General features: G+C 46.7%; 55 protein-coding genes (2 of these 55 cut by a window edge). 34 read left to right on the top strand and 21 right to left on the bottom strand.

The features are described from left to right. The 6 genes from I8J31_RS13235 to I8J31_RS13210 all read left to right on the top strand — a co-directional run. On the top strand, nt 1-2116 hold the 3' portion of the coding sequence (locus tag I8J31_RS13235; protein ID WP_199469052.1) for an efflux RND transporter permease subunit. 287 nt of this gene lie to the left of the window's left edge; 2116 of the gene's 2403 nt are visible here — the last part of the coding sequence; its start codon lies off the left edge, out of view; its stop codon occupies nt 2114-2116. Then, entirely contained in the window at nt 2113-2475 is a 363-nt protein-coding gene (locus I8J31_RS13230) for a Rieske (2Fe-2S) protein (RefSeq protein WP_233402765.1), read from the top strand. The genes I8J31_RS13235 and I8J31_RS13230 overlap by 4 nt, the downstream gene beginning before the upstream one ends. A 69-nt stretch (nt 2476-2544) precedes the next feature. Next, nucleotides 2545-3675, top strand: coding sequence for an FAD-dependent oxidoreductase (locus I8J31_RS13225; RefSeq protein ID WP_199469051.1), 1131 nt, complete (start codon nt 2545-2547; stop codon nt 3673-3675). 141 nt (nt 3676-3816) lie between these two features. Next, nucleotides 3817-4392, top strand: a complete 576-nt coding sequence (locus I8J31_RS13220) for a cupin domain-containing protein (RefSeq protein ID WP_199469050.1) — start codon at nt 3817-3819, stop codon at nt 4390-4392. 27 nt (nt 4393-4419) lie between these two features. Continuing rightward, the gene (locus tag I8J31_RS13215; protein ID WP_199469049.1) at nt 4420-5400 is read left to right on the top strand and encodes a fumarylacetoacetate hydrolase family protein; all 981 of its coding nucleotides are present in this window, start codon (nt 4420-4422) and stop codon (nt 5398-5400) included. A 16-nt stretch (nt 5401-5416) separates the two neighbouring features. Then, nucleotides 5417-6397 carry an NAD-dependent epimerase/dehydratase family protein gene (locus tag I8J31_RS13210; RefSeq protein WP_199469048.1) on the top strand — a complete coding sequence of 327 codons (981 nt, stop codon included), beginning with the start codon at nt 5417-5419 and terminating at the stop codon, nt 6395-6397. On the opposite strand, the gene I8J31_RS13205 is transcribed toward I8J31_RS13210, so the two are convergent. Next, nucleotides 6394-7302, bottom strand: a complete 909-nt coding sequence (locus I8J31_RS13205; protein WP_199469047.1) for a LysR family transcriptional regulator — start codon at nt 7300-7302, stop codon at nt 6394-6396. The two genes, I8J31_RS13210 and I8J31_RS13205, sit on opposite strands and share 4 nt — an antisense overlap. Nucleotides 7303-7523: 221 nt before the next feature. On the opposite strand from I8J31_RS13205, the gene I8J31_RS13200 reads away from it, so the two are divergent. From I8J31_RS13200 to I8J31_RS13185, 4 genes are all read left to right on the top strand, one after another. Beyond that, nucleotides 7524-8573 (top strand): amidohydrolase family protein, encoded by a 1050-nt coding sequence (locus tag I8J31_RS13200; RefSeq protein ID WP_199469046.1) that lies wholly within the window; start codon nt 7524-7526, stop codon nt 8571-8573. Nucleotides 8574-8775: 202 nt separating this feature from the next. After that, nucleotides 8776-9714 (top strand): VOC family protein, encoded by a 939-nt coding sequence (locus I8J31_RS13195; protein WP_199469045.1) that lies wholly within the window; start codon nt 8776-8778, stop codon nt 9712-9714. A gap of 39 nt (nt 9715-9753) precedes the next feature. Further along, nucleotides 9754-10827 carry a fumarylacetoacetate hydrolase family protein gene (locus I8J31_RS13190; RefSeq protein WP_199469044.1) on the top strand — a complete coding sequence of 358 codons (1074 nt, stop codon included), beginning with the start codon at nt 9754-9756 and terminating at the stop codon, nt 10825-10827. A gap of 197 nt (nt 10828-11024) precedes the next feature. Further along, nucleotides 11025-11777, top strand: coding sequence for an SDR family NAD(P)-dependent oxidoreductase (locus tag I8J31_RS13185; RefSeq protein WP_199469043.1), 753 nt, complete (start codon nt 11025-11027; stop codon nt 11775-11777). Between the two features lie 115 nt (nt 11778-11892). Here I8J31_RS13185 and I8J31_RS13180 read toward each other — a convergent pair whose 3' ends face one another. From I8J31_RS13180 to I8J31_RS13165, 4 genes are all read right to left on the bottom strand, one after another. Continuing rightward, nucleotides 11893-12678: a cyclase family protein gene (locus I8J31_RS13180; RefSeq protein ID WP_199469042.1), complete on the bottom strand. Its 786-nt coding sequence runs from the start codon at nt 12676-12678 to the stop codon at nt 11893-11895. Nucleotides 12679-12924: 246 nt separating this feature from the next. Beyond that, nucleotides 12925-13881 (bottom strand): PDR/VanB family oxidoreductase, encoded by a 957-nt coding sequence (locus I8J31_RS13175; protein WP_199469041.1) that lies wholly within the window; start codon nt 13879-13881, stop codon nt 12925-12927. Between the two features lie 8 nt (nt 13882-13889). Then, nucleotides 13890-14303, bottom strand: a complete 414-nt coding sequence (locus tag I8J31_RS13170; protein WP_199469040.1) for a DoxX family protein — start codon at nt 14301-14303, stop codon at nt 13890-13892. 148 nt (nt 14304-14451) lie between these two features. Continuing rightward, entirely contained in the window at nt 14452-15525 is a 1074-nt protein-coding gene (locus I8J31_RS13165; RefSeq protein WP_199469039.1) for a Rieske 2Fe-2S domain-containing protein, read from the bottom strand. 364 nt (nt 15526-15889) lie between these two features. Here I8J31_RS13165 and I8J31_RS13160 point away from each other — a divergent pair, with 364 nt between their 5' ends. Then, the gene (locus tag I8J31_RS13160; RefSeq protein ID WP_199469038.1) at nt 15890-16789 is read left to right on the top strand and encodes a LysR substrate-binding domain-containing protein; all 900 of its coding nucleotides are present in this window, start codon (nt 15890-15892) and stop codon (nt 16787-16789) included. A gap of 190 nt (nt 16790-16979) precedes the next feature. Continuing rightward, a complete protein-coding gene (locus tag I8J31_RS13155) occupies nt 16980-17132 on the top strand; it encodes a hypothetical protein (RefSeq protein WP_199469037.1) in 153 nt (50 codons plus the stop codon). Between the two features lie 60 nt (nt 17133-17192). Here I8J31_RS13155 and I8J31_RS13150 read toward each other — a convergent pair whose 3' ends face one another. From I8J31_RS13150 to fic, 6 genes are all read right to left on the bottom strand, one after another. Continuing rightward, on the bottom strand, nt 17193-17921 hold the full coding sequence (locus I8J31_RS13150; RefSeq protein ID WP_199469036.1) for a M48 family metallopeptidase: 729 nt from the start codon (nt 17919-17921) through the stop codon (nt 17193-17195). Continuing rightward, the gene (locus I8J31_RS13145) at nt 17921-21067 is read right to left on the bottom strand and encodes a type I restriction endonuclease subunit R (RefSeq protein WP_199469035.1); all 3147 of its coding nucleotides are present in this window, start codon (nt 21065-21067) and stop codon (nt 17921-17923) included. Before I8J31_RS13145 ends, I8J31_RS13150 begins: the two co-directional genes overlap by 1 nt. Nucleotides 21068-21200: 133 nt before the next feature. Then, nucleotides 21201-22670 carry an ATP-binding protein gene (locus I8J31_RS13140; RefSeq protein ID WP_199469034.1) on the bottom strand — a complete coding sequence of 490 codons (1470 nt, stop codon included), beginning with the start codon at nt 22668-22670 and terminating at the stop codon, nt 21201-21203. Beyond that, nucleotides 22660-23976: a restriction endonuclease subunit S gene (locus I8J31_RS13135; RefSeq protein WP_199469033.1), complete on the bottom strand. Its 1317-nt coding sequence runs from the start codon at nt 23974-23976 to the stop codon at nt 22660-22662. The genes I8J31_RS13140 and I8J31_RS13135 overlap by 11 nt, the downstream gene beginning before the upstream one ends. Then, a complete protein-coding gene (locus I8J31_RS13130; RefSeq protein ID WP_199469032.1) occupies nt 23973-26456 on the bottom strand; it encodes a type I restriction-modification system subunit M in 2484 nt (827 codons plus the stop codon). The genes I8J31_RS13135 and I8J31_RS13130 overlap by 4 nt, the downstream gene beginning before the upstream one ends. A gap of 91 nt (nt 26457-26547) precedes the next feature. Then, complete coding sequence (gene fic, locus I8J31_RS13125) at nt 26548-27168, bottom strand: protein adenylyltransferase Fic (protein WP_199469031.1); 621 nt, start codon at nt 27166-27168, stop codon at nt 26548-26550. Nucleotides 27169-27614: 446 nt separating this feature from the next. On the opposite strand from fic, the gene I8J31_RS13120 reads away from it, so the two are divergent. Then, nucleotides 27615-28262: an antA/AntB antirepressor family protein gene (locus tag I8J31_RS13120; protein WP_199469030.1), complete on the top strand. Its 648-nt coding sequence runs from the start codon at nt 27615-27617 to the stop codon at nt 28260-28262. A 457-nt stretch (nt 28263-28719) separates the two neighbouring features. Here I8J31_RS13120 and I8J31_RS13115 read toward each other — a convergent pair whose 3' ends face one another. Further along, nucleotides 28720-30237, bottom strand: coding sequence for an MFS transporter (locus tag I8J31_RS13115; protein WP_199469029.1), 1518 nt, complete (start codon nt 30235-30237; stop codon nt 28720-28722). Between the two features lie 37 nt (nt 30238-30274). Continuing rightward, nucleotides 30275-31483 (bottom strand): aspartate transaminase, encoded by a 1209-nt coding sequence (locus I8J31_RS13110; protein ID WP_199469028.1) that lies wholly within the window; start codon nt 31481-31483, stop codon nt 30275-30277. Between the two features lie 341 nt (nt 31484-31824). On the opposite strand from I8J31_RS13110, the gene nac reads away from it, so the two are divergent. The 12 genes from nac to I8J31_RS13050 all read left to right on the top strand — a co-directional run bounded on the left by nac (nt 31825) and on the right by I8J31_RS13050 (nt 41857). Further along, nucleotides 31825-32766, top strand: coding sequence for a nitrogen assimilation transcriptional regulator NAC (gene nac / locus I8J31_RS13105; protein WP_233402764.1), 942 nt, complete (start codon nt 31825-31827; stop codon nt 32764-32766). 173 nt (nt 32767-32939) lie between these two features. Then, complete coding sequence (locus I8J31_RS13100) at nt 32940-33464, top strand: acetyl-CoA carboxylase biotin carboxyl carrier protein (RefSeq protein WP_199469026.1); 525 nt, start codon at nt 32940-32942, stop codon at nt 33462-33464. 4 nt (nt 33465-33468) lie between these two features. Continuing rightward, nucleotides 33469-34833 carry an acetyl-CoA carboxylase biotin carboxylase subunit gene (gene accC / locus I8J31_RS13095; RefSeq protein WP_199469025.1) on the top strand — a complete coding sequence of 455 codons (1365 nt, stop codon included), beginning with the start codon at nt 33469-33471 and terminating at the stop codon, nt 34831-34833. After that, entirely contained in the window at nt 34830-35498 is a 669-nt protein-coding gene (pxpB, locus tag I8J31_RS13090; protein WP_199469024.1) for a 5-oxoprolinase subunit PxpB, read from the top strand. Before accC ends, pxpB begins: the two co-directional genes overlap by 4 nt. Beyond that, nucleotides 35495-36460: a 5-oxoprolinase subunit C family protein gene (locus I8J31_RS13085; protein ID WP_199469023.1), complete on the top strand. Its 966-nt coding sequence runs from the start codon at nt 35495-35497 to the stop codon at nt 36458-36460. The genes pxpB and I8J31_RS13085 overlap by 4 nt, the downstream gene beginning before the upstream one ends. Then, on the top strand, nt 36457-36900 hold the full coding sequence (locus I8J31_RS13080; RefSeq protein WP_199469022.1) for a hypothetical protein: 444 nt from the start codon (nt 36457-36459) through the stop codon (nt 36898-36900). Before I8J31_RS13085 ends, I8J31_RS13080 begins: the two co-directional genes overlap by 4 nt. Nucleotides 36901-36913: 13 nt before the next feature. After that, nucleotides 36914-37681, top strand: coding sequence for a LamB/YcsF family protein (locus I8J31_RS13075; protein WP_199469021.1), 768 nt, complete (start codon nt 36914-36916; stop codon nt 37679-37681). Nucleotides 37682-37844: 163 nt separating this feature from the next. Continuing rightward, on the top strand, nt 37845-38591 hold the full coding sequence (locus tag I8J31_RS13070) for an SDR family oxidoreductase (protein ID WP_199469020.1): 747 nt from the start codon (nt 37845-37847) through the stop codon (nt 38589-38591). Between the two features lie 129 nt (nt 38592-38720). After that, on the top strand, nt 38721-39425 hold the full coding sequence (locus tag I8J31_RS13065; RefSeq protein WP_199469019.1) for an amino acid ABC transporter permease: 705 nt from the start codon (nt 38721-38723) through the stop codon (nt 39423-39425). A 6-nt stretch (nt 39426-39431) separates the two neighbouring features. After that, nucleotides 39432-40148, top strand: a complete 717-nt coding sequence (locus I8J31_RS13060) for an amino acid ABC transporter permease (protein WP_199469018.1) — start codon at nt 39432-39434, stop codon at nt 40146-40148. Between the two features lie 80 nt (nt 40149-40228). After that, complete coding sequence (locus I8J31_RS13055; protein ID WP_199469017.1) at nt 40229-40954, top strand: amino acid ABC transporter ATP-binding protein; 726 nt, start codon at nt 40229-40231, stop codon at nt 40952-40954. A gap of 69 nt (nt 40955-41023) precedes the next feature. After that, nucleotides 41024-41857, top strand: coding sequence for an ABC transporter substrate-binding protein (locus tag I8J31_RS13050; protein WP_199469016.1), 834 nt, complete (start codon nt 41024-41026; stop codon nt 41855-41857). Nucleotides 41858-42054: 197 nt separating this feature from the next. Here I8J31_RS13050 and I8J31_RS13045 read toward each other — a convergent pair whose 3' ends face one another. Next, complete coding sequence (locus tag I8J31_RS13045; RefSeq protein WP_199469015.1) at nt 42055-42936, bottom strand: LysR family transcriptional regulator; 882 nt, start codon at nt 42934-42936, stop codon at nt 42055-42057. 107 nt (nt 42937-43043) lie between these two features. On the opposite strand from I8J31_RS13045, the gene I8J31_RS13040 reads away from it, so the two are divergent. Genes I8J31_RS13040 through I8J31_RS13030 form a run of 3 tightly spaced genes read left to right on the top strand, consistent with a single transcriptional unit; the run spans nt 43044 to nt 45622 of the window. Further along, nucleotides 43044-43745 carry a CoA transferase subunit A gene (locus I8J31_RS13040; protein WP_199469014.1) on the top strand — a complete coding sequence of 234 codons (702 nt, stop codon included), beginning with the start codon at nt 43044-43046 and terminating at the stop codon, nt 43743-43745. A 23-nt stretch (nt 43746-43768) separates the two neighbouring features. Next, nucleotides 43769-44431, top strand: a complete 663-nt coding sequence (locus I8J31_RS13035) for a CoA transferase subunit B (protein ID WP_199469013.1) — start codon at nt 43769-43771, stop codon at nt 44429-44431. A 15-nt stretch (nt 44432-44446) separates the two neighbouring features. Further along, nucleotides 44447-45622 (top strand): acetyl-CoA C-acetyltransferase, encoded by a 1176-nt coding sequence (locus I8J31_RS13030; protein ID WP_199469012.1) that lies wholly within the window; start codon nt 44447-44449, stop codon nt 45620-45622. Between the two features lie 110 nt (nt 45623-45732). Here I8J31_RS13030 and I8J31_RS13025 read toward each other — a convergent pair whose 3' ends face one another. The 3 genes from I8J31_RS13025 to I8J31_RS13015 all read right to left on the bottom strand — a co-directional run bounded on the left by I8J31_RS13025 (nt 45733) and on the right by I8J31_RS13015 (nt 48346). Then, nucleotides 45733-46584 (bottom strand): mechanosensitive ion channel family protein, encoded by an 852-nt coding sequence (locus I8J31_RS13025; protein WP_199469011.1) that lies wholly within the window; start codon nt 46582-46584, stop codon nt 45733-45735. A 281-nt stretch (nt 46585-46865) separates the two neighbouring features. Continuing rightward, on the bottom strand, nt 46866-47486 hold the full coding sequence (locus I8J31_RS13020; RefSeq protein WP_199469010.1) for a DsbA family protein: 621 nt from the start codon (nt 47484-47486) through the stop codon (nt 46866-46868). After that, nucleotides 47480-48346, bottom strand: coding sequence for an MBL fold metallo-hydrolase (locus I8J31_RS13015; RefSeq protein WP_199469009.1), 867 nt, complete (start codon nt 48344-48346; stop codon nt 47480-47482). The genes I8J31_RS13020 and I8J31_RS13015 overlap by 7 nt, the downstream gene beginning before the upstream one ends. Nucleotides 48347-48497: 151 nt before the next feature. Between I8J31_RS13015 and I8J31_RS13010 the strand changes: the two genes are divergently transcribed. Next, nucleotides 48498-49397: a LysR family transcriptional regulator gene (locus I8J31_RS13010; protein ID WP_199469008.1), complete on the top strand. Its 900-nt coding sequence runs from the start codon at nt 48498-48500 to the stop codon at nt 49395-49397. A 269-nt stretch (nt 49398-49666) separates the two neighbouring features. Next, entirely contained in the window at nt 49667-51127 is a 1461-nt protein-coding gene (locus tag I8J31_RS13005) for a mannan-binding lectin (RefSeq protein WP_199469007.1), read from the top strand. Between the two features lie 48 nt (nt 51128-51175). Here the strand turns inward: I8J31_RS13005 and I8J31_RS13000 are convergent, their stop codons facing one another. Then, entirely contained in the window at nt 51176-52123 is a 948-nt protein-coding gene (locus tag I8J31_RS13000) for an AraC family transcriptional regulator (RefSeq protein ID WP_199469006.1), read from the bottom strand. Nucleotides 52124-52242: 119 nt separating this feature from the next. On the opposite strand from I8J31_RS13000, the gene I8J31_RS12995 reads away from it, so the two are divergent. Beyond that, nucleotides 52243-53277, top strand: a complete 1035-nt coding sequence (locus tag I8J31_RS12995; RefSeq protein WP_199469005.1) for a Rieske 2Fe-2S domain-containing protein — start codon at nt 52243-52245, stop codon at nt 53275-53277. A 79-nt stretch (nt 53278-53356) separates the two neighbouring features. Here the strand turns inward: I8J31_RS12995 and I8J31_RS12990 are convergent, their stop codons facing one another. From I8J31_RS12990 to I8J31_RS12980, 3 genes are read right to left on the bottom strand one after another with little or no spacing between them, the layout of a single operon-like run. Then, complete coding sequence (locus tag I8J31_RS12990) at nt 53357-53665, bottom strand: nucleotidyltransferase family protein (RefSeq protein WP_199469004.1); 309 nt, start codon at nt 53663-53665, stop codon at nt 53357-53359. After that, nucleotides 53662-54072: a nucleotidyltransferase substrate binding protein gene (locus I8J31_RS12985; protein ID WP_199469003.1), complete on the bottom strand. Its 411-nt coding sequence runs from the start codon at nt 54070-54072 to the stop codon at nt 53662-53664. The genes I8J31_RS12990 and I8J31_RS12985 overlap by 4 nt, the downstream gene beginning before the upstream one ends. A gap of 58 nt (nt 54073-54130) precedes the next feature. Next, complete coding sequence (locus tag I8J31_RS12980) at nt 54131-54997, bottom strand: inositol monophosphatase family protein (protein ID WP_199469002.1); 867 nt, start codon at nt 54995-54997, stop codon at nt 54131-54133. A 135-nt stretch (nt 54998-55132) separates the two neighbouring features. Here I8J31_RS12980 and I8J31_RS12975 point away from each other — a divergent pair, with 135 nt between their 5' ends. Further along, nucleotides 55133-56770, top strand: a complete 1638-nt coding sequence (locus tag I8J31_RS12975) for a phosphotransferase (RefSeq protein ID WP_199469001.1) — start codon at nt 55133-55135, stop codon at nt 56768-56770. Next, nucleotides 56763-57671 (top strand): GAK system ATP-grasp enzyme, encoded by a 909-nt coding sequence (locus tag I8J31_RS12970; protein ID WP_199469000.1) that lies wholly within the window; start codon nt 56763-56765, stop codon nt 57669-57671. Before I8J31_RS12975 ends, I8J31_RS12970 begins: the two co-directional genes overlap by 8 nt. Further along, on the top strand, nt 57668-57671 hold the beginning of the coding sequence (locus I8J31_RS12965) for an HprK-related kinase B (RefSeq protein WP_199468999.1). The gene runs 1091 nt beyond the window's last position; the window shows 4 of its 1095 coding nt (coding positions 1-4); its start codon is at nt 57668-57670; its stop codon lies off the right edge, out of view. Before I8J31_RS12970 ends, I8J31_RS12965 begins: the two co-directional genes overlap by 4 nt.

Here is a 57671-nt window from a genome sequence, read left to right as displayed (position 1 = left end):
TATTTATGACGCCGACTATTTAGAGTTATTACGCCAATTAAGCGATGAAGTGTTTCTTTTGCCCGGTGTAGACCGAGTGCAAATGAAATCACTATGGACGCCTTCAACCCGCTGGATAGGTGTTACGGAAGAAGGCCTTGATGGCGGCCCTGTCATTCCTGAAGATTACGATGGTTCAGCGGAGAGTTTGCAACAGCTCAAAGCCAATGTGGCGCGCTCTGGGCAAATTGGTCAATTGATTGCTGCGGATGAAGAATCAACCATCATCTATATGCCTCTATTAAGCCAAGACGCAGAAGGTGACGCGCTGGATTACGCCAAGTACTCCGACGCTCTTGAAGACTTGCGAGCTAAGTATCAAGCGAAAGGCTTAGACATTCACATTACCGGCTTTACCAAGGTCATGGGCGACCTGATTGAAGGGGTACAGGCGGTTTTATGGTTCTTTGCCCTAGCGGTAGTGATCGCTACCATCATGGTGTACTGGTATACCCGTTGTGTGCGTTCCACCTTGCTGGTGGTGTTTGCTTCTATCTTAGCGGTGGTTTGGCAGCTTGGTATCTTGCCTACCTTGGGCTATGTGTTAGACCCTTATTCTATCTTGGTGCCGTTTTTGGTGTTTGCTATCGGTATGAGCCATGGCGCACAAAAAATGAATGGCATCATGCAAGATGTGGGGCGTGGCTTTGATAAATTAGTCGCAGCACGTTTTACTTTTAGACGTTTGTTTCTCGCTGGATTGACTGCCTTGTTAGCCGATGCCGTCGGCTTTGCTGTCTTGCTGGTCATTGATATTAAGGTGATTCAAGAATTGGCTATTGCCGCCTCTATTGGTGTGGCCGTGCTTATTTTTACTAACCTGATTTTGCTGCCTATTATGCTGTCCTATGTAGGGGTGGGCAAAAAAGCCGCACAGCGGAGTGTGATCAATGACATTAATGATGACAATGGTAAAAAAGTGCCTGCCTTATGGGTGTTTTTAGATAAGTTCACCCAGCGCAAATGGGCGACTTGGGCCTTGATTGGTGGCTTTATATTGGCCATTGGCGCTTTGGCATTAAGTACCCAGTTAAAAATTGGTGATTTAGATCAGGGCGCCCCAGAGTTACGTCAAGACAGCCGTTATAACCAAGATGTTGCTTTCATGAATCAGCACTATGGTGCTTCTAGCGACGTGATGGCGATCATGGTGAAAACGCCAAAAAATGAATGTTCTCAGTACGATACCTTGAATAAGGTTGATGCACTTGAATGGCAGTTACGTCAGTTACCCGGTGTGGAAACGACTAACTCACTGGCGCTATTGTCACGTCGTGTCCTGTCTGGTTTAAACGAAGGTAACCCTAAGTGGTACGAGTTTTTACCGAATCAAAGCATGCTTAACTACATCACCGCTGGTGCACCACGTGGCTTGTACAACAACAGCTGTGACCTGTTGACGGTTTACGTGTATTTGCAAGATCACAAAGCCGATACCCTAACGAATATCGTCAATCATGTGGAAAACTTTGCCAAAGACAATGACACAGACGATGTGCAGTTCCTCTTAGCGGCTGGCAGTGCAGGTATTCAAGCGGCGACCAACATCTCTGTGAAAGCGGCATGGTATCAAATGCTGTTCCTTGTTTACGGTGCAGTGGCGTTGTTGTCCTTGATTACTTTCCGTTCCTTTAAAGCCGTTATTGTGGCGATTCTTCCGCTTATGCTGACTTCCATCATGGTGGAAGCCTTGATGGTGCAATTGGGCATGGGGGTGAAGGTGGCGACCTTACCTGTTATCGCTTTAGGGGTGGGCATTGGTATTGATTACGCCTTATATATCTTATCCATTACCTTGGTGGGATTGCGAGATGGTACTAGCCTGTCTAAGTCGTATTTAAGAGCGCTTAACTTTACCGGAAAAGTGGTGATGTTGACGGGTGTGACCCTTTCCGTTGGGGTCATTACCTGGGTGGCTAGCCCAATCAAATTCCAAGCCGATATGGGCTTATTGCTGGCCTTTATGTTCATTTGGAACATGCTAGGCGCATTGATTCTACTGCCAGCCCTCGCGCATTTCTTGCTTAAACCGAAATACGCAGGCAGTGAAGAAAGCAAGGATGAGCCTGCGGCATGAGTCAGATGACTGGGACAAAAGTTCTTTGCCATGTTGATGACCTTGAAGAGGGGGCGTCAAAGGGCTTTCTGGAAAACGATGCAGGGCATGATTTGTTCTTCGTGGTGAAAAAAGAAGGCGAACTATACGCGTGGCGCAATGCTTGTCCACATGTTGATGGTGCCCCCATGGCATGGCGTAGAGACGCTTATATGGATGCGAAGAAAATCCATGTGACCTGTCATGCCCATGGGGCCTTGTTTGAGGCAAAAACAGGTTTGTGTATTCAGGGGCCATGCCTTGGTCAGAGTTTAGAAAAAGTCCCTGTGCAGATAAGTGAGACGGGCGAAGTGTCCGTGTCATTAGCGGATATTAATTAACAAGAGAGCTTGGCGTGCAGTATCGAACGAAGGTCTCAATAACATTTACGATAAAATAAGGAGTAGCAGATGGCTGCAGTAAACAAAGTATTAGTCATTGGTGGTGGTTTCTCTGGTATGTCCGCTGCGATCAAGATGCGTTCTCACGGTATTGAGGTTGATCTTGTTGAGATTGACCCGGAATGGTGTGAATTGGGGGCGGGCATCACCATTGGTGGCGCAACATTGCGTGCCTTGGATGATCTAGGTTTGTATGAAGAAGTCACTAAGCAAGGGTGTGTTACAGATGGCCTTGCTGTGCATCTAGCGCATGGTCCTTTGTTGATGGAAATCCCTACACCAAGCCCGATGGGCTCAAGCGTAGCGGGCAGCGGTGGTATTTTTCGGCCGACACTGGCGCGTATTATGTCTAGTGCCACCCTTGAAGCTGGCGTGAATGTTCGTTTGGGTTGTACCTATACCGATATTCAGCAATCGGAAACGGGTGCGAGTGTGACCTTTACTGACGGCACGACGCAAAGCTATGACCTCGTCGTGGGGGCAGATGGTGTGCACTCAACAATACGCAAAGAATTCTTCCCTGAAGTGCCTGATCCAGAATACATAGGACAGGGTGTATGGCGTGCCATTATGCCACGTCCAGCCGAGATTGATCGTGTTCATATGTGGTTGGGTAAGCACCTTAAGTTGGGCGTGAACCCAGTGTCTGATACGCATATGTATATGTTTATTACCGAAGACCGTCCGACCAAGGAACACATAGATAAGACTACTTGGCCACAGGTCTTTGCAGGCTTAATGGAAGAATTTCCAAACCCAACGGTGAAAGCACTGATTCCTCATGCTTTGGCTGAGGGAGCAAATATAGATTATCGCCCGCTGGCTAACCTGTTAGTGAAAGCGCCTTGGAACCGTGGTCGTTTGATCATGATTGGCGATACAGTTGCCGCGACTACACCACATCTCGCATCGGGTGCGGGTATCGGTATTGAGAGCGGCATCGTATTGGCAGATGAACTGGCCGGCAATGATGATCTTAATGTGGCTTTGGATAAATTCCATGAACGCCGTTGGGAGCGTTGCCGCATGGTAGTCGAAAATTCGGCTCGCTTGTGTCATATCGAAATCAATGGGGGTGATAAAAACGAGCACTCAAAAATTATGGGCCAGTCCATGATGACATTGAGTCAACCGATTTAGGTTTACATTTAACTCCCTTAGGCAGTGTGATGGTGTCTGCAACCGATCACTGCCTTTTTTTAATTATCAGAAACCTTTACGCCATGTCGGGTAAAGATTTCTATAAGTGTTTTAACTACCTCCAGCATTAAAGGAGCCGCCATGAGCTTTCCCGATATTTATCGAGTTGTTACTGGGCATGATGAAAATGGCAAATCCATTATTGTCGAAAATGGTCCACTCAAAACCGTCATGGATCTAGAAGCCGTTCCCGGAACCAAGTTCCATGAAGTGTGGAGCACCAGCCATACACCAGCGCCTATCTCCCATACTCAAACGGATCCAACACTGGGGCCTGTGGTGTTACCTCCTGCTTCAACCGGTACTCGTATTCGCTATGTAGACATACCGCCAGACAGTGAAGAGTTCTTGAATCAAGGGCATGGCAAGATGAAAGACATGTTCTCTAAAGTCGGCGACGAAGGCGCGTCAACGGTGAAAGAAGACTCACCGCATCCGCTTATGCACCGTACCGAATCCATCGATTACGGCATTGTCATCGAAGGAGAGCTAACCCTCATTGTCGACCAAGACGAAGCCATTTTAACGCCCGGTAGTGTCGTAGTGCAGCGTGGTACCAATCATGCGTGGGCCAATCGATCAGGAAAAATGTGCCGTATTTTGTTCATCCTAGTGGGTGGCGAATATGATGATGAGTTGGCTCAAGCCCTAGCTTGAAAAAATACAGCTTAACAAGGAGAAAATATGAAATTTGCTACTTTGCCTAATGGCACGTTAGACGGCCGTTTAATTCTCGTATCAAAAGATTTAACCAAGGCGGTAGATGCCACTGCGATTGCACCAAACTTATTGTCCGTCGTACAAAATTGGCAAGCGAAAGAAGCCGATTTACAAGCCCTCTATAATAAACTGAACACAGAGACACTAGACGCGGCCTTTGATTTTGATCCATCCGCTTGTCTTGCCCCCTTGCCAAGAAGTCCGCAGTGGCTAGATGCTTCAGCCTTTCTGAATCATGGCAAACTGATGGAAGAAGCTTTTAATACCGCTCCTATTGCTGACTTCGACACCATTCCTGTGATGTACCAAGGTGCCAGTGATGATTTCCAAGGCCCAACGGTAGACATTCCTATGCCGAGCGAAGCCGATGGCATCGACTTTGAAGGGGAATTTGGTGTTGTCATGGCCGAAGTGCCTATGTCCGCAACACCGGAAGAGGCCGCCAAATCGATACGCTTGATAGTGCAAATTAACGACTGGAGCTTACGTGCCCTTGGGCCACGTGAAATGAACTCTGGTTTTGGCTTCTTACAAGCCAAACCTTCTTCTAGTTTTGCGGCTGTGGCGGTCACACCTGATGAACTAGGCGATGCATGGGCCAATGGCCGAGTCAACATGCCATTACATGTAACTTGGAATGGCGAACGCTTTGGCGAACCCCATGGTAGCGAAATGAACTTCTCCTTCCCGCAACTTATGGCGCACGCTGCTCGTAGCCGTAAACTGACGGCTGGCTGTATCTTAGGTTCTGGCACCGTATCAAATAGTGCTCGCGCAGCAGGATCGGCCTGTATTTCTGAGCGTCGAGTGATCGAAAAAATCGACCTTGGAGAAATCAAAACTGCGTTTATGAAATTCGGCGACACAGTACGTATGCAGGCTAAATTTGACGATGGAACCGATGGCCCATTCGGCGTGATTGAACAAAAAGTGGTTTCTAACTAGTCAGAAGGGTTATGCGATGCATGTAGTGATTACGGGTGCGAATGGATTTGTCGGCCAAGGGTTAATAAAACGATTACTTGAGAACGGCCAAATAGGGCAGCAAACCATCACCCGTTTGACCTTACTTGATCGACAGTTTGACGAGGCACTTTCTAAAGAAGCGCCTGTAGCTGAAACCGGTGCTATCACAGTGGAAAAATACCCGGGTGACCTGGCCGATAGCGCTTGGTTATGGGACACCCTGAGCGGCTCCACCATAGACGTGGTTTTTCACTTAGCCAGCATTCCCGGTGGTATGGCTGAACAAAACGAGAGCTTGGCCCGTCACGTCAATATTGACGCCACCATGACCTTGTTGGACATCGCTAAAGCACAAACAAAAAATGGGCAAGGTAAGCCTGTTTTCGTTTTTGCCAGCAGTATTGCCGTATTTGGCAAGATGCCGGATTTGGTCAGCGACGATACACCGCTAAAACCTCAGCTCAGCTATGGTGCCCATAAAATAGTCGGTGAAGTAATGATCAACGATTTTAGCCGTCGCGGTTGGGTCGATGGTCGTTCCTTACGTCTAGCAGGGGTACTGGCACGTCCTCCGGCAGAAACCGGTCAGTTATCGGCCTTCTTGAGTGACATCATTCGCGAACTATCCCAAGGCCATGATTTTGTGTGCCCCATGTCGCCGCAAGCGAAAACTTGGGCGTCTTCCTTGGCGAATATCATCGATAACCTCATTCATGGTGCCGTGGTGGAAGAAAGCAAGATACAAGACCAGCGAACACTGACCTTGCCGACACTTTGCTTCAGCATGGCGGAATTAGTGGAGGCGATTGGCTCGGTTTATCAACAACCTACGGATGAACGGATTCGTTATGAAGTGAATCCGATGATTGAAGAATTGTTCGGTCGTTTTCCAGCATTAGAAACGCCAGCGGCGGATGCTGCTGGTTTTAAACACGATGGGGAATTGAAGAACCTAGTAAAGCGAGCGTTATGTTAAGAGTGTTTGAGCTCTTTAGCCGCCTCGGTTAACAGGCCTGTTAACCACTGCAACCCCGGATCCGCATCCCTCACGTTATGCCATTGCATGCCTTCGATAATATGCGGAAAGGGTTCCCAAGTTTTATGAAGCTTAATGGGGTAAAGCTTAGCGAAGTGCTGGGCGTAGCGACGATGCATAGTGGCAAGTCGTTTGGTGCCCACTACGGCTTGGCAGAGCGCACCGAATTCTGGGAGTTGGACCTCCACATGCCGCTTCCATCCATTACTGATGATATGACTGTCTGCAATCGAGGGTCTGCGTTCAAGCCCAAAGGTCGCAACGGCATGGCCGGAGGCAAAAAAGGTTTCTTTATCAATCTTATCGAAGCCGGCTCCTGTCCAACTGATAACGACTTCTTCATCCTGCCAAAGCTCGATAAAGTTATGATTTGGCAATGAGAGTTTTTTGACAATGATCAGCAGGTCGATTTCTGCTCTATCGAAGCATTCATTGGTTTGCTCATTAAGAGGAATAATTTCGAAGGTAACGGCAGGGGCTAAGGTAGCCGCTTTAGCAATGACCTTGGCTAACAAGGTGGTGTAAGCGTAATCTGAAGCGGATACCACAAAGTGGCGTGCTGTTGTCGCCGGGTCAAAACTCCCTGCTCGGGTAATTTCCCCTCTGATTTGTAGCAATGCTCTGTGTACCGGTTCGGCTAAGGACTCTGCCTTTGGCGTTAGAAACATACGGCGACCACGTTGCACAAGAAGTTCATCATTGAAATATTCTCGCAAACGCTTCAGGGCGCCTGTAACGGCCGGTTGACTTAAATGTATGCGTCTAGCGGCCGCCGAGACGTGTCGCTCTTCAATTAACGCCTCAAGGGCCACCAGTAAGTTTAAATCTAATCCGTCGAATCTCATCGGTTAAATCTATCAGCCATACTTATTGCTTGCAAGCATAATTCTGATTGGACGCTTATAGCTATTAAATGAAAGAGTAGGCCTATTCTCACCACTGGTGGGCCTTTGTACCCGTCTAAATGAGAGCATTACAGGTTTTTATTTTCATTTGAAATACAACAGTGAATGGCGTGTCTTAATGGGTGCGCTATCTGTTTTATAAAAATAATTAGGTTGAGTTTATGAGTACTGATTGCTGTTCGAATAATAATGTCATTTTGGTGAATCAAAAAGGCAAGCATTTGGTAGTGGACATCCACTGCCATTTAAATGTGCCAGCCGCCGATAAAATTGTACAGGCAAAATATCCTGGTCCACCACCCGGTCTCCATGAGTTTTCTAGCGAAAAAACCAACGAAGTCAATAAAGCGCAGTTTTGTACCATAGGGGCAACTTTAAACAATATTGATTTGCGTCTTGCGGATATGGACAAACAGGGAATTGATGTCCAAGTTATCTCTCCCAACCCGGGTCAATATTTTTACTATACCGACGCAGAAACGGGCTTAAAGGCGGCGCAAGCGATTAATAATGGTATTGCAGAAGCCATTGCGACGAACCCAGAACGGTTTGTCGGTATGGGAACCTTGCCGATGCAAGACATTGATAGGGCGATCATCGAAATGACGCGCTGTGCCAAAGAGCTTAATTTACGTGGTATTGAAATAAACACCAATGTGAATGGTAAAGACTTGCATGATGAAGAATTAGGGCGATTTTTTGCCGCGGCCGAAGCACTTGGCATCTTGCTTTTTATCCATCCACTCGGCTTTACCCATGCCACTCGCATGAAAGAATATTATTTCAATAACCTGATTGGTAACCCATTGGAATCGACACTGGCTGTGGGTCACTTAATTTTTGGTGGGGTCTTAGATCGTTACCCCGGACTCAAAATCTGTGTGGCCCATGGTGGCGGCTACATTCCCGGTTATTGGGGACGTATGGATCATGGTTGGCGTGCCCGCGCTGATTGCAGTGAACATTGCAAAGAACTGCCATCCAGTTACCTGCGTAAATTGTGGTTCGACACCTTAGTTTTCGACAAGGAACAACTGGCTTCTCTCGTCCGTACCCACGGCGCGGATCGTTTGTGTCTAGGGACGGATTATCCTTTTGATATGGCCGAACCTGATCCGCTAGGATTCCATGATCAACTAGATGACGAAGACAAGGCTAAGATACTCGGATTAAACGCCGCAGATCTACTTGGATTAAGTGTTAAACCCTAATCGAGCGTCAAGAGTCGGTACGGTTTTGCTTTAACCTATAAGTATCACCAATAGTAAAACTATTATAATTATATTGGACGCTGATAGGTTTGGGCATTATATTCTTCACAAGGTTGGCGTGAATAGCTGTTTAGGAGGGCAAACCTATTTGTGCGTACCGATGACTTGCTCAGTAAAAAATAAATATAAACAGGAGAACAATATGCGTATTAAAAGTCCTCATCATGTGAGGTTTCAGGTGCCAGACCTGAACAAAACAGAAGCGTTTGCCCAAGACTTTGGTTTGCTGACAGTAGAGCGTACTGAGCAACGCTTGGTGATGCGTACTGGTGGTGGCGATGCCTTTGCTTATAGCGCTGAAAAAGGCGCTGAAAACAAATTCTTAGGCCTTGCTTTTGAAGTAGAAAGCAAAAGTGATTTAGAAAGCGCGATTAGTGAACACGGTGCGAGCCCAATTCGCGAGCTCACCACTCCGGGCGGGGGGATTGCCGTTACCTTACTGGATCCTAATGGTTTTGAAATTGATCTCGTTTATGGCATTGAACGGGTTAATCCAGAAGAAGCTTACAAGCACTTAGAAATGAACGCCCCAGGTCAATATACCCGTGAAGGTCGTTTTTATCCTAAGCGCCCTATGGGGCCAGCAAAACTCTTTCGTTTAGGGCATGTGGGTTTGTTTATCCCAAGTTTTGCCGAAACACTCCCTTTTTATAAAGAGGTCTTAGGGCTAATACCAAGTGATATTTATCATGTTCCAGGTATGCCCCATGTCCAAATAGTGGGCTTCTGTCGCCTTGATCGTGGTGAAGAGCTGGTGGATCACCATGTTATTGCTCTGATGCAAAGTCAAACAGGGGAAACCGCTTGTCACCACATTAGTTTTGAAGCACAAGACTTTGAAGCGCAGTTTATGACCCATCGTTATTTAGAATCTAAAGACTATGAATTGGTATGGGGTGTGGGACGCCATCCTCATGGCAGTCATATCTTTGATGTATGGCGCGACCCAGATCGCAACCGTTTTGAAACTTTCTCAGACACTGATCGTATGAAAGCCAGTGACGGTACACAAGTACACAACATAGCAGAAGTAGATATGGATGCATGGCGTTCAGATCCACCAGATCGCTATTTTGAGTAATGTCCGTTCAATAATAAATTTAATATAGGAATAGAAATTATGACTGAATTTATGATGCATAAGGTAAAACCTGCCGTTGAACCTGAAAATATTAACCCTGCTACTGGGTTAGTTGAAGGCACATTTGGTGTTGGTACTTATCAATTCAAAGAGGAAGCGGCTTTCCCAGGCTTGGTTTTACCAAATGGCGACGTTTTAAACCTGTCTGATCGTTATGCCGATACCCACGCTATCTTTAACGACTGGGATAATGCTTTGGTGTGGTTAAAAGAAGTCGCAGCAAAACCAGACCGTCCTGCCAAATCGTTAACTGACTTGAACATTTTGCCTGTTTTAGCGCATCCAAACTTTATTTGTGCCGCGTCTAACTATCGTCAGCACGTTGCTGAGATGATGACCTTTAACAAATTCAACCAAGACAAGCGTTTACCGGGTGAAGATGATGAAGCCTTCTTCAATCGTAACTACGAAGAAGTAGACCGTCGTGGCCGTGAAGGCACGCCTTTCTTCTTTACTGGCTTGCATTCCTCTTTATGTGGTGCAAATGATGATGTGCCATTGCCGTTAATTGGCGAACAGCCGGATTGGGAACTAGAGCTTGGTTTTATCCTTGGCAAAGGCGAGCGTTATGTTAAACCTGAAAATGCTGAAGATATGATCGCCGCCTACGTTATCGTGAACGATATCGGTACGGTGGATGAATTTAAACGTGCTGACATCAAATTCAACTTTGACTGGTGCAGTAAGTTCCAACCTAACTTCAAACCTTTTGGGCCTTTTGCTGTGCCTAAAGAGTTTGTTGATCGCAAGAAAATGCAAATCAGGCTCAATGTGAACGGAGAAAAGCGCCAAGACTGGCCAGCAGAAGACATGATCTTCGGCCCATCACAAGTGCTTTCCCATGCCTCTGAGAGACTTAAATTAATGCCCGGCGACCTTTTCATCATGGGTTCTCCTCCAGGAAATGGAGCAAACTTTGGCGGAGCATGGCTGAAAGAAGGGGATGTCATGGATTCTGAAATCACCTACCTTGGCCGCCAACGTAACAAGATCGTGATAGAAGAGACCGAAGGTAAGTCTGTGACTTACGGTGCTTTCAAAACAGAATGGTAGGCGACTCATCTTACTATTTGAGTAAGTTGTCACCTTAGTCAGTTACCATTTTAGTAAGCCGCCATCATAGATGGCTTAAAGCCCCCCATCATTGAAAAATAATGGGGGGCTTTTTTCTGCTAGAGACCTTTGCGCGCAGCCAGCGAGCAAAGGTCTCTGTTAATATTGCTGTTCCACTTGATAAGAGAGAACCAAAAATGGAGGTTAACACACTGTTTTCTTTGCAGAATAAAGTGATTCTTGTGACTGGATCATCTGGCGGATTAGGTTCTGCGATAGTCTCTGCCATGCAGGCCCATGGCGCTAAGGTCATAGCTTCTGATCTTAATAACCACAATAAGCCCCAAAGCGGTGTGGATTTTATTCCCTGTGATCTGAGCCGCAATGAAGACATAGACCAGCTTGTAGAGCGGGCGAAAGCCCTTCATGGCCGCATTGATGTTTTGGTGTCAAATGCAGGAATACAAGGTCCTGCTGGCCCGATAGGCGGTGCCACGGACGATGATTGGGATGCTGTGATGTCGATCAACTTAAAAAGCGCGCTACGGCTTTGCTCCGCCTTGCTTCCTGACATGGCGGAACGCGGGCAGGGCTCGGTGATTTTAATGTCGAGTATCGCGGGGGTAAGGGGCAACAAAGCCATCGGGCTTTACGGTTTATCTAAAGCCGGATTGGCTCAATTAGCGCGTAACTTGGCGGTGGAGTGGGGGCCGAAAGGGATTCGAGTAAACTGTATTTCCCCCGGCTTGATTCGCACACCTTTAGCCACAGAATTACTTGAAAACGCCCCCTTTATGGAACGTAGATTATCCCTAACACCGCTGCGTCGAGTAGGCGAACCAGAAGAGATCGCCGGCGTTGCCGTGATGCTCGCCAGCAAGGCGGGTGGCTTTATTTCTGGGCAAAATATTGTCGTGGATGGTGGTACCACCATCAGCGATGGCAGCTAATACCAAAGCGCCTTGCCTATAAAAAACATGAAAAAAGGTTCTGCCTTCCGGGAGAACCTTTTTTCATACTAGGCAGTTATCTTGTTGCCACTTAAAAACGATGGCTCAAAAATGACTAGTCAAAAATCGCTACAGCGCGAATAAAGCCCGCCGAGCCATTTTTGATCTTATAAGGAAAACAAGACACCATGAAGCCATCCGCAGGCAAGCTTTCTAGGTTAGACAACTTTTCCATTTGCCCATAACCGATATCACGCCCCGCCTTATGGCCTTCCCAGATGATGGAAGCGTCACCGGATTCGATAAATCTTTCTCTGGTGTACATAAAAGGCGCGTCCCAACTCCATGCGTCGGTGCCAACCACACGAACGCCACGTTCGAGTAAATACATGGTGGCTTCACGGCCCATACCAACCCCAGCGGCTAAATACCCCGGTTCGCCGTAAATGGCACCGGCACGGGTGTTGACCAACACAATGTCTAAAGGTTGTAGCTCGTGATTAATGCGTTTTAGCTCCGCTTCGACTTCGGCGGCGGTAATGATATGGCCGTCTGGGAAGTCGCGGAAATCCAATTTCACACCCGGTTGCAAGCACCAGTCTAATGGCAGCTCATCGATACCATAAGCAGGCTTACCGCCATCTGTGGTAGAAGCATAGTGCCAAGGGGAATCCATGTGAGTGCCGTTGTGGGCGCTCATCACCATTTTTTCCACCGCCCATGCCTCGTCACCCGGCATGTCTTCTTTTTTCAGGCCGGGAAACATGCCTGCCATTTCTGGCCAACCTTCTTGGTGGTCGGTGTAATCTATTTTAGGAAGCAATGGTGGTGGGTCAGTATAAGGGTTGTTGTCTAAGGTGACAGACAGATCGACAATACGTCGAGTGGTGGATGGTTTCATTACATTATCCCTCTTTTTATTATTGAGAGACCCTTGCAAGCATGTGGTGCAACGGTCTCATTGTGCTATTGGCTTATAACATGCCGACAATAATAAAGAAAAAGCATCATTTCATTAAGTTGATAATAATCAACCAACCTGTTGATCATATCAACTTGACTTTTATTACAGAGGCTAACTTTACCGCGCAGCACAAGATTGGGAAGAGCGGCCTGTTAAGGCATGGCTCAGCCGTTATCGCTTGTCCTATAAATCCAAGGTTAAGGTATCGCTCAGCGCTCTTGAACAACAAGGGGTGAATTGATCGTTTTGTGCCTTTTCAGCATCCGATAAAAAATCGTCCCTGTGGTCGGGAATGCCATCCGTCACCTTAGTTAAACAAGCACCACAAATACCCATTTCACAAGACACATCCACGGTAACGCCAGCCGCGTCAATGGCTTCCAGTGCCGTCTGATCCGCCGCGACCTCTAATTCCAAGCCAGAACGACTAAGAATAAGTTTAAAGGCCCCATCACCGGACTCAGATACCTTTGGCTCGGCTTTAAAAATCTCTTTATGAAGGTTGGCTTCTGGCCATGAATTTGCTCTAGCGCTGTCAAACACATAATCCATATAAGCCACCGGGCCACAGGTGTACAAATGGGCATTGTCGGCAAAAGCACTTAAGGCACTATTGATGGCAGCGTCGTTTTTTTCACGTTCACCCGAAAAATGAAAGAAAACCTTAGCAGCAAATGAAGCGTTTTTAAGCTGTTCATAAAACGCTGCTTCAGTTTTTGATTTGGCGTGGTAATGCAGTTCAAAATCAATGCCAAGACTATCCAGTTCTATCGCCATCGACATAATGGGCGTAATACCGATACCACCCGCAAAGAGCATGACCTTGTCGCTGTTGATATCAAGCGGAAAAAGATTACGCGGCTCAGAAATGGTGAGGGTATCGCCAATCTGAACATGGTTATGCAAAGCGACAGAGCCGCCCCTTGATTGCGCGTCATTCAACACAGCAATCTTATAAAATTCATCAGACTGATCATGGTTAATCAAGGAATATTGGCGGATCAAACCATCAGCAATATGCACATCAATATGGCTGCCAGTGGTAAAAGCGGGCATTTTTTCATTATTTGCATGCGCCAGTTCAAAACTGGCGATGCTAGGTGTTTCTAGGGTTTTATGACGAACAACAACATCAAACATAATTTACCTCAATCGCTTTTAGAGCGATTTAGACGGTTCTTAATCACTTCATCAATTGACCAAGCACCTGAGCCTGCGAAGATGAAGTAAAAAAAGACAAAACAGAACATAATAGTGAGCTCCCCGCCATTCACCACGGGGAAAAAGGCTTTGGCGGGATAAAACATAAAATACGCCACCGCCATTTGACCGGATAGAACAAACGCCACACTGCGAGTGCAAAAGCCTACTAGCAGGCACAAACCACCAAAAAATTCTAAAACGCCAGCCACACCCACTAAGCTAAATAACTCTAATGGACCTTGGTTATGGCCACCGGGTGGGTAATGGAAAAGTTTTTGTGCACCATGTTGCATAAACAAAAATGCGCTAATGACTCGTAGAGCGGCACGGCTGTATATTTCATATTTAGATAACATCATAGACGATTTCCTTTTTTATTTTTTTGAGTAGGGAAGATGTGAATAAGTTTTTTTGACTAAGCCTTAGCAGACTTATTCGCACCTTGTTTTAAACTTGAAAGCGTGACAGAGACGCTGATTAAGGCTCTCTGTCACGGCGGCTTAACGGTTATGCTTCTTCTAATGGAATCTTCTCTTCCGCTAGCATCGCTTCAATTTTCCGGCGTACTTGCACGGCCGGTTTGTCTGCGATGACTAACAACTCTCGTTGTTGTGTGACGGCAAAATCTAAGCGTTTCTCAACCGCATTGATGGCAACAACGTCTTGTCCGCGAATTTTTTTATCAGCAGCCAGTTGGAAGTTATCTAACGATTCATCACCGAGTCTGAAGTTACGGGTAGAAAAACCAAAATAATGCGTCGTGTGGTCGGTTTCTGGGGTGATGCCATGCAGAATCATTAACGCGCCTAATTCTTTTGGCACTTCTGCTTTGCCGGGCACCTTAGTAATAATAGGTAGGCTGGTTGAAATGAATTCAGGACCGTAGAAATCACTTCGAATTGAGAAGTCACAAAGACCATCGAATTGCGCTTCAGGGCCAAATACCAGTTTGAAATAATCATTCCAAGGCGCTTTACCATGTCTTAAAACACGGTAACTTTTTTCATGCTCTTCGGTGACCAATGGAATTTTTGCCATCGCATCTTTGCCATCAACATGATGATGAACGTAGGGTAAATGAGTCAAATCCATTAAATTGTCGACCAATAATTGAGAACGGCCATCAAGGTGGAAATAGTTTTCTGAGTGGAAATCCCAGTCTGGTTGATCCAAACCAAAATCTTCATAAGGCGGGATTAAATCCGTATCGCACTTGTCTTCATCGCCCATCCAAATCCAGCAGAGTGGGCCACGTTCAACCAGCTTATAGACTGGCTGACACATCTTGCCAGTCACCTTGTCTTGTGAAGGAATATCAATACAGTCGCCGTTATCGGCAAACTTAAAACCGTGATAACCACAGACAATGGCATCACCCTCTACTCGTCCTTCCACCAAAGGCAAATAGCGATGCGGACAAAGGCCATACATGGCCACAGGTGTGCCATCTTCTTTACGGTACATAACAACTGGCTTGTTAAGCATCGTACGTTCCATTGGCTCACGGGTAATCTCGGTAGAGAAAGCCGCCATGTACCAACGGTTTTTGACGATAGAGCTTTTGTATTTGAATGGATACATAATGATAATTTTCCTATCTTTATTTTTATAATATAGGCGACCACTTCCTGCCCGGAATGGCCTGATCAAGAAAACCTCACATACGAAACATCGCTTCCCTAGGCGTAGCGGTAAAACGATAACCTTACTATTTCTAATGCCACATGTGATTTTTCAGCAATATAGCAATGCAAACCTCGATGCACCAATCCTTAACAGCGCTAGCTGGTATCGCTAATTTCAATAGTAAAGGGAGAGCCTAAGTACCGTGCTTGTTGATTTAGTTAAGGTCGCCTTTAAAAAATCCTATTTATTGACGAAAAGGCATCTTTAAAATAGATTAGTAAGACTCCTATATAACGATAAAAATGATGGTGAAACCCTTATGCGATTTAAAGGCCTAGATTTAAATCTGTTGGTCGCATTAGACGCGCTGATTGCTGAGCGCAACATAACGCGAGCAGGCGAGCGTATACACCTGAGTCAGTCCGGCATGAGCTCGGCCGTCTCTCGGTTACGTGAATACTTTGATGACGAGTTATTTGTACAAGTCGGCAGAGAACTGATTCCTACTTCCTTAGCGGAGACACTAGCAAAGCCGGTACGTCGGATCCTTGTCGAGATGGAAAACACCATCATTAACCAGCCGAAATTTGACCCAACAACCGATGATCGTTGTTATAAAATTGTCGCCTCGGAACTCACCACCATGGTGCTAATGACTAGCGTTATTAGCCGCTTGGCTCAAGAAGCGCCCAATATACGCTTAGAGCTATCATCCACCAGTGATATTGAATTAATCGACAAGGGCAGTGTTGACCTGATGTTTCTCCCTCGTCAATTTGTCTTAGAAGACCACCCCTACGATGAACTCTATCAAGAAGGCTATAAATGCATTTGCTGGGAAGGCAATACCTCGATTGGTGACAAAATCACCTTTGAGGATTATCAAACAGCAGGTCATGTTGCCGTAAGCTATGGTAAAAACCATTCCCCCGCCTTTGATGGGTGGTTTATGAGCAACTATGGCATCAGTCGCAGGGTCGAAATTACCACCACCAACCTGCTTGCGCCGCCGGCACTGATTATTGGTACCCAGCGTATCGCCACCGTCCATAGTCGGCTAGCCAGCATAGTGCGCAAATCTCTGCCTATAAAAATTTTAGAGCCACCCATGAACATCCCCATGCTAACGCAAACCATGCAGTACAACCGTAACCGCGAAAACGATGCCGGCTTGACTTGGCTACGACAACTCATCGTAGACGTCGCCAAGACCATTTGATGGGGTTTGCTGGGAGGGTGCGAGTATGACGCTCTCAAGCTTGATGGTGAGGCCTTTCCACTTGATTCCCTAGAAAGGCCTTAAGAAAGACAGCAAGAAAGTGCGCATACAAAGCAGCTCTGTGACCTTTATTAAAGATGAATAAAAATGGACGTTCCTCCTTGGTGTGCTTAACCCAAGACCACGAAAAATGCACGACAAAATACGGCGCGTCGCCCTAGAACGGGAAGCCCTACTACTAGGCGGCCTAGCACCAGAAGAACTCGACACCTTGGTCGTGGTACTGCAAAAACTTAATGCCAGAGTAGGGCTGGTTAACGCCTATGAACCGAGTGAGGGCTAGAGGCTAGGGTTAAATCTCTTATGTTAGAGATTCTTAGCGGTGAGTGATCAGCTAATAGGGCTAATAACGCCAATCTTCATAAGCCAGCGGCAAACTGTTTAAGAGTTTTCTGCGCTCTCGCCAATCCTGCATATGTTTGTCCATGAGGGAGCGAAAACGGTCATTGTGGTGGCGTTCGATAAGGTGAACAAGCTCGTGTACCAAAATATATTCCAAGCACTCATGGGGCTTTTTAGCGAGCTCTAAATTAAGCCAAAGCCGTTTAGCCTGAATATTGCAGCTTCCCCATTTTGTTTTCATTCTTTTGATACCAACGCTGTGAGCTTCTACACCAAGTTTTGCTTGCCAATAGGGCAGTCGTTTCTCCAACTCGTCTTGGATGGCTTTGCGATAAAACTGGTTGAGTAACTTAAGCCTATTGTCTGTTGTGGTATTTGGGGAAACCCTTAACTCTAACTTGTTTGCGCCTTTTACGTTTACAAGGTGCTTACCTGTTTGTTCAACAATATCTAGGCGGTGGTGTCTACCCCAAAGGTAATGGCTTTCGCCACTGACCATTTCTCGGCTCAATTGGCGCGGCTGGGCAGCAAAATCGGCTTGCTGCTTTTTTATCCAAGCGAGTTTATTGATAATAGCCAACCGTACCGACTGCTCACTGGTACGTTTAGGAACGGATAAGCGTACTTGCCCATTTGGTGGCAGCACATTCAAATGAATGTTTTTAATGGCCCTACGATTAATCTGAACCTCAATACCCGCAATGGTCTGGCTGGAAAGAGAAGAAGCCATTAATGGTATTCCTTCTGCTTTCTAAGCAGGTCCATGACATCATCTATATTCAGCGCATAATCGGCTATTTTTTCACTTATAGCCTTCTTGATTTCTTTTTCTTTAAAGTGATCACCAAGCCAATCTGCTTTCTTTGTATTGAACATAGTGGTGTCTATATTAGTGGCGAGTACTTCATCCTGCCCAAGGTTGTCATACAGTGCTTGCTTGGCCTTTGTGTTAATAGTATTAGGGTAGTTTGATTGGTTATTTGTCGTTGGGTTAACCACTTTTTTGGTCAGTTCGCGCACTTTTTCTAGGTATGTTTGGTAATTAATGGCCTTTTCTCGACGTTGTACGATCAGTTCATCCAGTAATGACGACATCTGGTCAAAGTACCTTGGGTTTACTGGGTTTTCATCAATGATGGTTTTGCGTACGTTGTTTTCGATGGCTTCAGCCATGGCGTCTTCGTTATCGCGTAGATTTTTAGGAATCGAGTTGGAGTTGAGCCCTTCACCATGGTTATTAACAATAAGGTCAATCAGCCCTAACTCTTCGAAGTCAATAAGTTGTGTACTGTCATCGGCACGAATATACATATCAAGCAGCCGACGCATGGCAGGTTCATACAGCTTCATTTCAAGTGCATCACCGCTGGCGACTTTTACTTCGTTCCTAACTTGCTCGTAGAAGATGACTTCCTGTCTTATGTTATCAGCTTGTTCTTTAGAATAGCCGGCTTGTTCCATCTCGTTAGCAATGTTGGCGTAGGCGCGTAGTAACTTAGCGGCAGCGTGATACAGAGCTAACCTAAGCATTTCTTTTTCGCTTCTCTGATCGCTGTCCAGCGAGTCAACTCCCGATTCTCCGCAAAAATAATGTTGGAAGTTTATGGTGTCACGGGGTGCCTTAACGGGTTCACACAGGGCTCTAACGGCTTCTAATGCATTGGTAATATCCGATTTAGCTTCGACTAAACGATCTTTTAACAGCCCTGCTACATCCTCACGGTCGTAACCATCAAAAGCTTCCGTTGTGTAGTCTTTTATGGTCTTATCAAGTGATGTAAAAAGATCTTTATAATCAACGATATAACCGTATTCTTTTTCATCCCCATCGAGTCGGTTGACTCGGCAAATTGCTTGGAACAAGCTGTGGTCATGCATACTTTTATCAATGTAAAGATAGGTGGCAGAAGGGGCGTCAAAGCCCGTTAATAACTTGTCTACTACAATCAGCAAACGCATTTTCCCCGGTTCTTCTTGAAAACGCGTTTTCACGGATCGTTCAAATTCGTCAAGGCGTTTAACCGCTTCGTCTTCACTTTGTTCAAAATACTCAGCCAGCATTTTTCGGTAGGTGTGATATTTGAACAGCTTTTCTGTTTGTCCTTCTCCAGAATCTTCATTTTTAATGGAGCTGATAAGAGGTTTATAACTGGTCACAATGGCGCATTTATCGGCAAAGTCTGTGTCGCTAAATAACTCGTAAATGACGCAGGCCTGATGAACACTAGCGCACACTAGCATGGCGTTGCCTCGGCCATTGATTAACGGCGCTTTCGTTTCCATATCCATGAGGATATCGTTAACAATTTGCTCCAAACGGGATTTACTGGAAAGCACTTTTTGCATGGTGCCCCATTTTTGCTTAAGCCTGCTTTTAGCAAGGTGAGAAATGTTTCTTGTTTTTGCCTCAAACCATAGATCGACTTTCTTTTGCGAAGTTAAATGCTGATCTATGTCCCGTGCTTCATAGCGTAAATCTAATACCACACCATCGCTTACGGCTTCATTAAACTTATAGGTGTGTATGTAAGGGCCAAAGACTTCTAAGGACTTTTTCTTGTCTGCCTTCATCAAGGGAGTGCCCGTAAAACCGATAAACATAGCCTTAGGCAAAATTTCTGTCATGGCGGCATGCAGCTTGCCAGATTGTGTTCTATGACATTCATCTACAAACACAAAGAGATTCCCCTTGGGGGAAAAGTTACGAGACAGGGATTTTTTGAGCTCGTCAATATAAGCACTGGTGGCTTCTTCGTCTTCTTTCTCTGTTAAGCCATCACCATGACGACCAAACTTTTGCACCAAAGAGCACACCAGCCATGGGTTAGGGTGGTGTAAAGTGCGAATTAACTCCGCGCCGGATGTCGCGCGAAAAATGCTTTCATCTACCCCTGTAAAGACCTTTTCAATTTGCTGGTCGAGCTCCTTGCGGTCTGTGACAATAAGCACACGAGCATCTTTTACGTGTTCACGTATCCACTTGGCAAGCCATACCATGGTCAAACTTTTTCCCGACCCTTGGGTGTGCCAAATAATACCGTCTTGCCTGTTTTCAATGTGCTTTTTAGCGGCTTGTACGCCAAAGAACTGATTATGTCGGCAAGTCTTTTTAATACCTGCATCAAACACAATAAAATCATGAATAATGTCTAAAAAACGTGCCTTATCACAAAGCTGAGCCAGATGGATATCCAGCACGCTGTCGGTTTGAATATGGGGCAATGGAAGGGCGTTAGCGCCCTGTGGTTCTTTCCACGTTAAGAAATATTTTTCCTTGGTTCCAAGGGTGCCGTAACGTATGCCTTGGGTGTCGTTGCCAGCCATAACCAGCTGCATGGTGGTAAAGAAGTGCGGAATAAACTCTTTTTTCTGGCTTTCAATATTTTGTTTAATCGCGTCAGATACGGAAACAGATGCGCGTTTTAGTTCAATCACCCCCAGCGCAATACCATTCACATACAGCACAATATCGGGGCGCTTATTGTTCGCACCAACAACCGTTACTTCTTCTGCAATAGCAAAATGATTGTTCTGTGGGTGCTGCCAGTCAATCAGCCAAACCGTTTGGTTTTGTTCTCCTGCGCCTTCTTTATCGGTTACTCCATAGCGCAGCAAACGATAAACCTCTTTATTGGCATCAAACAGTTTTTTCCCTTCGCCCAGTGACGCCGCTATTTCCAGTTTGCGTAATACACGGGTGATTAACGTATCGGACACACCACGTAACATAAGCCACTGCTTTAACGTAGCCGTATCGATATTGCGGTTATTGTCGCGGTGTTCCCAGTTGCCGAAATATTTGTAGCCCAGCTGTTCCGTGAAAAAACGAACCACTCGGTTTTGGGTAGCGCGTTCCTTTTGACCTACTTTACTCATGGTTCATCCTTTATATTTTTATCGATCAAGCAAAGCTGAACTTAAAAAATCATTAAATAACAATAGATTAATCCTATCGTACCCGTGTCACACGGTTAAATTACATGGCTCAGTCAAGCAAGGGTCAAGCAAATTAACACCAGTGTGGAACATAGCGCATGGCCTTGGTGCCTGCTTCGGCATCGTAGGCTCTAATGAGCTTGGCATTAACTGTGTCTTTTATCACCCGGCTGACCATAGCGCTGTTTTTTCCTTCAATACCAAAGCGTTCTCTTAGTGACGCATTGTTCATATGTTCACGATTCACATAACGCAGGCAACAGTGCTGATAGCAAGCGCGCATTCTGTCTTCCTTGTCCATATCGGCAAACACCCTATGACCAAACAAAACCGTACGAGTATGCCTGTCGGTGACTTCAAAAAGAGGGGCGGGAAGCTGATAAAGTTCTGTCTGAGAAATGACCTTATCGATCCCTGTCCCCCGTTCTTCACAAATATTAATGCGACGCATAAACGAGGCCAGCATTTCATTGCGACTTTGCGGGGGCGAATCAATAAAACGATCTGCATCCACCAGCGGAGTTCCGGGATTGGTGATTTCCATCCGGCTATCAAACAGCTCAATCATTGGCCCTGTGCCAGAAAGGGAAAAATCCTGATGAATAATGGCATTGGCCACCAGTTCACGAATGGCCAGTTCTGGGTACATAGGCACTTCTTTTCGGAAGGCTTTGCCTATCTCCTCGTTAGCGGGTAACAAGGTTTTAATATAATCGATGAGTCCTTCAAACCCGACGGCATAGCCTTTGTGGTCTTCTAGCTCGCGTATGGTTTCGACTCGGCTACTACCTCGGTATAAAATAAGGCGCACGGCTTTACGGTTAAGATGCTGAAAATTTTGCAGTTTTTTAGCGAATAAAATGGCCCCTAAATTGGAGATCTGCCAAAGCCCGCTAACGGTTTTACTGATCAGTTTATCGGCTTGTAATGCGGCTAAAATGCCATCACGACCTTCTGGGAGCGGTTGCTGGGTTAAATCAAAATACGCGGGATAATCGAGCAACTGTAATACGTGTTCTACGCTAGTGTTTTCTGTCGCGGCTTGCTGCTCAAACGGGGTTTTATCAAAGACTCGCCATAAAGCACGTTCTTTTTCCGCAAATTCGCGCAGTTTCTTTTTGTAGGAACCGACACGAATGTATTCCACGCCGTCGAATTGTACCGGCGTATGGCTTGCCGCTTGCACTTCTAAAACGACCACAGGCATTTGGTTGGTGCTGTTAAAGGCATAAAACTGGAAATGAATTTTCGGTGTGGTTTTTTGCAATAGCCAACTTTCTAACTCTTGCTGTTTATAGCGTGTTGTCGCTGGGGTAAATGTTGTGCCTATGACCTCCTGAGTGCCATCATCGACGCCCCATACTAAATAGCCAGATTGCTTACCCAACAAGGCCGCCGAATTGGCTAGCGCTGAGATGTATTCACCAATCATGGGAGCATCGTCATTATTATGTTTAAACTCGACCCATTCGGTTTCACTGGGTAAGCGGCATAACTCACGCAATAGCGCCTGTAACTGTTCAAGGCTTTGCTCAATCGGCATGGGCTTCTCCTTGTTGTTTGGTTTGATCAAAGGGTAAACGGGTTTTGCCCGTGAGCAATTCCTGCATCATGCCTTGTTTGATCTGGCGGGTTTTGTGTAAACGTTGCTCTAAGGCTTGGATTTCGTCATCCATATCTGAAAGGATAGTGGCGATGGCGGTTTGTTCTTCTTGTTTGGGGTAAACAACTTTTAAACTTTTTAATTGTGAGCCTGTAATTAGAGGCTGCCCTGAACCAAATACAAGAGAATTCAAATTTTTTCGAATAAGCAGATATTTATAGAAGGAAATATCTTCGTCTTTCTGTAATTTAATAATTATGGTGTTATCGGATACACCATAGTTTCCACTAACAAAATTAAGAGTGCCTGCATTCGCACCAACCCTAGCAATAAGCAATGAATCACCTTTGTAGTCCCTGTTTTTACATGTGCCTATTTGACCAGTGGAACCGTAAAGCGGGAAGTCGCCTTTTTCTTTTGTTGAAGTTTTGCCTGAACCAACAAAAATTGTTTTGTCACCAAGCTCGATTACTTCCCAATCCTCTGGTATCTCGCCTAATTCACTGGTTTTCATGACTTTGGGCTGGCCTTTCTTCTTACCTTCAGGTGTGTCTTCGGTGTAAGTCGCAAACTCAGGTAGGCGGGTTTTGCCTGTCAGCAATTGCTGCATGGCGGCGGTTTTAATGGCTTGTTTTTTAGCGATAAGCTTTTCTAATTCACTGAGTAAGGCATCCATATCCGACAAGGCATTGGCAATGGCGGTTTGTTCTGTAAAGCTTGGAGATGGGAATGTAATGGATAATAAAGAGCCTTTAGAAATATTCTTCATACTATTGCTAGTACCAGTTGCCGATTCTTTAATTTTTTTTGAGATTGGCTTAGAGCTTAAAACATATGCTAACCATCTAGTATTAGTTTTTATATTTGAACGAAATTGCATCTGCCAAAGTCGATCGGGTAGAAATAAGTTTGGGAAACTATTTCCCACAAACCCAAGCTCTCCGACTAAGTCAGGAGTATTCATTCTACTTATAATAATAGAACCATTTTGAGGAGTTGTTTTAGCTCTAGTAATATCAATTGGCACTATTGATTTTGCTTCATTTGGGTAAAAATAGCCTTTAGATACGCATGAGGTTTTGAGTATGTGTTTTTCATGGGAAAAAGCGCTAATTTCATTTACTGAGTTTACGCTGATTCCTGCCTCTAAAGATTGAACGAAAGTACCAAGTGTAGGTATATCCCAATCCTCAGGTATCACGCCCACCTCTGTCTGTTTATACCCTGATTTTATAGTTTGGCTCATACCGTCCACTCCAAGCCCATGGCTTTTAGGTGATCTGCCACTTTACCGCTTAAGTCATCAACGGATTGAGTCAGTGTGGGTAATGGTGCGCTGTAACGTTCTTCCAGTTCTTTTACCCGGTTGGCCATTTGTTGGGTAACGCGCTCGATTTCCGCAATGATGTTGGCTTGCAAGGTGGCTAACCATTTGTCTTGCACGATCAAGCTTTTCACGTCGTCCAAGCTTAATGTTGGGTAGTGGTTCAGTACCTTAAGATCGAGCTTTTCCGTGGCGCCTTTCACCGCTTTTTTGCAGGCGGCATCGGCATTAAATAACTTGGTTACTTGTTTTAGGGCGGTTATTTCGTCTGCATTTGTGGTCAGTTTTAAACGGGCCGCTACGCTGGCTTTGGTGATCTTGTCTTTGTCGTTTAACGCATCGGCTAATAAGCCTTCTTCGGTACTGCCAGAGCCTGATGAGGTGTGTTCTTCAAGGTAATTGTCTAAGGCTTGGGTGGCGGCATCTTGTTGGGCTTGCAGCTGGTTAATGGCTGCTTGTTCGCTAGCAAAATAGCGGGCGATGATTAGGTTTGGGGGAATAAGCTCCGCTTTGTATTTTTGCTTATTGATAGTGAAGTCGGGTGTTTCTTTCAGTTTTTCTCCCTTAGCCACCACCAGTTCACGCACGGTATTGCCCGCTTGCCAACCGTCTTGGGTCAGCACATACACATCGTCTTGTAGGGTATCGGCCCAGTAATCCATGAGGATCTGGTAAATGTCGTATTTGCTCAATAATTCGCTATGGGTGTAACGGCTAAGCAATTGTTCAGAAATACGCTGGATAAGCTCTTTTGGCTTGTCGCCAAGGGCGATGTCGCTTAACGCTGCATCGTGAACCCAGGCTTTGAAAGGCAATAAACTGCGTGAGGCAAAGTCTTTAAATTCTGGGTGTGCCAGAATAGTGTTTTTTACCTTGCTGGCTTCGATTAATGCATGGCTGTAGCCTTCCCGTGCAGCTTGCCCTTTATTTTCAGTAAATAACGTCGCACGAATGTTTGGGAAAACCTGCCAAAAGTTTTCTAGGGCATCGATGTCACGGTTAGGAATGCCACCTTGTAAGTGAGCACTTAAATCGTGTAAATCTTCAGGTTCACTGGAATCAATATAACGGGGAATGTTGAGGTTGTAATCGTTCTTAGCGATTTCTTCAATGCTGATTAAGCGGCTAAAACGCTCAACTTCTAAGCCTTTGTTAAACACATCGACCACTTTGTGAATGTCTTGGCTGCGCAGGCGGTTTTTGTTGCCATCTTTGATAAAACCCTTGCTGGCGTCGATCATAAAGATAGAGCGGCCTTTCATCTTACCATCGTCAGAGAGGGCCGATTTTTGTGCGTGTTCTTTATCAATCACAATAATGCAGGCTGGAATGCCAGTGCCGTAAAACAGGTTGGCAGGTAAGCCGATAATGCCTTTTATATAACCCTGTTGGATCAAGTTCTGGCGGATGTTGGCTTCGGCATTGCCACGGAACAACACGCCGTGGGGCAAGATGACCGCGCCTTTGCCGGTGCTTTTTAAGCTGGTAATGATGTGCAGTAAAAAGGTGTAATCGCCGTTTTTCTCCGGTGGTACGCCCCAAGCAAAACGCTTGTATAGGTCGGATTTTGGGTCTAAACCACTGGTCCAGTTTTTGTTAGAAAAGGGCGGGTTGGCTACGGCAAAATCAAAGGTTTTTAACTTGTTTGGCGCGTCTTTCCATTCGGGAGAAGACAGGGTGTTGCCTTGCACTATCTTGGCGGTGATATTGTTGTGCAAGATCATGTTCATGCGGCCCAAGGCGCTGGTGGCATTGTCCATCTCTTGCCCATAGATGGATAAACCTCGTGGCGCTTCATTACTGGCTTTTAATAGCAGCGAGCCAGAACCGCAGGTTGGGTCGTAAACCGTGGCATCTTGTGGTGTATCGTGTTCGATGCCGACGACTTTGGCCAGAATCTGAGACACTTCGGATGGTGTATAAAACTGCCCTTTAGATTTACCCGATTCAGTGGCAAAGTGACGCATTAAATATTCATAGGCGTCCCCCAGTAGGTCGTCTCCTTCGGCACGGTTGTCCGATAAATCCAAGCCTTGGAAGATGCCCACCAATTTGGTGAGTCGGTCTACCTTTTCTTTGTCCTTGCCTAGTTTATCTTCATCGTTAAAGTCGGCAACATCGATCACGCCTTTCAATTTGTTTTCTTCCGCCAAGGCCGCAATGATTTTGTTTATTTCATCGCCAATGGCTTTATGATTTTTTAAGGCCACCATGTCATCAAAGCTGGCTCCGGTTGGTATGGTGATCATACCATATGGGTCGCCTTTGTATTTGTCGGACACGTATTTCATAAACAACATGGTGAGTACGTAATCTTTGTATTGGCTGGCATCCATACCGCCGCGTAATTCGTCACAACTTGCCCAAAGAGAGGAGTAGAGTTCGGTTTTTTTAATGGCCATGTGAAGGAGTCTCTTTTATTTCAAAAAAAGGGTCAGAACCCTTTAAAATATTATGATGTTGTATTGCCACTTGCGTGGATGTTTAAGGCTTTTACAGCTCTTCGGTTTTAAATTCGCTGTAGCCTTCGTAGTAGTAGCTTACGTCTATGCCTTTCATAAAGACCGCACGGTCGTGGATTTTATCGGTTAGCGCTTCTTTGAGCAGTACTTTAATTTCGATGTCTTTGACGACGCTGCGTTGCATGGCTGAGAGGTAGTCGTCTTTATCGACTGCATTCCAGTCTATAACCTGTTTGACTTGGTTTTTGAGTATCAGGTCAAGCCAGATTCGTGTGGCGCGGCCATTGCCTTCGCGGAATGGGTGGGCGATGTTCATTTCGACGTATTTTTCGATGATCTCGTCCACAGTACCTTGGGGCATGGCGTCTATATGTTTGAGCGAAGGATCTAGATACATAAACGGGGCAAAGCGGCTTACCTTTTCAGAATCAGCCCCCTTAGCGATGTTGACCTCACGAATTTTGCCAGCAAAGTGATAAACATCGTCAAACAAATAGGCGTGGATATAAGCTAACCCTTTAAAGGTACCGACCTCGGCTTTTTCTATGTCATTGGAGTCAAACAGTTGTTTGGCTTTTTGCTTGCTGAGTTTTTCTTCTGCTTTCGCCAGTTCTATTTGGTCAGTGAGATTGAGCTTATTGTCCAATAGCATGTTGAATCCCCAGTTTGCGCATTTTTACTATTTGTTTTTCATTTTTAAGCCGCTGTTAATGGTGAACTATTTTACCTTAAAAGCGAGAAAAGAGCTCAAGACCCTTAAAAATAATGCCATCACCGCAAACTCATTTTCTTCGGTTAGCGAATAAGCCCATTACCACTTTTCCTTGATTGACCCTTTCCCTGTTTTGCTCTAGCATTTGCCTTGCACTGGCAAAATCCAGTGTCGGGTATACCACCCCGTCTTTCCACAGCGGCCTAAAACACGCACCGCGTGTTTTTTTATGGCCGGAGTCTCACCTGTTATGGTGGGTCTTTGCTCGGGCTAGTTTCGGCTAGGCTGTTCCTGTGGACGGTAGTGGTATCCTGACTTAGACCCACCACCCTTTTGAGCATACCACCTCAAAGGATGGTCAAAACTCAGACCACAGGAGGCCTAGTATGGCTAATCAATGGATTCCACTTTATACCTGTCTGTTAAATGGACAACCCGCCGACACGGTGAGCGCCCGTGACCTTTATACCTTTCTGCAATTAGACCAAGACTTTTTCCACTGGGTAGACTCTAGCCGTATCAAGCTGAGCTTCACCATAGGGGAAGATTTTATCTTGGTGAAGAATCTGATCCGCCCGACGCCAGAAACCCAAAATGCCGTGCAGCCAACGGTGGATTATTTCATTCGTTTGGACATGGCCTATGAAATGGCAATGGAAGAAGAGGGTTACCTCGCCCAGCAAGCGGGTGACTACCTTCGCGGCTGCGACACACCACAAAATCGCCCGATTCCGGTGAAAGGCCATTGCCTACCCGAAGTGAGGCAGGTGTTTCATCAAACGACTCCTGTGCCTGTGGCACCGCGTGTTAAACCTACTGATGTGGAAGAATACCGCCACGCCAGCAAAGCGCTGAAAACCATGGGGCTCAACGAAAATGGCATGGCACTGCCCATGCACGAAGTGAGTAAAATCATCGAGACCATGCGCCTGTACCAAGACAACATAGAGGCCCTAAAGGCGTTATCGAGTTGGTTTGAGCAGCACATCGCCAACTTAAAAACCTACGCCAATAGCCAGTTTATGGATGGTTAGGCGTTATCGAGCTGCTTTCCTATCAAGCTGGTTTGAGCAGCACATTGCCCTATTAAAGTAAGATAAAAGCCTACGCCAACAGCCAGTTTATGGAGGATTAGGCAGCGGTTTTCGTGATGGGACAAAAGTGCGGAAATGGCCTTTCTCAGTGAAGGCCATTTTTTGATCCTATCTTAATTCGCTGAATATTTCAGGGTGTTGTTCTGCTATGCGTAATAAGGCGATGGTGGCCCGTTCAGGTTTTTTCTAATAAGCCGACTCTCATCCTCTTATGAAGGTAAAAACGCGGGTAGAAATGCGGGTAGAAATGAAGGTAAAAACGCGGGTAGAAAGAAGGCAAGCTTGACTATATTGGCTCCAAAAAGAAGGGGGCTTGGCGAGTTTTAAAAGACTAGGGAAGGTGTGAAGCCAGTTCGAAAAAAACACAGAAAAAAGGGGGGGTTAATCGAAAAGGCTCTTATTTGAATAAAATAATGGGTTTGACTCTCCACAGTACACAAAGGGCGATGAGGGAGATAACGGCGAGGGCTAGCCAGCCTAGGTTTAAGGCATCTAAAAGGGCTTGTTGCGCTGTTTCTAGGGGCAGTTTGCTGGGGGCCAGTTGCTTGGCTTGTAGCAGTATGTTGGGGTCGCTTAACTCGGTTAAATAGGCCCGTTCACCTGTGTTGATGAGGGCTTTTTCTAGCGTTTGGTGGTAGAGGAAGTGGATAAAAGACCCTGTGATGGCGGTGCCTAACATGCCGCCGACCAGCCGTAGGGATTGCAGTAAGGCAGTGGCGATGCCTAGGTGGTTTTTCTCGACCGAGTTTTGTGTAAAAAGTGTGAGATTGATCAGGGTGAAACCTAACCCACAACCGGCTAACAGCATGAAAAATAGCAGCAGGTAAAAGCCAGTGTTCAAATCGCTAAAGGCAAGGCCAAAGCAGGCGATGGCGAGCAGTAAGAAACCGCCTCTAGGTAACCAGTTTGGGTTGTGTAAATGGCGAATTACCTTGCTGTTGATAATGGCCCCTAGGGTAATGCTGAGCACCATAGGGGTGATGAGTATGCCAGCTTGTTGTGACGAATAGCCCAACGCCCCTTGGAACATCAGCGGCGTATAGTAGAGCAAGGAAAACATCACCGAGCCTGCCAACATAGACAAGACAAAAAGAGTGCGGACGCTTCCCGCTACAAACAGGGCCGGGGGCAGCAATGGGTGGGGAATGCGGCGCTCTCGATAGACCAAGCACACAGTGGCCGTGAGCAGCACACAGGCCAATAAGATAACCAAGGGGCTCAAGCCACTTTTTGGCACTTGTTCGATAAAGAGTTGAAAAGAAGCGAGTGCCAAGGCGATCAGCAAGGCGCCCAACCAATCCAGCGACACATCACGGCTTTTCGTGTGTCGTACCCACGGAATGTATTGCCACGCACAAAAAACGGCTAAGCAACCTAGGGGGATGTTTAGGTAAAAGATGGAACGCCAGCCAAAAGCATCGGTCAGAAAACCGCCCAATGGCGCCCCGAGTGCGTTAACAATACTGAAGGCGGAGCTTAGAAAAATCTGCCATTTTAGGCGTTCCTTATTGTCGGGAAATAAATCGGGAATGCTGGCAAAGGCGGTCCCAATCAGCATCCCACCACCCAGCCCTTGCAGGGCTCTGGCAATCACTAGTACATAGATGTTTCCGGCTAAAGCACAGGCAAAAGAGGCCAGAGTAAACACAGCGCACGCCACCACAATAAAGGGCTTACGGCCATAATAATCCCCCAGTCGGCCAAAAATAGGTATGGTCACGATGGACATTAATAGGTAGCCGGTAGCCACCCAAGCATAGAGATCAAAACCATCCAGATCGGCGACAATACTGGGCAGCGCATTGCCTATTACGGTCTGGTCTAAGGCGGACAGCATCAGACCAGAAGAGATGCCGACCATGGCTAAAATGGCCTGTTTGGTAGACAGCTTGTTTGGCGCTTGCTCTAGGCCCATCGTGTTTTTTGTCTCATCAGATCCATGGGGCTTGGTCTTATTTTAGTTTTGCAAGGGCCAGAGCGATGCGTTCACAGGCGTCATCCAAGAGGTTTTGGGAGGTGGCTATCGACATGCGAAAGTAGGGCGATAAACCGTAAGCACTGCCTGCGACCGTGGCGACGTTGGCGGTTTCCAGTAGGTAGAGCACCACATCTGTGTCTGTGTTTAGGGTGTGACCCTGTTCGGTTTGTAAGCCGATGAGTTTTTCGCAGCCAACATAGAGGTAAAAGGCCCCATCCGGTGGCGAGCAATGCAGGCCGTCAATCTGGTTGATTTTCGCCAAGGTGTTGTTGCGGCGGCTTTGGTAAACCGCTTGGCTTTGTTTCACAAAGGATTGATCACCATTGTAGGCTTCAATGGCGGCGGCTTGGCTGACAGAACAGGCGTTGCCAGCCGATTGTGACTGAAGTTTTTGCAAGGCATCGATCAGATAAAATGGCCCAGCGGCAAAGCCAATGCGCCACCCTGTCATGGCATAGGTTTTGGAAACGCCGTTAATTATTAGGGTTTGGCCTTTGAGTTGTGGCGCGGCATTCAGCAAGTGCACGTTGTCTTGATCGTCGTAACGTATGTGTTCGTAAATGTCGTCGGTCATGATGAGCAGGTCTGGGTAGTCGGCCAAGACCTCGGCCAAAGCGACATAATCGTCGTGGTTATAGCTGGCCCCAGTTGGGTTGCTGGGGGAGTTGATGACCAACCAGCGGCTTTTTTCTGTCAGTACGGAACGCAGGCGCTCTGGTGTGAGTTTGAAGCCTTCCGCCTCGGTACATTGTGCAATCACTGGTGTGCCTTCACAGGCAATCACCATGTCTGGGTAAGACACCCAGTAGGGTGCGGGAATAATCACTTCGTCCCCGGCTTCTATGGTGGCTAAAAAAGCGGTGAAGATGGCCGATTTCGCGCCATTGGTGACGACAATTTCGTTTTCTTGGTAATGCAGGGCGTTTTCTCTTTCTAGCTTGCCTGTAATGGCTTGCTGCATGGCGAGGCTGCCGCTGTTGGCGGTGTAGCGGGTTTCCCCCCGTTGAATGGCTTGCCAAGCGGCTTCGCCAATATGGGGTGGCGTGTCGAAGTCGGGTTCTCCTACTACTAGGCTGATAATGTCTTGGCCCTGTCGGCGCAGTTCATTGGCTCGGTCCGCGGCACTGCTGCTCGGGGACGGTTTTATATTGGCTACGCGGGATGCAATTCTTTGCTTGTGCATGGGGGACCACCATTTAAATGACTACTGTATGGGGCAACATTAGCCATGATGGGCGCGGAAGACCAAAAGGTCTTTGTTCTGGTTATATAAGTAAGCCTTATGTGTTGGTGAGATTTGTCCAAAAAAGCGTGATTTTATGCGGGCATTGATCATTTTTGGTGCGGTTTTGGTTTCTTTTGAAAGTTAAGATCATTTTTTCTTATGGTCTTTAGATTCCCTCTGATACTTGGCCCTTGTGGAATGGCGCTTATTGTCGGCCGTTTTTGGGGCTGGTTTGGCGCCTTGGTACGAATTATGCCTACTCGCTGTCATCTGGGGTGACAAACCATAGGCTAAGAGAAATGAACCTGACTCGACTGAAGTACTTTGTGAAAATCGTAGATATCGGCAGCCTGACACAGGCGGCAGAGGTGTTGTTTATTGCGCAGCCGGCATTGAGCCAGCAGTTGGCGACCTTGGAAGGCGAATTAAAGCAGCAATTGTTGATTCGTACCAAGCGCGGGGTCACACCGACGGAAGCGGGGAAGATTCTCTATGCCCATGCGCAGGTGATTTTACGCCAGTGTGAGCAAGCCATGGGCGATGTGCTGGCTTCGAGTAAGGCGCTAACGGGTAAGGTGTCTGTTGGCTTGGCACCGGGCACGGCGGCTTCTACCTTGTCTTGGCCGTTATTAAAGCGGGTAAGAGAGCAGCATCCGGGCATTGTCCTGTATCTAAATGAAAACTTCGGCACCACCTTGAGCGAGTTGATTATGAGTGGCCGCATGGACATGGGGGTGTTGTACGGCGATAAGGTCATTCATGGTCTGAGCTTTGAACCCCTAGCCAAGGAACCTTTGTATTTGGTGAGTTCTCCAAAGCGTGATTTACCCAGTGTCGATGTTTCCCTTAAGGACATTGCCCAGTGGGATTTGTTGATGCCAAGAACATACAATGTGGTGCGTAAGTTGGTTGATGAGGCCTGCTTGGGCATTGGCGTGACGCTTAATGTGATCGCGGAAATCGAATCCAGCACCACCTTATCGGCGGCCATTGAGAACGATCTTGGGGTGACTATTTTGCCCAAGTCAGCGGCCATGGCCTTGTCTAAACAGACAGAGGCCAAGCTGTATCGAATCGTCTCGCCCATTGTGGAGGCTCCGCTTGCCCTGTGTCTATCGGATCACTTGCCTCTGTCTATTCCTGCGCAAGCGGTAAAGGATATCTTGCTGGAATTGGTGGCAGAATTATTGCCCAAGCCTGCGTTATCAGAAGAGAAAACTCAGAATATGGCCCTTGCTTAATGGCAGCGAGTTATTCCCCTAGGGGGCGTAAATCAGTGAACACGCCCCCTTCGGTCGGGGATTTTGTTAACCATAAGAGTCTCTTATCTCACCAATCAAAAACCCTCTTAGTCATAACCAAACTAGGTGTTTAGAGTAGTTGTTAACTTGTTTTAGCGACTGGAAGCACGACTATGGATCCTCAAAAAATAAAGTCATTAGTAGAACTTATGAGCTCATCGGATTTAGAAGAGCTCATTTACCGTGAAGGTGAAGCGAGTTTGACCTTAAGCCGCACGGCTAATGGGGTAAGTGGGGCTTCATCCTTGCCTAATGGGCCTGTGTCTGTGGCTACTTTCAATGAAAATATTGGCACAATAAATCAAGATATTAGCCCATCAAGGGGGCTTGAAACGACAGCCGATTCTGACCTCTCTTCCGCTCTTTCTCCTGCACTTTCTTCTGGGTTGCCTTTTTGTGAAGAGGTGCAATCGCCCTTGCATGGGGTGGTGTATTTATCGCCTTCAGAGGGAGAAAACGCCTATGTCTCTGTGGGGGATTCGGTCACCACGGGGCAAACCTTGTGCTTGCTGGAAGCGATGAAGATGTTTCATCCCATTCAAGCGGAAGTGGCGGGCAAGGTGCGTGAAATCTGTGTTCAATCCGGTGACGAAGTGGCATCCGGTCAAAGCTTATTTTTGATTGATGAAGAAAGGTAATCCTATGTTTAGCAAGGTGCTAATAGCCAATCGAGGGGAAATTGCCCTAAGGATTTTACGTGCTTGTAAGGCGTTAAGCTTGCAAACCGTGGTGGTGTATTCGACAGCGGATAAGGATGCCAGCTATGTGACACTAGCAGACGAAGCTTATTGCATCGGCCCGGCGAATTCGAGCAAGAGTTATATGAATCAAGCGGCTTTGCTGTTTGTGGCTAAGGTGTCTGGTGCCCAGGCGGTTCACCCCGGTTACGGTTTTTTGTCGGAAAACGCCGCCTTCGCCGAGCGAGTGGTGCAAGCTGGGCTGATTTTTATTGGCCCTTCGGCAGACAATATTCGTGTCATGGGGGACAAGATTGCCGCACGCAATGCCATGCTGGCGAGTCAGGTTCCCTGTGTGCCCGGCTCGAAAGAAGCCCTCGGCACAGATGCATCCAGTTTACAGGCCATGGCTGAAGAAATCGGCTTCCCTGTCATCATTAAAGCCGCGGCGGGCGGTGGCGGCCGGGGCATGCGCATTGTGCATGCGCCCAGCGAATTGATCGCGGCGGTCAAGCTAACCCAAGAAGAAGCCCGTAAAACCTTTGGTAATTCAGAGGTGTATCTAGAGAAGTTTTTACAGCACCCAAGGCACATAGAAATTCAAGTGGTGAGCGACTCCCATGGCAAGGCCATTTGGCTGGGCAGCCGAGATTGTTCTTTACAACGACGTCATCAAAAAGTGTTGGAAGAAGCCCCAGCCCCCAATGTGGATAGCCAGTTGTTGACGGCGGTTGGTGAGCGTTGTGCGCAAGCTTGCAGGGCGATTGGTTATCAAGGGGCGGGCACTTTTGAGTTTCTTTATGAGGACGAAGAGTTCTATTTTATCGAAATGAATACGCGTATTCAGGTGGAGCATCCAGTGACGGAGATCACCACGGGCATTGATATTGTGCAGTTGCAAATTCAAATCGCCCAAGGGGAAAAAATCCCCTTTGAGCAAGCCGACGTGGTTTGTGTTGGTCATGCTTTGGAATGCCGAATCAATGCGGAAGACCCGAACTCTTTTGTGCCGACACCGGGCCAGATTAGCGGTTGGGAAGCACCCGGAGGCTTAGGGGTTCGGGTGGATACTCACATTCATAGTGGGGCGGTGATTTCCCCCTATTACGATTCCATGGTGGCAAAAATCATTACCCACGGGAAAGACCGCAAAGAAGCCATCGAGAAAATGCGTTTGGCCCTAAGAGAAACCCAGTTAAGCGGCATTTTATCTAATATTCCGCTGCATCAAAGCTTGTTAGAGGATCAAACGATCTGTGAGCAGAGCGTCGATATTCATTATTTGGAAAAACTCTTGAGTGAGTCTGTGGATCGAGGGGTAAAAGCATGAGGATACAGGACCAGCAACCCTTGATTAGTTTATTGGGAACCTCCGCTGTTTTATTGCAAGCGCCTGCCCCTTTGTTGTTTGACACCCAGCAAAAAATTTGGGGGTTAGCGCAACAGGTCGAGGGCTGGGAAGCGGTGTTGGAGGTCATTCCCGGTATGAATAACTTGATGATTACTTATCCGACCTTGCCGGAGGATATGGCGGGATTAAAAGCCCAATTATTAGACGCATGGCAGGCGGTGGAAGGCATAGAAAAAGAAGGCAAGGTGATTGATTTGCCCGTGATTTATGGCGGGCCTGAGTATGGCCCACATATGCAAGATGTGGTGGCGCATACTGGGCTATCCATTGCAGAAATCGTGCGCCGACATACGGCTCCCTTGTATCCCGTTTATGCCTTAGGCAGCCATCCGGGTTTCTGTTACTTGGGGGATATGGACCCGAGTTTGGCGACCCCCAGAAGGCAGGTGCCGATCACCGATCTGGCAGGGGGATCTGTGTCTATTGGGGGGGTGCAAACGGGGGTTTCTGCCTCTCAAGGCCCCAGTGGTTGGAATACGATAGGGCGTACCAAGATGCAGTTTTTTGATGTCAATAAAATGCCGCCTGCTTTATGTAAGCCCGGTGACTATATTCGCTTTTGTGTCGAGGAGGTCATCCAATGATAGAAATTATATCTTCAACCGCCCTGTGCACGGTGCAAGATATTGGCCGCTTAACTTCACGCCGTTATGGTGTGGGTACGGCAGGGGCGATGGATCAAGTGTCTTTGGCCGCCGCCAATCTTATGCTGGGCAATGCTGAGAATTCAGCCTGCATCGAAATCCCTATGTTTCCTTTCAAGGTGCGCTTTATACAGGACTGTGATTTTTCTGTGGCGGGCGTGGAAGGCACCATGACATTGGATAACGGGGTCTTGCCCACTGGCTGGGCCTATCAAGCCAAAGCGGGTCAGCTGCTTAGTATTCAACGCCCAAAAGCCGGTTGTCGTGCTTATTTCGCCCTAGGCGGCGGAATAGATGTGCCGGTTGTGTTGGGGTCAAGAAGCACCCAATTGCGTGGTGAGTTTGGCGGTCTAGAAGGCCGAATGCTGCAAACCGGCGATGTGTTAAACGCGGTCACAGCCCTTAATGATCGCCGATTGGATTTTGGTATTACCTCTGCTTTGTCTGCCTTGGCCCTTGAGAGGGAAAACCAGATTGAGTTAAGGGTGATTCCGGCGGCGGAATACGACGCATACCGTGCCGAGACACAAGCCCTGTTTTGGCGTACCGCTTGGAAGATCACCCCACAAAGTAACCGTTATGGCTATCGTTTGCAGGGGGCAGATATTCGACCTGAACAGCCCCTTGAGACCCTTTCCCACGGCATAGTGCCAGGGGTTATTCAAATTCCACCGGGGGGGCAGCCTATTATTCAACTTCGCGATGCACAACCGACCGGCGGTTACCCTAAGTTCGGTACCGTGATTGAAGCCGACCTGTGGCGCTTGGGGCAGGCGGCGATAGGCAAGCAACTGGTGTTTAAAGAGGTGTCCCTTGAGCAAGCTCGGTTAGCGGCTCAGCAAAACCAGTCTTATCTGGATGACATTAAGCAGATGCTAGCATTGCAGGAGATCTTTGTATGAAGGATAAAAACGCATTCCATCTGGATACCGAGTTCATTTCAACACTGAGTCAATTGCTGGCCGATTCTGAGTTGGCGCAATTGAAATTGGAAACCCCATCAAGCGCTATTCACCTGAAGCGTGGCGGGCAGGGGATTTGCCCAAGAGACACTGAACATACCCGCTTATCTGGAGATAAAGCCAGCCGCCAGAGTCTTAATAAGAACACGGGGAGCGAGTCCATATTGTCGCCAACGGTGGGCGTGTTTCATTTGCTCAATGGCCCGTTAGTTTATCCACGACCTGTGGAAGCCGGTGAGTTATTAGCGATCCTTCATATTGGTGTACTGCAACGGCCGATCCGTGCCCCGATGAAGGCCATGGTGACGGGCATATCCGTAACAGACGGCGAAACCGTGGACTATGGCACCGTGCTTTTTCAATTACAGCCTGCAACTTAAGGACTTTTTATAAATGAAGATTGATTTAAATGCCGATTTAGGGGAAGGCTTTGGCCCTTATCAAATGGGCGATGATGACGCGCTGATCCCGATTTTGTCTTCGGCTAATGTGGCGTGTGGGTTTCATGCGGGTGATCCATTGATTATGCGTAATACGGTCAGATCAACCAAATTTTCTGGTGTGGATTTGGGCGCCCATGTGGGCTTTGCCGACGTGCAGGGATTTGGGCGTAACAAGATGGAATTGCCGTTGGCCGAGCTGGAAAGTTTGGTGACTTATCAGTTGGGGGCTTTAGCTGGGTTTGCCCGTTCTGAAGGTCACACACTGACTCATATGAGTTTTCATGGGGCGTTGGGCAATAAGGTGGCGGCGGATAACGAGTTGGCCGAGGCCTTAATTAATACGGTGGCTAAGTTCGATTCCGATTTGATTATTAGCTCTTCGTCGAGTGTGGCGATAGAAAGCGCTGCTCAGCGCCATGGCCTCAGGGTAGAAACCACATTTTTAGCCGACCGTGCTTACGATGCGTCCGGTTTGCTGGTGCCTCGGGCCAAAGCAAACTCGGTTATTAAGGATGAAAAACAGGTTTTGCAGCGCATTGAGCAGTTGCTTAATGACGGCACGGTGACCTGTTATGACGGTGAACGTATTGCCATGCCTGCGCGTTCAATCTTGGTGCATGGTGACACAGATGGTGCGGTCAATTTGGCCGCAAAAATACGTCGCTATATTGAAGATAATGGCGGTGTGATTACCCCTTTGTCGCTTTTAGTTAATTGATTTTAAAGCGTTTATTTTAATATAAGGTGTTCTTATTGCTAGACACGCAATTCATCTTATTCATTCGTGTTGATTACCTATAAATTGAAATGAAGCCGTGCTGAGATTCAATGTATTAAGGTCAATCAGCCATTCAGTATTTTACATTATAAGGAACACAGCTATGCCATTTTCCACCTATAAAAAAGCCCTTGTTACTGGCGCCTCTTCTGGTATTGGTGCCGCCACCGTTGAGCGCTTAGTACAGGAAGGCATCGAGGTGCATGCACTTGCCCGTAGTGCGGATAAATTAGCCGAGCTGGCGCAAAAAACTGGCTGTATGGTCCATGCTTTTGATGTGACGGACTTGGCTCAGCTTACTGAGCTTTGCCAGCAGCATGACTTCGATATTTTAGTCAACAGCGCCGGTGTGGATCGTCCCGGTTCTATTTTGAAAGCCGATGCGGAAGGTATTGACGCCTTAATCGATGTGAATTTACGGGCGGTATTACAGCTTTGTCGCCTGACATTACCCGGCATGGTGGCGAGAGATTGCGGTCATATTATTAATATCAGCTCTATTGCTGGCGCTTATAACTTTGGTGGTAACTCTACTTACCATGCCACCAAATCTGCGGTGAGTATGCTTTCCCGCCAATTACGTATTGATGCCTATGGTAAGCGAGTTCGTGTCACTGAAATCTGCCCGGGACGGGTGGCAACGGATATTTTTGCCCATGTGCATGGGGATTCAGAAGCCACCTACAAAAATTACATTGAAGGCTATGAATTACCTGTTGCTAAAGATATCGCCGATGCCATTGCCTTTGCCATTGATGCGCCGATTGCCGTCAATGTGGGCCATATGGAGATTACCCCAACCATGCAGGTGCCCGGTGGTTTGCAAACCACACGACCAACCGATGTTTAATGCCTTTGCGCGGTGTCGCGCAAGGGGCTCGTTTTAATTTCTTCTGCCATGGCGATCTGTTGACGCTTTGGAAGGGATTTTTGAATTTACTCAAAGCAGCAAAATGACAAAGCTATTTAGGTGTCCCATATGAGTCAGTTCACACAAGGCCTTGAGAAAGTCCTGCAAGGCGATTACCTCGATATTATTCTTCGTGGCATTAAGATGACGCTAGAGTTGGCGGCTTTATCTTGGTTGTTGGCTATGGTCATTGCCTTAAGTTTGGTGGTGATCCGCTTGACCAATCATAAAGTGGCGGTGGCGGCCGTGGCGGGTTATGTGTCCTACCATCGTAATATTCCAACCTTGGTGCAGTTGATGTTGTGGTACTTCGGTATTTCTTCGTTATTTCCCTATGAATTGCAAATGTGGCTGGTGGATCAGAATGCGGAGTTTATCTTTGCTGCCATCGCCTTAGGGTTATGCCAAGCGGCGTATTTTTCTGAAGATATTCGCAGTGGTATGCGCGCTATCTCCAGTGGTCAAACGGAGGCGGCTAGGGCCTTGGGTTTTGGTTATTTGCGTTCCATGCGTTACATCATCCTGCCACAGGGAATTCGTAATGCGCTGCCTTCGCTGATTAATCACACGATATTACTGTTTAAGAATACCAGTTTGGCGATGGCCATTGGGGTGGTGGAACTGACCTATGCGACGCGAGAAGTAGAAAATTATACCTTTCTCACTTTTCAGTCCTACTTGGTTTGTACGCTGGTTTACTTGTTTTTCTCGCTGTTGCTTATGTTCTGTGGGGCAATTTTCGCGAAAAAACTCAATAAAGTGTATGCGAGGTAAGCCACTATGTTGTTGAACGTGATTGATATATTAAGCCAATATTGGGAGCTTTTCTTAATTGGCCAATATCCCCATGGGCCATTAGGCGGCTTGGTTAATACGCTAATACTGGCGTCGTTAGCCTTGATTATTGCCTTTCCTTTGAGTGTGTTATTGGCGGTTGCGAGAACCTCACCATATGGCATTTTCCGTCATCCGGTGACGGTTTGGGTCTATGTAATGCGTGGTATCCCGCTCATTATGATTATCTTTTGGACTTACTTTCTGGTGCCTTCATTAATTGGACGTAACATCAGTGGCTTTACCACCATGTTATGTACTTTGGTGCTTTATCAAAGTGCCTATTTGTGTGAAATCGTACGGGGCGGTTTGCAATCGCTTCCGGCAGGGCAGACTGAAGCTTCTAGGGCATTGGGGTTGGGGTATTTTAGAACCATGGTCTTTATTCTTTTACCTCAGGCTTTGTATAACTCGATACCCAGTTTAATCAGTCAGTTTATTTCCATTATTAAAGAAACCTCCCTTGGTTACATTATTAATGCCCAAGAAATGACCTTTGCAGCGAATCAGGTAAACAACCAGTTGTTGGTTAAACCCTTTGAGGTGTATTTCATTTTAGCGGTGACTTATTACCTTTTGTGTTTCGGTTTAACTCAGTTAGCCCAATGGTTTGAACGTCGTATCGATACGAAACGACAAGGGGATGCTTTGATAGCCACTTAAGCGTAGCGAGAACGCGCTAACGCTTGGTAAGGATGGGGTTTTGAAGATGATTTTAAAGATGAATAAAGACTGGTGACGTGATGATTATTTTTTCGAAGGTAAATAAATGGTATGGCGAATATCAGGCACTGGTGGATGTTAATGCGGAAGTGAAAAAGGGTGAAGTGGTCGTGGTATGTGGCCCATCTGGGTCTGGTAAATCGACTCTTATTAGGACGGTTAATCGCCTTGAAGACATTCAAGGCGGTCAGATTCTTTATAACGGCCATGATGTGTATGGGGTGGATTCCAATCTGAATACCTTGCGCAGTCGGGTGGGCTTTGTGTTTCAGAATTTTAATTTATTTCCGCATATGTCGGTATTGGACAATATCACCTTAGCGCCAACCAAATTAAAAGGCTTAAACGCTTCCTACGTGAAGACAAAAGCCTTGGAGCTGTTAGACATGGTGGGCATGTCCCATAAGGCGAATGCTTATCCGAATCAATTATCTGGTGGCCAGCAACAGCGTGTTGCCATTGCAAGAGCGCTGGCGATGGAGCCGCCAGCCATGTTGTTTGATGAACCCACCAGTGCCCTAGACCCTGAAATGGTGGGCGAAGTGCTGAGTGTGATGAAGTCTCTGGCGAAAGAAGGCATGACCATGATGTGCGTCACCCATGAAATGAATTTTGCCCGTGAGGTGGCCGATAAAGTTTGGTTTATGGATGCAGGACGTATTTTGGAAGTCGCTGAGCCTGAGACCTTTTTCCAAAACCCGACTCACCCGAGAGCGCAGAGTTTTATTAGCGATATTCGTGCTTAGCGCGAGATTTTTAAAGGATGTACTGAAAAGCAATGTAAGTAAAAACCACTAAAATAGAGGAACGTAAAAATGATAATTAAATCAATTGCTGCCACTTTGGCATTAACCGGTCTTAGCATTTCAGTTGCTCAGGCGGATCAATGGTCAGATATTGAATCAAAAGGAAAATTCATCTGTGGTGTGTTTTCTGATGTGCCACCTTTTTCATCACCGGACCCTAAAACCCGTGAGCTAGTGGGGATGGATACGGATTTGTGTAAAGGTTTAGCGGATAAGTTAGGTGTTCCAGTGGAGCTTAAGCCTCTGTCTGTGGAAGCGCGTATTCCTGAACTTCGCCAAGGGCGAGTGGATGTGGTGATTGCGAATTTGGCTTACACCAAGACCCGTGCCGAGCAGATTCAATTTAGCGACCCCTATTACATCGCCCGTGAACGTCTAGTGGTGAAAGCCCCTTTGGCGAAAAAATCCAAAGCCTACTTTAGCGGCAAGAAACTGAGCTCGACAAAAGGTTCGACTTCGGAACAATCTATCCGTCTTGCGGGCGCTAAGCCAGTTACTTTTCAAGATACCGGCTCTGCTTACCTAGCGGTATTACAGAACAAATCTTTGGGTGTGGTGACCAATGGTATGACGGCCCGTAGTTTGATCCGCAGCGCGAAAGACAGCGGTGTTGAATTGGCAATGATAGACGAAGCCATGGCGCTAGAGCCCGTGGGTGTTGGTATGCGTCAAGGTGAAGCGGCGTTTTATGGCAAAGTGAATACGGCCCTGATGGCAATGGAAAACGACGGAACCATAGACAGTATTTGGGACAAATGGATCGGTGTGGATACTGTGTACGGTATTAAACGTGTTGATAAAGTACAAAAGATCGCTGATTTGGACTTTGAACCACTGAATTAATCTGAAATGGCTCGCTTAAGCCAACTATGAATGGGTTAGCTTAAGCGTGCATGAGTCTATATGAGTACCCAGTTAACCTCTTCGAGCGGCAACTCGAAGAGGTTTTTTTATACCAAGTACAAAGTTCAGTGTAATAGAAGAGACGCTTGATATAAAAGTTATTTTCATCTATATCAAACACTAAGCGGAAATATTGCCTAGGCATAGGTCTTAATTAACACATCCAGCATGGCGGAAGCGGCGATAGAAAGGTTGGATCTTGGCTGGCAAATCACGCCGACTCGGCGGCGGATTTCTGGTTCAACGACCGGGCGTATCACCGCGCCTTGTTCAATGGCTTGCTGACGACATAAAGACGGCACAACGGCCACGCCCATGCCTTCACTGACCATGCGTCCTACCGTGGCGAGCTGGTGAGCATCGAAGGCGACCTGTAATTCAATGCCGGCTTCATCGAGTGTGTTTTCTATCATGGTGCGTACACTGGAGGGGCGTTGCAAGGTGATGAAATCGTACTCAAGTAGCGCTTTCCAAGGCACCTTGTCCTGTTTCTCTAATACGTGGCCTTTGGGCAATATGGCAATGAAGTTGTCTTCATATAGTGGATAAAAGGCCAAATCCATCAGGCTGCTGGGTTCAAAGGAGATGCCTAATTCCACCTGATTGTTGCGTACCATTTCCACCACGATATCCGATAAAACATCGTTAATCGCGACCTGAATGTTGGGGTAAGATTCATGGTAGTTTTGAATGGCTTTAGGCAGTAATGAAGCTGCAAAAGACGGCATAGAGGCGATGCTGATTTTACCGAGTTGTAGGGCAAAGCGTTGCTTCATTTCATCTTCGGCGTTTTCCCACTGGGTTAGTAGTCGTCTGGCAAGGGGGACTAAAGCCTCGCCTTCCGGTGTCAGGGTAATGCTGCGGGTGGTACGGGTGAGTAGCTTCCCTCCCAAACTTTCTTCAAGGCTTTTGACTGATAGGCTCAAAGCCGGCTGAGATAGGTTTAATTGTGTGGCGGCACTGGCAAAGCTCATGGATTGGGCGACGGCTAAGAAAGCACGAACTTGTTTTATATTCATTTGGAAAACTTATTAATAAATAGTAAAAACAAATTTAATTAATTTATCGTCATGAGTCAAACTGGTCGGATGTTCAAAATAACAACAAAACGCTATAGGAGCGCTAAATGGCCGGTTTTGACAAAGTTGTCACCTCGTATGAAGAGGCGATGCAAGGTTTAGAAGATAACATGACGGTGTTGGCAGGCGGTTTTGGCCTGTGTGGTATTCCTGAAAACCTGATTGGTGAAATTAAACGCAAAGGCACCAAAGGATTAACGGTTGTATCAAACAACTGTGGTGTCGATGGTTTTGGCTTGGGGGTTTTGCTCGAAGACAAGCAGGTGCGCAAAATGGTGTCTTCTTATGTGGGTGAAAACGCCTTATTTGAAAAACAATTATTGGATGGTGAGCTAGAAGTCGAGCTGACACCGCAAGGTACGTTAGCCGAAAAAATGCGCGCCGGTGGCGCGGGTATTCCAGCTTTTTACACGGCAACCGGTGTTGGTACACCGGTGGCAGAAGGCAAAGAGGTCAAGGTGTTTGATGGCCGTGAGTATTTGTTAGAGCCTTCTATTAAAGGCGATTTTGCCATTGTCAAAGGTTGGAAAGCAGACCGTTATGGCAATGTGGTTTATCGTCATACGGCGCAGAATTTTAATCCTCTGGTCGCGACGGCGGGAAAAATCACCGTGGTCGAGGTGGAAGAAATTGTCGAAGTGGGTGAACTGGACCCAACGCAAATTCATACTCCGGGTATTTATGTTGATCGCGTCATTCTTGGCACGTTCGAAAAACGCATCGAACAACGCACCGTGAAATCGGCCTAACACCCTAAGAGGAGAAGAATAAAATGGCTCTAACTCGTGAACAAATGGCGCAACGTGTGGCGCAAGAATTACAAGACGGCTTTTACGTTAACCTAGGCATTGGTATTCCGACCTTGGTGGCGAATTATATTCCTGATGATATGGAAGTCATGCTGCAATCGGAAAATGGTTTGCTCGGCATGGGTGAGTTTCCCACCGAAGACACCATAGACGCCGACATGATAAACGCCGGCAAACAAACGGTCACAGCGATTAAAGGGGCGTCGATTTTTTCTTCCGCTGAATCCTTTGCCATGATACGTGGCGGCCATGTGGATTTGACGGTATTGGGGGCATTTGAAGTGGATGTGAATGGCAACATTGCTTCTTGGATGATCCCCAATAAATTGATCAAAGGCATGGGCGGCGCGATGGATTTGGTAGCGGGGGCGGACAACATTATTGTCACCATGACCCACGCGTCGAAAAAAGGCGAATCCAAATTGCTAGCAGATTGTTCTTTGCCATTAACAGGTAAAGGCTGTATTAAGAAAGTCCTAACCGATCTGGCGTGGTTAGAAATAGAAAACGGCGCTTTTGTGTTAAAAGAGCGCGCACCGGGCGTATCGGTGGAAGAAATTATCGAAAAGACCCAAGGTAAACTGGTCGTTCCAGATGATGTGCCAGAAATGGTCTTTACAAAATAAGAAGGGGTCAATTATATGAAAGCTGTCATCGTTGCTGCGGCAAGGTCTCCCATCGGGGCTTTTAATGGCGCGTTATCTTCTTTAAATGCGGTACAAATTGGTACTCAAGTCTTGTCTTCCATATTGGCTAAACAGCCCGTGTTGAAAGACCAGATCGACGAAGTGATTTTAGGCCAAGTATTAGCGGCAGGTTGTGGACAAAACCCAGCCCGTCAAACGGCGGTGCATGCCGGACTAGCGCATTCTGTTTCCGCTATGACCATTAACAAGGTTTGTGGCTCAGGTTTGAAAGCGGTGCAATTGGCCGCTCAAGCGGTATTAAATGGCGATGCCACCATGGTGGTGGCCGGTGGTCAAGAAAGCATGAGCCAAGCGGCACACGTATTACCCAATAGCCGATCTGGCAAAAAAATGGGTAATTGGGAATTGTTAGATTCCATGGTGACGGACGGGTTATGGGATGCCTTCCATGACTATCATATGGGCCAAACGGCGGAAAACATTGCCGAACGCTGGAACATGAGCCGTGCTGAGCAAGATGCTTTTGCGGCGAATTCTCAGCAAAAAGCCGCCAAGGCACAAGCGGAGGGTCGCTTTGTTGAAGAGATAGTGCCCATCTCGATTCCACAGCGTAAAGGCGAGCCTGTTGTGGTCAGTGAGGATGAGCAAATTCGCCCTAATACAACGGCAGAATCCCTTGCTAAATTACGCCCAGCTTTTGCGAAAGAAGGCACGGTAACCGCGGGGAATGCTTCCACTTTAAACGATGGCGCGGCCATGGTCGTAGTAACATCCGATGCCGAAGCGAAACGCTTAGGGCTGCCAGTGCTTGCTGTCATCGAAGCCGCGAGCAGTGCGGGGGTTGACCCTCAAATTATGGGCACAGGCCCGATTGCTGCTACACAAAAAGTGCTGCAAAAAGCGGCTTGGAAAGTGGCGGATCTAGATTTAGTTGAAGCCAATGAAGCTTTTGCCGTGCAAGCCATGTGTGTTAATAAAGAACTTGAATTGGATACTAGCAAGGTCAATGTCAACGGTGGTGCGGTGGCCTTGGGCCATCCTATCGGGGCGTCTGGCTGTCGTATCCTGATTACCTTGATCCATCAAATGCAGCGCCAAGAAGCGAAAAAAGGCTTGGCGACCTTGTGCATTGGTGGCGGTATGGGCGTGGCCATGTTGGTGTCCCGTTAGGGTAATTGCCACGCAAGGTAAAAGGTAAATTCCTAATAAAAATGCCCTATATGATATAGGGCATTTTTTTGTGCTTCATGTCGTTCACGACAGTAGGGGGCTATTATTTTTTATTTAGCCGCTTCATCTGCTTTTGGCGTTTCGTTTACCACAAAGACTTTACGGTGCGGGAATGGAATCTCAATGCCATTTTCATCTAAGGCTTTTTTGATTAACTCTGGCACGCTATACAGCACGTTAAAGTAGTTTTCGCCGTTACAGAATGGACGCACAATGAAATCCACAGAGCTGTCATTAAGTTTTTCTACTTCGACAAACGGCATTGGTGTTTTCAGAATGTGCGGGTGGTTTGCCAAAACATCATCAATGACCGCACGGGCTTTATCTATGTTTTCTGCGTAAGCAATGCCAAAACGCATATCGACACCACGCACAGGGTAATGGGAGTGGTTGATGATTTGCTGACCCCAAATTTGGCTATTTGGAATGATGATCTGTTGATTGTCAAAGGTTTGTAGAATGGTGGTAAACATATCTATTTCAGTTACATTACCGAAACGCCCCGCTGCATCAATGAAGTCGCCGACTTTATAAGGACGGAAAATCAGCAACATAACGCCCGCCGCAAGGTTAGACATGGCGCCTTGTAATGCCAAACCAACCGCTAAACCAGCCGCACCCAAGAGCGCCACAATAGAGGCTGTTTGTACGCCGAAACGATTTAATACCGCGATGATGACGAAGGCTAAAATGATGTAGCGCGCGACACTGCCTAAAAAGCGAAATAGTGTGTCATCTAGCTGAGCGTGTTTTTTACTGATGCCGATCACCAGTTTATTCGCACTGCTGGCAATCCATAGGCCGATAAGCAAAATCACTATAGCAAGAAGAATGTTTGTGGCCCAATCGAGAGCGACGGGGAAGTATTGGTTAACGTCTAGGTTTGCGAGCAACTCCGACATAGTAATAATCCTTATTAATAGATAGATAAACGATGAATTTCTGGGCCAGATACTAGGTTTAAGCGTAGCCAATGTGAAGCAGAATTGCGTGATGATTTGTGCAGAAAAAACAGTTAAGTAAACTTTTGAAAGTGAGAATAACGTGACGAAACGGGTGGTTGAGGGCAGCGTTGAACAATGCAGACTATGGATTTTAATGACAGCAAAAATGGTAGACAAAAAAATGCCCTAATCCATTTTTATGGAATAGGGCATTTTGCCATTTGTGACGCTAAGGTTTTCTACACTAGGTTAGTGAGATAGTCTTTCCACTCAGCAACTCTACCGTAGTAAGAGCTATGTGGTAAGCGGCTTAGCTTGTCATCCTTTTCGATGATCAAGGTTGGGTAACCACTGACTTGTAGCTGTCCCATTAAACGATGGCTTTCTTGTATTTCTTTCATCATGGCGGGTTCAGCACCGGCCATTTTATCTTTCCAAGTCGCTTCATCAAGACCAAGTGTTACCGCTAGGGCTTGTAACGCTTCTGGCTTATCCAGTGCCTTACCATCTTGATAATGGGCCTGTTGAATCGCTTTTAGCATAGTGTGTGGCTCAACACCCATTTCGATACCCACCATGAAGGCTTGGGTCGGTAGGTAAGAATCGATAACAAACTCACCTGTGCTTGCCACTCTTGCTTTGTATGCATCACCAAAGTGTGCTTTTGTCATGGCTGCGATTTGACCGTCAGCCTGCAAAATGTGTTGTCTAAAAGCGGGTTCAATGGCACGTTTCGGGATCATGCCACCTGGGTGGTAAGCGATCTCGAATTCACCCATGTTCGCTAGTATTTCAACTAATGAGGTTGCGCCATAACACCAACCACACATTGGGTCGAAGAAGTAATGAACTTTTACCATTTCATTTCGCCTTTATGGACTTTCGCTGCGATGCTTAGGTTCAATGCACCTTGAGCATTTGGGTATGTCGCAGACATAGTTTTAATAAACTCAGCACTGTCTTTGCTGTCTTTCTTCACTTTTTGGAAAGTGTTGATGTAGTCAAGGGAGAACGTGATGTTATCCGCTGTTAAAGCCGTACCTTGAGACATATGGCCAGGCACAACCGTGGTTGGTTTAAGGGCAATCAGCTCTTTCAACTGTGCTTTCCAAGCGGATTGAATTTCGTCAGATTGCGCATCAGCCATCCATAAATGCATGTTACCGAATACGGCAACATTGCCTAAAATGGTTTTGCTTGATGGAATCCAAAGGTAAGGGCGGTTAGCCAACACGCCTTCAGTACCACGAATCTCGATAGTTTGACCATCAACCGTCAAAGTAGACTGAGTATAAGCTGCTGGAACGATAGGATTTACCGGAGCATTAACACCCATTCGTGGGCTCCAAGTTGCTATTTTAGATGCTAGCTTTTTCTCAATCGCTTTTTTAACAGCAGGTGTGGTGATGATGTCTGCTTTTGGAAAAATCTCATGCAGTGTTTCCGCACCAAAGTAATAGTCAGGGTCCGCTTGGCTAATAAAAATCGTTTTCAATTCTTTATTAGAATCCAACACTTTCGCGGCAATGCGCAAAGCATCTGCTTTTGTGAATCCAGCATCAATCACCATGGCTTCTGTTTCACCGTATACCACAGTAGAAGTCACGCCGAAGCTAGTCGGTGCGGCATTGTATACATCTAGAGTTAGCGCTTTTGAGTCCGCTGCAAAGGCAGAATGAGCGATCAGGGCTGAAGCCGCTAAGGTAATCAATTTTTTCATGTTTTTCTCCAACGTTCGTTATGTAATGTTTACAGCAAATGGGTCGCTGCCTTAATGCTTGCAAGTATAGTAAAGAATTGACGTGATCGGAAAAATACACAAAAATGAGCATTATTGTTTCTCAAATCGTTCTAATTATTGGGTGAATAAAATGGACCGAGTTATCGCTGCCAAAGTATTTATAGATGTAGCGCAATCGCGCAGTTTCACCGCCACTGCGGAACGCTTAAATATGTCTAGACCCATGGTGACCCGTTATATGGAAGCCATGGAAGACTGGTTAAAAACACGGCTACTGCACCGAACGACCCGAAAAATATCTTTAACCACAGCAGGAGAGTCCTGCCTAAAAGACGTGGAGCTTTGGTTAGAGCAAGCAGATAAAATTACTTCCCTCGCGAACATGGGCAAAGAATTGTCTGGCTTGGTACGAGTGACCACCAGCATGTCGTTTGGTTTTTCACAGCTCATGCCCGCCATTCAAGCCTTTATGGATGAGTACCCTCAAGTATGTATCGACATAGACCTTGAGGACAGTGCGGCGAACTTGACGGAAAAAAGCATCGACCTTGCTTTGCGCATTGCTTCTAATCCAGACCCTTCTTTAATTGGCAAGCCTATCGCTCGGTGTGAATCGGTATTGGTGGCATCACCGGACTATCTACAAAAAGCACAAGCAAGCGTCGGTGACATTAGCGACCCGCAGGACTTAACTAGGCATGACTGTTTAGGCTACAAAAATTTTGAGCAACATATTTGGCACTTATCAAAAAATGACCAATTTGAATCCGTCACCGTAGACTGTCGTCTCACTGTTAACGAAGCCAACGCACTGTTACATGGCACGCTGAATGGCATCGGCATTAGCATGCAACCAACGTATCTGGCGAACCGTTACATAAAGGATGGCAGACTGATTCACGTGTTGCCAGAATGGAAGCCTAAAGCGCTCAGCATTTACGCCCTATATTCTTCCAGAAAACACCTATCGCCCACCGTACGTGCCTTGATTGACCACTTAGAAAGTTACTTTGCCGCACATCCTTGGTGAGAAAAAAGTGACATGGACAGGCCGTGTATGAATGAAAATGCTTTTTCTCAATCTAGCTTATGTAATAGCGTGTCATACCCATCTTGATATTTTCGCCTATAGTTAGGGCAGTGCAAACGTGCCCCTTTAGGCCATGCCTTTCGAGCCTGAGCGATTGATTTTGCACTGTCCTTACTTCTCATGGCGTTTTATCAATGATGTTGTCTATGTTGATTGACTTTTGTTCCTGGAGAAATGGAGAAACGATTAAACAATACAGGGAGTACAAAATGATGATTAAAAGGTTTTTGCTTAGCAGCTTACTGTTCATTCCTATGCTTTTTTTACCTGCGCTATCCTATGGTGAAACAGCCGCGACATCGTATGCTGCTAATTCGGTCTGTCCCGTTGACTCAACTTGGTTGAGCTCACCTTCTTTACCAACAGAAGTAAAAAAAAGCGATGGGAAGGATTCAAACTTCTGCGACTTCTATCAATTCTCTACGCAGACTTTTTTATATTTGATGTCTCCGTCTGCTAGCGATAGCAAGGTGCGTAACTTTCAAGTGCAGGCTAATTTTCCAGTCTTAGAGTTCAATGGTGATGGCACACCAGCGGATTCTTGCGACGATGTCATTATCGGCCCGACATTACGGACAGGCTTAGATAAGTCGGGGTTATCTACTGGTCAAGCAGGCGGTGGTGCAACCATTTATGCTCAAGACCGTAATGTGGTGTATTACGATGTGAGGTTTGACCGAGCTACGTGTAAGCAAACCGCCAGCGCCGTTAAAATGAATGCCGCAAATCAAATTAACTTTTCAGCTGGCACCATGGAACTAAAATTTGCCTGGAAAAAGCTGTCCACGGCAGAGATCAACTCTAATACCTTTGTCACTCAAGCCGCCCCTTCGATAAGTGGCGTTCTGGGCTTGGTTGGTATGCACATAGCCGTCGCCACGGAAGACCACCCAGAATTTGTCTGGGCAACTTACGAGCATAAAATAAATTCGCCGGACTGCGCGTTTCCCAATGTGAAGACCGATACAAGTTGGATGTTTGCCAGTGCATCCTGTGCGGCTGGATTGCCAGAAACGGCAAAGAAAGGCAATTCGTGCAACTTTAATAATCCTAAGAGCAAACAAACAGAGCCAATGGGAACGCCAACTAACATTTGTCGTGTACATCCCTATGGAACGGCCAGTGGAGATCATAAAGCGGCAGAAAACCTAGCTGATGTCATGGCGCAAAATGCAGGTATGCTGGCTTTGTATGACAAACCAAGCACAGCCGCTTCTATGCAGCTATTAAAGAACTACTTTAATGTGGGCGCGTTATGGGTAAGTGACATAACCAAAAACTCAGGGGGCATTGGCGTGCCAAATGAGCGAGGCTCATTGCGTTTGGCGAACACGGTTGCCGAAACGGATTATCAGCACGTGAATTTAAACAATGACTTCGCGAGCAATTGCTTTGGTTGTCATAACTATCAAGGCACCTCAGAGCAACCAAGTAACAACATTACTTCTCAAGCACTTAGCCATATTTTTAAAGACATTAAATTTGGTCAAGGGCTCGCGATTGATGCGTCCACCAGTAGCATTATTACAGGCAATGGCGCAGCGCCTGCTATCTGTGCAGCTACCTGTAATGGACTGGTAAGTTACAATGGCAAAAAACCATCATGGAATGGTCAGTGGACCAACATCAACCTCAGTGCCGGGTCTGTTTGTGGTTGTGAACTGAAGTAATCATTTACCCTGCTTGTCGTCAGTAAGGGGGCTTTTTAGCCCCCTTACTTATTGTTTTGCATCCCGCCGAAATGCCAGTGGCGATTTGCCCATTCTTTGATTAAAAAGACGCCTGAAACTGCGGTCAGAGGTCCAACCTACTATCTCTGTAATTTCGCTTATCGAGTGTTTTGTCGTTTGCAGGAGCTCCGCTGCCAATTGTATGCGCCAGTGGCTTAAATAGGTGATGGGGCCAACGCCAACTCGTTGTTGGAAGCGTTGTGCAAAACTGGATCGAGACATTCCCGCATGAACCGCGAGGCGAGTGACGCTCCACTGTTGTTCTGGGTGTCGATGAATGGCGGCTAAGGCTTTACCGACTTTTTTATCCAATAAACCTTGTAGCCAACCTTTGGGGTGTTTTGTTTCTGACAAGATATAAGAGCGAAGTTGGCCGATGATAATCAATTCAACTAATTGAGCCGCAATGGCCACAAAACCCGGTTGCTTGTTACTGGCATCTTGACTGAGAAAAGCAATGGCAGATTGAAAGGAGGGAAACTCAGTCCCTTGGTATTGTCGTAGAATGATCGCGCTGGGTAATGCCTTTAATAGGTCGAGTTGCACATTAGGCTGAAATTCAAAGGCAAAGGAGAGCAGGGTTGTCTTTGCTCCGCCGCCACCCCAATTGACCTGATGCAATTCACTCGGCAGGTAGTGATCAAAACCCGCAAAGTTGTCTCCTTTCCATAGGGCGTGTAATGGTGCTATCGGTGCATTATCAGACGAGTAGAAATTGAATTCTCCCCCGATGGGAACCAGAACGGAGTCACCGGCTAGCAATAATTCCGGCTCACTGTCCGGCGCAGAAAACCAAAGTTCTCCTGCCACAATATTAAAGCAATACCCCGCAGGGAATGATTTGGTTTCAAAGCCCCAAGGCTCACTCAACTGCCAGTTGGAGATAATAGTAGAGCGTAATTTCAATGATAAAAGTACGTCACTCAGTAAGTCCATAATGAAGTCTATAAGGCTACTTTTGGATTATATGTCCGATAATATGGATTATGTGGTGTATATTGTCCAATTTATATCTCCTATTCTGTCCTTCCAATTAAAATAAGAAGGATAAGGGCATGAAATTTCTTCGAAATACGTGGTATTGCGCTGGTTGGAGCCACGACTTAGTTGATACACCATTAGCGATTACATTACTGAATGAACCAGTTGTGCTTTACCGAGGAGAAGATGGCACAGCAATCGCTTTAGAAGATCGGTGTCCTCATCGGTTTGCACCCCTAAGCAAAGGGAAAGTACAAGGCAATAATATTGCCTGTGGGTACCATGGTTTGGTATTTGATGCTAAAGGAAATGGTACGCACAACCCTCATGGTAACGGTGCTATCCCGAAGGGGTGCAGTGTTAAATATTACCCTGTCGTTGAAGCACAAGGTGTTATATGGATTTGGATGGGGGAAGCAAGTCAAGCAGACCCTGAAAGTATTATCGATATTGGTGAATGCGATAAGCGTGAAGGTTGGACATCGGTACATGGTTACCTCAATGTAAAATGCCATTACGAATTGGTGGCAGATAACTTGCTCGATCTGAGTCATGTTCCTTATTTGCATTCTTTTCTTTCCTCGGATGGCGAGCCACCAGCAGGCTTTAAAGAGGAGCGCAAAGTCGAGATAGACGGCAATACCGTGTGGTCCATGCATTGGAATTACAATTGCCCGGTTTCGCCATTATTTTCTCTGCTTTGGGACGAAGCGCCCGCGATTGGTACTCTGCGTGCTCATATGTGCTGGCAGCCCCCTAGTGTGCTGTATTTGGATACAGGCTTTTCAGCAGAAAATGGCACCATTGAAGACGGTGCCTGCTTCCCCGGTATTCATTTAATTACGCCTGAAACTGAGAATTCCTCCCATTATTTCTATGCGGTTGCCCGCAACAAAAAACTTGACGATGCCGGTTTAAGTGAAGGTATACGCATTCAAATCAATAACGCGTTCGAGTTTGAAGATGAACCTATGGTCGAAGCCTGTCATGAACGCATGCCAGGAACGGATTTGATCGCCCTAAAACCTGTGTACCTTCCCGGTGATGTGGCCGGAATGCGTGCGAGACGAAAATTACAGGAATTGATTCAAGCTGAAGAAGAGGCATAAAGCACGAGCTTGCTGAAAAGTAAAAGTTTTCTTGTTCTGCTTTATAGGGCTGAGTATTAAGGGAGTAAACTCAGCCTCTTTATGACGCTTGGTAAATCACCACGCCCACGTCTTGAATGTGTTTGATTAAGGCTGGGTTGGTGATGCTGCTTTCATCAACTAAGTCGATCAAGTAGGGGCTGTTTAGTTCGTCTAGCTCGTGGTGAAGATGAGAGAGGGTATCGGCTTGGGATGTAGTGATTGCAAGGTCTATGTCTGAGCCAGTACGGAATTTACCTGTAACGCGTGATCCGAATAGGGTGACTTTTTGTATTTCTGGATACCTTGTAAAAACCGCCGACATTTTACCCATGAGGGTGGTCGGAAGGCCATATTGATTGAGTGTCATAGGTTGGTGAACTTTTCTTGTAGTTGAATGAAGCAGTGATTGTAATTGCGTACTTTTAAAAATTCGGTTTCGAGTATGCTGGCGTCGTAGGCGTGCACGGTTTTATTACGACTTTCTATCATGTCCATCCATGTTTGGCCGTCTTCAATTAAGCCGAGGTTAAAGGCCAGTCTGGTGGCGGTTCTTGACCCTGTGATGTTCTGGTGGCCTTCGTATTCTAGGTAGTCTTTTAGCACTTTCCACGCGAGTTCATGAGTAAACTCGAAGCGTTGTAATACGCCTTCTTTTACGATGTTTGGTGAGGTTTCATCGTAGGCTTCTACCGCTTCATTAAGTTGCAACAGCGCTTTTTTGTAATTCTGAAAACGCTGCTTCCAGCGTTCAGTGGGTAAGTGGTCTTCAGTCATCCTTATCGTCTCTTTGGCCTAATCGATTACGGCATTATGTCATAAGTTACAGTTTTTTTTACTTCTTAAAGTGCGCCGCTAATTCCTGCCATTGCTGTTCTGATTGTGCGGTGAGCATTTCCCCATCCGGTAGGGCGGGTGAGTAGTCTTGGCCGTCTAGGGTGCGGCATACACCGCCGGTTTCTGTGTAGATGAGGACACCAGCGGCGTGGTCCCATGGCATCATTTTGTAGGTGAGGCTGAAGTGGAAGTGGCCTTGGGCCATTTGTCGGTAAGCAGGACATGAGGGCAAGTTGTTAATACGGGCAAAGTGGCTGGCTTTGATGGCGAAGTCGTGTTTTTTGTCGCCTTCATAGGAATGTACTGACATGATGCCTGCCAGTCGTTTTAAGTCGGTTTCTGGGGTGATGTGTAGCGGTTTAGGCGCTTGTGTGAGTGCTTGTATGGGTAAAGAGAGCTGGCCTTTTTCGTCCATGGCGGTTCTTTGGTAAAAGGCGCCTTCTCCTAAATTGCCATAGATCCAATCGTCATTGACTGGGTCATAAAGCAAGCCAAAGCGAGTCACGCCTTCGACCACTACGGCGAGGATGATACCAAAGTCGGATAGGCCATGGGCGAAGTTCCATGTACCGTCAATCGGGTCGATGATGACACAGGTTTGTGCGCGGCTAATTTTGTCTGTGGTGGATGGATCTGCGGCGACAGCTTCTTCTCCGACGATGGCCCAATCAGGAAAGTACTGTTGAATTTGACTGGTTATGAAGTCTTCACTGGCTTGGTCTGCAATGGTGACCAGATCGCTCAGGCTACTTTTGGTGGTGATATCGGCTGCACTAAGTTGGCGAAAGTTTGGCATGACAATCTCTTGTCCTGCGCGGCGGACGATGTCGATGAGTTGCTTTTGGGATGTTTGGTCGAGATTCATTCTGTACCATTCCTAGTATTATTTAGGGCCATTTGATGTGTTTCGCTTTTGTGCGAGGTCAATTGTCACTGAATCGTAATCTTCCAATGTGACGATTCGTGTATAGTATTTTCACCTTTGTGATGGATTTAAATCATGCCAACTTCTGCCTCGGCAGTCCAAGAGAACTTACATTTTCTTTTAAATGAAGTGGAAACCCATTGTCACCTTGTCGAACTCTTTTTCAAAACGCACTCCATTGAACTTTTGCCTCGTATTCGTACCCGTCGTGGTTACGTACAAACCTTACGCGAAAAGATGGAAAAAGAATGTGCTTGGCTGTTAGAACGACGTAAACCGGGCACAGCTTTTTATATTCGTGTCGAGGCGATGCGTTCTTTGGCGTTGGCTTTGGATGGGGTCTCGGTGCATTTTTTTGATTGCATTCAAGAAGGCACATTAGCAGAAGCTTACCCTCATCCAAGTCGTGACGCGTGTCGTAAATTAGTGCGTCGTATCGAGCGCTGTATCAAGTTAGTAAAGTCTGGAATGGGTAAGTCTCACCGACGCACGGGGATTAAATTAGGTCGCCGTACGCAGGCGCTTTTGGTGTCCTATGACGAGATTCAGGCGACGACCTTGGCGGCAAAAGAGCACTTAAATGATGCTCAGTTACAGGCGGCGATATTGAGCAACTTTGCTTTGAAACGGGTGATTAAGCAATTAGCCGTGGTGGGCGAGGCGTTAATCAAGGCAGATTTAGGGCAGGTTGTGTCGTTACAAAACTACGGCCATTTACAGGACTCGGTATCGACGCTGAATTACAGTTTGAGCGACTTAAAAGTACGTCGCTTGGCGTTGACCCGTTCGGGCAGTGCCATTGCGGCAATCTCCCATAAAGATGCGTCAAACAAAGACATATTAGCTGTTTATAAAGAGGGGGATCGTAGCAAGATTGCCGAAGAAGTACAGGGGGTAGCAAACTGGCGCAATATTGACCCGCGTTTGGCACCAAATGTTTTGGCTCACACTTCTTCGAAAGGTGAGACCTCTGCGCTTTTGATAGAACACATGGCGGGTAAAACGTTAGAAACCTTGTTACTGGCGGAGCAGCAGCAAGGTGTCGAAGCGGCGCTTGCTGCCTTATTTAAAACCCTAAATAAAATGTGGAAGACGACCCATACCACAGAGCTGTCCCATGCAAGGTTTATGCAGCAGCTGGATAAACGTATTGGCGACAGTCATAAGGTGCACCCAGAATTTTTCACGCCTGAGCATCGCATTTGCGGACAGGTTAGTCCCAGTTTTAAAACCTTGATTCACCGCGTTGAAGCAAAAGAATTACGCTGGAGCGCGCCTTTTTCTGTGCTGATTCATGGGGATTTTAATGTCGATAATTTGATCTACGATGAAGTGGAAGACCGTATCTATTTCATTGATCTGCATCGGTCTGCGTACTTTGATTATGTGCAAGATCTTTCTGTATTAATGGTGTCCATTTATCGCCTACAAGTGCTGAGTGGTTCGACCCGAAAGCTAATGATGGAGAGTGCGAAACAGGTTTACCAATTTGGTCGTCGTTTTGCTAAGCGCCATGACGATGTCTATTTTGAACTTAGGTTAGCCGCTGGTTTGGCGCGTTCCTTTGCCACGTCAACGCGTTTTATTTTCGATAAGAAATTGGCATCACGCATGCATCTTCGTGCTCGATATTTACTTGAAAAACTTGCTCAAATGACGCCAGAGCAAGAATTGAAATTTAAGATTCCATTACAGGAGCTGTACTTTGAATAAGCCGTCTAGTCGTAAGAAAATTGGCGTTGTAGGAATTCCAGGGAAATGGTCAACGGAAGTGTTGGCAGACCGGTTAGAGGCGCAGACAGGTTTCCGTGCCGTGATTGATATGAAAGACGTCGAGCTACGTTTAGATACCAATCAAGTGATATGGAAGGGGTTGGATCTGGCCACATTAGATGGCTTGATCGTGAAGAAGATCAGCGAAGTTTATGCACCGAGCACAGAGGATAGAATTCATCTGTTGTCGCATCTGGAAAGTCTGGGTGTGAAGGTGTTTAGTCCCACTAAAAGTATGGGGCGTTTGATTAATCGTTTGAGTGGCACACTGGCGTTACAGCAGGGCGGTATTCCTATGCCGAAAACTCGTGTTACCGAGTCAGCGGAGTTGGCGTTTGCCACGGTACGGGAATATGGTTCAGCGATATTAAAACCCCTGTATTCAACCAAAGCACGGGGCATGTTGATATTAGGCAAAGGTGACAGTGACGAAGAAGTACAAGCCAAGTTAGCTGAGTATCGACAACACAATACTATTTTTTATATCCAAGAAGCGCTTGATTTAAAAGGCCGAGATTTAGGCATGGTGTTTTTAGGTGGTGAATACTTGTGTACCTATGCGCGTGTCGCAGGGGGCGATGCATGGAATACAACGATTAACAGTGGTGGGCGCTATGAAAAGCATGATGCTGATGGCCAATTGATCGAATTAGGGCGTCGTGCCCAAGCCTGTTATGACATGAGCTTTACCACCGTCGATATTGCTTTGACGGATCAAGGTCCGGTGGTGTTTGAAGTGTCGGCTTTTGGAGGTTTTAAAGGGGCGCTAGATGGCTGTGGTGTGGATGCTGCGGCAGCCTATAGCGATTATGCTCTCGCTCAAGTAGGAGAAGGAAAATGA

The organism is Marinomonas transparens (genome assembly GCF_016463975.1).
GTDB lineage: Bacteria > Pseudomonadota > Gammaproteobacteria > Pseudomonadales > Marinomonadaceae > Marinomonas > Marinomonas transparens.
The sequence above is the reverse complement of the archived record's forward strand: the minus strand, read 5'-3'. Positions and strand labels throughout refer to the sequence as shown.

What these genes read in the sequence shown, in the direction of transcription:
- I8J31_RS13230 (WP_233402765.1), top strand. Translation starts at nt 2,113, where the DNA reads ATGAGTCAGATGACTGGGACAAAAGTTCTTTGCCATGTTGATGACCTT.
- I8J31_RS13225 (WP_199469051.1), top strand. Translation starts at nt 2,545, where the DNA reads ATGGCTGCAGTAAACAAAGTATTAGTCATTGGTGGTGGTTTCTCTGGT.
- I8J31_RS13220 (WP_199469050.1), top strand. Translation starts at nt 3,817, where the DNA reads ATGAGCTTTCCCGATATTTATCGAGTTGTTACTGGGCATGATGAAAAT.
- I8J31_RS13215 (WP_199469049.1), top strand. Translation starts at nt 4,420, where the DNA reads ATGAAATTTGCTACTTTGCCTAATGGCACGTTAGACGGCCGTTTAATT.
- I8J31_RS13210 (WP_199469048.1), top strand. Translation starts at nt 5,417, where the DNA reads ATGCATGTAGTGATTACGGGTGCGAATGGATTTGTCGGCCAAGGGTTA.
- I8J31_RS13205 (WP_199469047.1), bottom strand. Translation starts at nt 7,302, where the DNA reads ATGAGATTCGACGGATTAGATTTAAACTTACTGGTGGCCCTTGAGGCG.
- I8J31_RS13200 (WP_199469046.1), top strand. Translation starts at nt 7,524, where the DNA reads ATGAGTACTGATTGCTGTTCGAATAATAATGTCATTTTGGTGAATCAA.
- I8J31_RS13195 (WP_199469045.1), top strand. Translation starts at nt 8,776, where the DNA reads ATGCGTATTAAAAGTCCTCATCATGTGAGGTTTCAGGTGCCAGACCTG.
- I8J31_RS13190 (WP_199469044.1), top strand. Translation starts at nt 9,754, where the DNA reads ATGACTGAATTTATGATGCATAAGGTAAAACCTGCCGTTGAACCTGAA.
- I8J31_RS13185 (WP_199469043.1), top strand. Translation starts at nt 11,025, where the DNA reads ATGGAGGTTAACACACTGTTTTCTTTGCAGAATAAAGTGATTCTTGTG.
- I8J31_RS13180 (WP_199469042.1), bottom strand. Translation starts at nt 12,678, where the DNA reads ATGAAACCATCCACCACTCGACGTATTGTCGATCTGTCTGTCACCTTA.
- I8J31_RS13175 (WP_199469041.1), bottom strand. Translation starts at nt 13,881, where the DNA reads ATGTTTGATGTTGTTGTTCGTCATAAAACCCTAGAAACACCTAGCATC.
- I8J31_RS13170 (WP_199469040.1), bottom strand. Translation starts at nt 14,303, where the DNA reads ATGATGTTATCTAAATATGAAATATACAGCCGTGCCGCTCTACGAGTC.
- I8J31_RS13165 (WP_199469039.1), bottom strand. Translation starts at nt 15,525, where the DNA reads ATGTATCCATTCAAATACAAAAGCTCTATCGTCAAAAACCGTTGGTAC.
- I8J31_RS13160 (WP_199469038.1), top strand. Translation starts at nt 15,890, where the DNA reads ATGCGATTTAAAGGCCTAGATTTAAATCTGTTGGTCGCATTAGACGCG.
- I8J31_RS13155 (WP_199469037.1), top strand. Translation starts at nt 16,980, where the DNA reads ATGCACGACAAAATACGGCGCGTCGCCCTAGAACGGGAAGCCCTACTA.
- I8J31_RS13150 (WP_199469036.1), bottom strand. Translation starts at nt 17,921, where the DNA reads ATGGCTTCTTCTCTTTCCAGCCAGACCATTGCGGGTATTGAGGTTCAG.
- I8J31_RS13145 (WP_199469035.1), bottom strand. Translation starts at nt 21,067, where the DNA reads ATGAGTAAAGTAGGTCAAAAGGAACGCGCTACCCAAAACCGAGTGGTT.
- I8J31_RS13140 (WP_199469034.1), bottom strand. Translation starts at nt 22,670, where the DNA reads ATGCCGATTGAGCAAAGCCTTGAACAGTTACAGGCGCTATTGCGTGAG.
- I8J31_RS13135 (WP_199469033.1), bottom strand. Translation starts at nt 23,976, where the DNA reads ATGAGCCAAACTATAAAATCAGGGTATAAACAGACAGAGGTGGGCGTG.
- I8J31_RS13130 (WP_199469032.1), bottom strand. Translation starts at nt 26,456, where the DNA reads ATGGCCATTAAAAAAACCGAACTCTACTCCTCTCTTTGGGCAAGTTGT.
- fic (WP_199469031.1), bottom strand. Translation starts at nt 27,168, where the DNA reads ATGCTATTGGACAATAAGCTCAATCTCACTGACCAAATAGAACTGGCG.
- I8J31_RS13120 (WP_199469030.1), top strand. Translation starts at nt 27,615, where the DNA reads ATGGCTAATCAATGGATTCCACTTTATACCTGTCTGTTAAATGGACAA.
- I8J31_RS13115 (WP_199469029.1), bottom strand. Translation starts at nt 30,237, where the DNA reads ATGGGCCTAGAGCAAGCGCCAAACAAGCTGTCTACCAAACAGGCCATT.
- I8J31_RS13110 (WP_199469028.1), bottom strand. Translation starts at nt 31,483, where the DNA reads ATGCACAAGCAAAGAATTGCATCCCGCGTAGCCAATATAAAACCGTCC.
- nac (WP_233402764.1), top strand. Translation starts at nt 31,825, where the DNA reads ATGAACCTGACTCGACTGAAGTACTTTGTGAAAATCGTAGATATCGGC.
- I8J31_RS13100 (WP_199469026.1), top strand. Translation starts at nt 32,940, where the DNA reads ATGGATCCTCAAAAAATAAAGTCATTAGTAGAACTTATGAGCTCATCG.
- accC (WP_199469025.1), top strand. Translation starts at nt 33,469, where the DNA reads ATGTTTAGCAAGGTGCTAATAGCCAATCGAGGGGAAATTGCCCTAAGG.
- pxpB (WP_199469024.1), top strand. Translation starts at nt 34,830, where the DNA reads ATGAGGATACAGGACCAGCAACCCTTGATTAGTTTATTGGGAACCTCC.
- I8J31_RS13085 (WP_199469023.1), top strand. Translation starts at nt 35,495, where the DNA reads ATGATAGAAATTATATCTTCAACCGCCCTGTGCACGGTGCAAGATATT.
- I8J31_RS13080 (WP_199469022.1), top strand. Translation starts at nt 36,457, where the DNA reads ATGAAGGATAAAAACGCATTCCATCTGGATACCGAGTTCATTTCAACA.
- I8J31_RS13075 (WP_199469021.1), top strand. Translation starts at nt 36,914, where the DNA reads ATGAAGATTGATTTAAATGCCGATTTAGGGGAAGGCTTTGGCCCTTAT.
- I8J31_RS13070 (WP_199469020.1), top strand. Translation starts at nt 37,845, where the DNA reads ATGCCATTTTCCACCTATAAAAAAGCCCTTGTTACTGGCGCCTCTTCT.
- I8J31_RS13065 (WP_199469019.1), top strand. Translation starts at nt 38,721, where the DNA reads ATGAGTCAGTTCACACAAGGCCTTGAGAAAGTCCTGCAAGGCGATTAC.
- I8J31_RS13060 (WP_199469018.1), top strand. Translation starts at nt 39,432, where the DNA reads ATGTTGTTGAACGTGATTGATATATTAAGCCAATATTGGGAGCTTTTC.
- I8J31_RS13055 (WP_199469017.1), top strand. Translation starts at nt 40,229, where the DNA reads ATGATTATTTTTTCGAAGGTAAATAAATGGTATGGCGAATATCAGGCA.
- I8J31_RS13050 (WP_199469016.1), top strand. Translation starts at nt 41,024, where the DNA reads ATGATAATTAAATCAATTGCTGCCACTTTGGCATTAACCGGTCTTAGC.
- I8J31_RS13045 (WP_199469015.1), bottom strand. Translation starts at nt 42,936, where the DNA reads ATGAATATAAAACAAGTTCGTGCTTTCTTAGCCGTCGCCCAATCCATG.
- I8J31_RS13040 (WP_199469014.1), top strand. Translation starts at nt 43,044, where the DNA reads ATGGCCGGTTTTGACAAAGTTGTCACCTCGTATGAAGAGGCGATGCAA.
- I8J31_RS13035 (WP_199469013.1), top strand. Translation starts at nt 43,769, where the DNA reads ATGGCTCTAACTCGTGAACAAATGGCGCAACGTGTGGCGCAAGAATTA.
- I8J31_RS13030 (WP_199469012.1), top strand. Translation starts at nt 44,447, where the DNA reads ATGAAAGCTGTCATCGTTGCTGCGGCAAGGTCTCCCATCGGGGCTTTT.
- I8J31_RS13025 (WP_199469011.1), bottom strand. Translation starts at nt 46,584, where the DNA reads ATGTCGGAGTTGCTCGCAAACCTAGACGTTAACCAATACTTCCCCGTC.
- I8J31_RS13020 (WP_199469010.1), bottom strand. Translation starts at nt 47,486, where the DNA reads ATGGTAAAAGTTCATTACTTCTTCGACCCAATGTGTGGTTGGTGTTAT.
- I8J31_RS13015 (WP_199469009.1), bottom strand. Translation starts at nt 48,346, where the DNA reads ATGAAAAAATTGATTACCTTAGCGGCTTCAGCCCTGATCGCTCATTCT.
- I8J31_RS13010 (WP_199469008.1), top strand. Translation starts at nt 48,498, where the DNA reads ATGGACCGAGTTATCGCTGCCAAAGTATTTATAGATGTAGCGCAATCG.
- I8J31_RS13005 (WP_199469007.1), top strand. Translation starts at nt 49,667, where the DNA reads ATGATGATTAAAAGGTTTTTGCTTAGCAGCTTACTGTTCATTCCTATG.
- I8J31_RS13000 (WP_199469006.1), bottom strand. Translation starts at nt 52,123, where the DNA reads ATGGACTTACTGAGTGACGTACTTTTATCATTGAAATTACGCTCTACT.
- I8J31_RS12995 (WP_199469005.1), top strand. Translation starts at nt 52,243, where the DNA reads ATGAAATTTCTTCGAAATACGTGGTATTGCGCTGGTTGGAGCCACGAC.
- I8J31_RS12990 (WP_199469004.1), bottom strand. Translation starts at nt 53,665, where the DNA reads ATGACACTCAATCAATATGGCCTTCCGACCACCCTCATGGGTAAAATG.
- I8J31_RS12985 (WP_199469003.1), bottom strand. Translation starts at nt 54,072, where the DNA reads ATGACTGAAGACCACTTACCCACTGAACGCTGGAAGCAGCGTTTTCAG.
- I8J31_RS12980 (WP_199469002.1), bottom strand. Translation starts at nt 54,997, where the DNA reads ATGAATCTCGACCAAACATCCCAAAAGCAACTCATCGACATCGTCCGC.
- I8J31_RS12975 (WP_199469001.1), top strand. Translation starts at nt 55,133, where the DNA reads ATGCCAACTTCTGCCTCGGCAGTCCAAGAGAACTTACATTTTCTTTTA.